The sequence below is a fragment of the Aureimonas sp. SA4125 genome (assembly GCF_019973775.1).
In the GTDB taxonomy this organism is placed as follows: Bacteria; Pseudomonadota; Alphaproteobacteria; order Rhizobiales; family Rhizobiaceae; genus Plantimonas.
The window spans coordinates 1-56,860 of sequence record NZ_AP025033.1 but is presented as its reverse complement, the minus strand read 5'-3'; the positions used below and the strand labels follow the sequence as shown (position 1 = coordinate 56,860).

Genomic DNA, 56,860 nt, shown 5'->3' with positions numbered 1-56,860 from the left:
CGGCCCCGTTACGCTCTCCTTCGTCGGCGCTTCGGGACGGGAGCATCTGAAACGCATCACCGCATTGGAAACGGAGCACGGGGCGGAATGGCCGGCTCGCTGGCTCGTAGAGAGGGGGATCGGCAATGCCGAAGCACTTCTGGCAAGGTCGTAGGGCAACTGTCGCAGCGGCGGCGCTCATTTCGATGATCCTGCCGGCGACCGACGTCCACGCAGGAGCCGCGACCGGCGAGGCGACGGAATGGACGCAGATCCTGAACAATGGGGAGCTGGTCAGTCTCGTCGGCAAGTCGGCCGAGCAGGTCAACAATCAGGTGACACAGATCACCCAGCTCGCCGAGCAGATCCAGAACCAGCTCCGGATCTACGAGAACATGCTGCAGAACACGGCTCGGCTTCCTCAGCAGGTCTGGGGCGAGGTCGAGAACAATCTCGGGCGTCTGCAGGACCTCGTCGGCGGAGGGCAGGGGATCGCGTTCTCGATGGGCAATATCGACGACGTGCTCGGCCAGCGCTTTCAGAGCTATTCCGACTTGAAGGCGAACCTGCCGGACGGTGAGACCTTCTCGTCGAGCTACCAGAATTGGTCCGAGACGAACCGCGGCACCATCGCCGGCACGTTGAGGGCGGCGGGCCTGACCGCCGAGCAATTTTCGTCGGAGGAATCGACGATGGGCCAGCTCCGCTCGATGTCGCAATCCTCGGATGGGCAGATGAAAGCACTACAGGTCGGGCATCAGATTGCCGCCCAGCAGGTCGCCCAGATGCAGAAACTGCGCGGGCTCGTCTCCCAGCAGATGACCATGATGGGGACCTGGTACCAGTCGGAGCAGGCCGACAAGGACCTGGCGCAGGCGCGGCGAGAGAAGTTTTTCAACGCCCCGCTTCCGAGCGTCCGCGGTGGCCAGATGATGGAGCCACGCTGGTGAGCCGGCACGTTCTCGTCCTGGCGATTATTGCAGCGACCACCGTGATCACAGCCTTCGCCTTTTGGCTCAACGTTTCAGCGCCAGTCGAAAAGCAGCGTCAGCAGGCTCGCGACTTCTTCGGCGGAGACCCGGAGCGGTCCGTCCGAGGCGGGCAGGAGATGAAGCCCCGATGGAACTGACAAAATTTGGGCAGCTCAAGAAGCTTCAGATCTGCTGGCTTGCGACAGCGATAGTGCTGCTCGCGTCGTTTCCCGCCGTCGCCCAACAGGGCGAGGTCCTGACCAACCTCGAAAACCAAGTGGTCACGGCCGCGCGCGGCTGGGAAACGACGGTGTTGCAAGCGGCGCGCTCGCTGTTCTGGATTCTGGCCGGCATCGAAGTCGGCATCGCCGCCGTTTGGCTCGCGATCCAAGCAGCTTCCCTCGACAGCTGGTTCGCCGAATTGGTGCGGCGGATCATGTTCATCGGCTTCTTCGCGTTCGTACTCGAGCAAGGCCCCGATTTCGCAAAGTCCGTCGTCGACAGCCTGTTTCAGATCGGGGCAGGGGGCGGGTCCGCATCGCCGGCCAACATTTTCGACGCCGGCATCAGAGTCGCCTCCAAGATGTCGGAGCAGGCGCAATTCGGGCTGTTCGAGGACAATTCGCTGGCGATCGCCGCGGTCTTCGCGATGGTCGTGGTCGTCATCTGCTTCTCGCTGGTCGCGGCAATCTTCGTCTCGGTGATGGTCGAGATGTATGTCGGTCTGCTCGCCGGCATGATCATGCTCGGCCTCGGCGGCTCATCCTTCACCAAGGACTTTGCGATCCGCTATCTCGTCTATGCCTTCTCCGTCGGCATGAAGCTGATGGCGCTCGTCATGATCGCCCGTATCGGCTCCGAGGCTCTCCTTGGCCTTTCCGAAGCTCCGACCGCGACGTCGGACCAGTTTATCACCTCGCTCGCGATCGGCGGCATCTCCGTCGTCGTCTTCATCATCTCGATGTACGTGCCGAACATCGTCCAGGGTGTCGTGCAAGGCGTTTCGGTAACCGGCGGCATGGAGGTCATCCGACACGGCGCGCAGGCCGCCTCCTTCGCCGCCGGCGCCGCGAGCTTAGCTGCGGGCGGCGCGAAAGCCGGGGCAGGGGCCTTCTCGAATGCTCGAAGCGATGGGTCGTCGATGGGGGCGGCGGCGCTGAAAGGCATGACCGCAGGCGTCGGCTCGGCCTCCGGCGCACTCGCCTCTGCCGCCAAGGACAAGGCGATAGGCATGCCGGGCGCCTATGGCTCCTCCACGCTCGGCCTTGCCAACGCCAAGCTCGACCAGAGCCGGCAGAAACAATCCGCATCGTCGTCTGGAGGGGGCGCAAGCCCTTCCTCCGGACGCGGCAAATAACATGGAGGCCGAGGCTGGAATGGTATCGCGCGACGCACCCGAGAACCCTTACCTCGCCGCTCGTCAGGAATGGAACGAGCGATATGGCAGCTATATCCGGGCGGCGAGCGCCTGGCGTGTCGTCGGCATCACCTCGATGGCCATGGCAGTTATCGGCTTCTCTTACGCGCTCTTGCAGTCCACACAGGTCAAGCTCGTTCCCTACATCGTCGAGGTCGACAAGCTTGGGACCGCCGTCAGTGCCGGGACGCCGCAGCAGATCGAATATGCCGATCCTCGGGTCGTGCGCGCGACGCTCGGCGGCTTCGTTAGCAATTTCCGCTCGGTGACGCCCGATACCGTCGTCCAGAAGCAATACATCGACCGAACCTACGCGCTGCTCAGGACATCGGATCCCGCGACCGAGAAGGTCAACGCCTGGTTCCGCGGCAACTCCCCGTTCGAGAGGGCCAAGACGGCGACGATCGCCATCGAGGTCAACAATATCGTCGCCCTCTCCAACCAGTCCTACCAGATCGACTGGACCGAATTCGAGCGTGACCGAAAGGGCAAGGAGACAGCGGTGCGAAGGTTTCGCGGCATTGCCACCGTCACTCTGACCCCGCCTCAGGACGAGGGCGTCATCCGTCTCAACCCGATCGGTCTCTATCTCAGGGATTTCGACTGGACCGCCCAGCTTTGAAAGGCGCGCCTTTTCCCATGAACCAGATTTTTGCTCCGTCTCGGGCGGCGTCCGTGTCGGCGGCCGTCGCCGTTATACTCGGTGGCGCGACCTTGCTCCTTCCCTCTGTCGCGCACTCGCAAGGCATGACAGCCAACGAGGCCAAGGGGACAGGTCTTTCCGGACAGTGGCGAGGCGGCCGAGGTCTCGTCACTAAAGGGCCGGACGGCAAGGTGATCTTTCTCTATGGCGAGGTCCAGCCGTCCATCGTCTGCTCGCCGTTGCAGGTCTGCGACATCGAGCTTCAGGCCGGCGAGGTCGTTCGCGACGTGCTCGTCGGCGACACCGTTCGCTGGAAGGTCGAGCCAGCGACGTCGGGCGCGGTCGGCGGGCAGGCGATCCACCTTATCGTCAAGCCATCGGAGCCCGACCTAGTGACATCGATGGTCGTGACGACCTCACGCCGCACCTACCACATCCAGCTGAAGTCCCATGCCAGCGAGTACATGGCACGGGCCGGCTTCGAATATCCGGAAGATGTGTCGGCCAAGCTTGCCGACGTCAACGCACGCATCGAAGCGAGCACGATCCCCGGCGCCGGCGTCCCCGCCGAACGGTTGAACTTCTCCTATCGTCTGAGCGGCCGTGCCCGGTGGAAGCCGACCCGCGTCTATTCCGACGGGACAAAGACCTACATCCAGTTTCCGTCCTCGCTGTCGGGCGAGGACGCGCCGGTGCTCTTCGTCGTCTCCGGCGGCGAGAACCGCATCGTGAATTACCGCATGAAGGAGAACATGATGGTCGTCGACTATCACGTCGACCGGGCCGTGCTCGTTTCCGGCGTCGGCTGGAAACAGGAAAAGATCACCATTCGGAGGGGAGGGTGATGCGAAAAATCTCTCCGATGCTTCGTTTTGTGTTCGCGGCTGGCCTCGCCATTTCGCTCAGTGCCTGCCAGAGCGTCGGGACCGGCGGCGTCATTGCGAGCTCGGCACCGACCGAGCTCTCCGCGCCCGCCGCAAGCGCCATCGCCGGCGACATGGTCAGCCGGTTTGCAGAACAGGCCGGGCCAGGAACCGCGACCATCGTCCTGAAGCCAGACGGCTCGCCCTTCGGCCAAGCGCTCGAGGCGTCGCTCAAGGGCTGGGGCTATGCCGTGGTGACCGACCAGAAGACCGATGCCGAAAAAACGATCGCGCTCGCCTACGTCATCGACGCCCATGAGGGCCAGGTCCTCGCGCGTCTGTCCACGCCGCAAGTCGATCTCGGGCGGGCGTACACGGCGACCGCGACGGGGGCGGCGCCGACAAGCCCGCTCTCGGTCATGCGGCGCGGCTGAGGAAGGGCAGGGGATATGGCTCAATCGCTGAAGCTCGGCGGTCAGAACGACAACTCGTCTCCGAAGATCCGTCGCCTGAACCGGCTGCCGATCATCATCGCGATCGTTCTCGTGGTGCTGTTTTTCGCGGTGATCATCTATGGGCTGAGCTCGCGAGAGCTGTATTTCCAGGGCGATCCTGGAATGGGCGCCGGCTCGGGCGGCAATCCCGCCTCGACCTATGCGGATCAGCTCAAACGCGGCATCGGCGACGGCATCATCGGCGATCCGGCGGAAGCCCAGACGTTTCAGCCGGCGCCCCCTGCAGTGACGACAAACGAGCCGCTTCCGCAGTCGCCGCCTTCCGCACGAGATCAGCCGCCGCCGGCGGCCGCAAATTCGTCGGCATCGGATCTCGAGCCGGAGGCTGTCTGGCGGGCACGTCTCGATCGTGAGCAGCGCGAGCAGCTTCTGCGGGAGCGGCACCGCCAGCAAATGGCTCGGCTTCAGGCGAACGCAGCAGCCTACGATTCACCGCTCGGCGTCGATGTCGGCTCAACGTCGCCGGACACAGGGGAGGGCGCAGGTGCCGGCTCTGTTGGCGAAAGGCAAGGAGGCGCCACCGACCTCTATTCGGCAGCCTTGAGGGCCGGCCTTGGCGGGCAGACCGCCGACCAGAACAAGCAAGCGGCGAAAGAGGACTTCCTGAATCAGGATCTCAAGGACCTCGGCTACTTGCCGAACGGCGTCGTACAGCAGGTCTCGCCCTTCGAGCTGAAGCGCGGCTCGGTTATTCCAGCAACCCTCGTCACTGGAATCAACTCCGACTTGCCGGGCCGCATCACCGCGCAGGTCAGCCAGAACGTCTTCGACAGCGCGACCGGCCACCGGCTGCTTGTGCCGCAAGGAACGAAATTATTCGGCCGCTACGATTCCAAGGTCGTCTTCGGTCAGAGCCGTGTCCTTATCGTCTGGACCGACATCATTTTCCCCAACGGCTCGACGCTGCAGCTCGGCGGCATGGCCGGGACGGATGCCGCGGGTGATAGTGGCTTCAGCGACAAGGTCGACAACCACTACTTCAAGACCTTCGGCTCGGCTGCGCTTCTCGCCGTCATCGGCGCGGGCATCGACATGGCCGTGCCCGAAAGCTCGACACTGGCAACGCAGGACACTTCTTCGGATGCGGCGCGGCGGAATTTTGCCGAAACGTTCGGGCGGGTTGCGGAGCGGATCATCTCCAAGAACCTCGATGTTCAGCCGACGCTGGAAATACGGCCAGGCTATCGGTTCAACGTCCTCGTTGATCAGGACATCGTTTTTCCAAGCGCGTACAGAGAATAGGCTCTAAGAGCCCGATTCAGAAGTTTCTCAAGCGTAGCAATATCTTGCGGTTCGCCGGGTAAGCATGCGGATGGAGGCGATCAGCGCCCATGCGGTTGAAGAGGAGACGGAAGTTTCCCAGTCTTTTGCGAGGCGGCGGCATCGTCCGAGCCACGCGAAAGTGCGCTCGACGACCCACCGTCGAGGCAGGATCTCGAAGCCTTTGGCGACATCTGATCGCTTGATGATCTCGATGGTCCAGTCGCCATGGCGGGCGATCGCGTCGCGCAGTTTCTGCCCGGCGTAACCGCCATCGGCGAAGACATGGCGCAGCCACGGGAAACGCCGGCGTATCGCCTTGAGCACATCGACGGCGCCGTCCCGGTCTTGAATATCGGCGGCATGCACGAGAATCATGACCAGGAAGCCGCAGGTGTCGGTGAGGATATGGCGCTTGCGGCCCTTGATCTTCTTGCCGGCGTCATAGCCGCAAATCCCGCCGCTTTCCGTGGTTTTGACCGACTGGCTATCGATGACACCGGCACTGGGCGAGGCTTCGCGTCCTTCGATTTCGCGCAGGCTCATGACCAGCGCCATGTTGATCGCATCGAACAGACCGGCATCGCGCCACGCGTAAAAATAGCGCCGCACCGTCGAAACCGGCGGAAAGCATTTGGGCAACAGCCGCCATGCACATCCGCTCGATGCGATGTAGAGCAAGGCGTTCACAACTTCGCGCATGTCCGCCGAGCGGCGCCGCCCTCCGCGTTTCGCGGCTGGGATAAACGGAGCCGTCACCATCCACTCCCGATCCGTCATATCGCTTGGATACCGCAACCCCTCCCGGCTATGCTCGCGCCGGGCAATACCAGACCATGCCATCGTTCACTCCATCTCCTCGCAAAGACGGCCTGAATCACAACATACTGGTATTGCTCAACAACTTTCGGATCGGGCTCTAAGACGGCAAACGCGGTGGCCTCCTCCACGCCCCAACGTTGGCACGTTAGAGTTCTTCCATTTATCTTGGGTTGCAGGAACGTGCGCCATCGTTTACGTCGCCCGTCCTGATTCCGGGGACGCCTTTACAACGTGAGAGGGCCTCCGAGGAGAAACGTGATCTGCCGCCCCCATGCGGTGTACTGCCAAGAATGCCGGAGAAACCACGTTGGACGAAAAGTTTCAGGCCTTGATCGATGCCATCGACAACGCGCGCGAAGAGCGCGCCGTCCGCAACGCCCTCAAGAGTTTTTGCACGCTTTGTGGTTTCGAGCGATATTCGTACCTCCATGTCAATTCGACGGAAACCTCGGCGCTGACCGACTACCCGGCCGAATGGCAGACCCAATATCTGCAGAACGCCTATGTCAGAATCGATCCCGTCGTGACAACCGCCAAGCGATCGCGACGGTGCTTTGCTTGGTCAGCTGAAGATGGGACGGCACGGAGAGAACCGGCCGAGATCCGGCACTTTTATAAAGAATCGATCAAGTTCGGAATTCGATCTGGACTGTCGATACCAATCCGCACGAGTTTCGGCCGCACGGCGATGCTGACGCTCGCCTCGAACGAAACGCGCGCGGACATCGACGCGCTTCAAGACCCAATCCAGGCCGCGCTTTCGGTTGCCTATGTTCACATCCATCTCAATCTCATTGCCGCCTCGGCGTTGGTAACGCCCGAGATTGCGCTCTCACCGCAGGAAGCGACGTGCCTCAGCTGGTCCTCGCATGGCAAACCAATGAACGTCATTGCCGATATTCTCGGCCTCAGCCCGCGGACGGTGCAGTTTCATCTAAACGCCGCTCGTTACAAACTCGGCGCTTGCAATCTTCAGCATGCCGTCCGGATCGCTTTGCAGAAGCAGCTCATTTGAATAGTTGGCGACGGCTCCACCTCGATGCGTTGTTATCATTGACAACAGGCAATCCGCTGTTATTGATAACAACATGAAGGCGTTGCTCATTGAGAAATCCCGAACCGTTCTCAGCGAGAATGCCTTCTTCGAGGTCGTGTTGTGGCATTTGCCGGTTCCCGTGCCAGGGAGTTCTCATCCGTTCAAGTATCGGTTGGCGCTCATCGTCAGTGGCGATTGTGTCCTGCGATACGACAACGAGCGCGGCAAGGGCGATCATCGTCATATCGATGGGCGGGAAGAGGCGTTTTGCTTCACCACGCTGGAAGGGCTGTTCGAAGCGTTCGAGGCGGATATCGAGAGGATTATGCGATGAGGACATTGATGGTCAGGATCGGCGGAATGGCAGATGCCAAGGCGCGGTTCGTCAAAGCCGGCGCGGATGCCCTGAAGGGCGATCCGATTGCGGCGACGCCGACTCTGAATTTTGCCAGCTATGACGACATGCACCGGGTGCTGGCGCCCGCTCGTCTTGCCATCGTCAGGGCCTTGGCGGGACAGGAGCCGATGGCCATCCGCGAGGTCGCCCGCCGGATCGGACGCGACATCCAGGCCGTCCACCGGGATGTCACGACGCTTCTCAATGCCGGCGTCATCGACAGATCAGACGGCGGCATCACGGTTCCCTACGATCGGATTCATTTCGAGTTCGATGTCAGCGCGGCAGCGTGATTCAGAGGAGTGATCCATACAGTAGATCGCCGAACCTGGTGACCTGATCCGGCCACGCGTCATTCGCCGACGCCAATTCCCGAGAGGTTGATGCGGATACCCGCGCTGTTTGCATCGTCTCCGTCAAGGAGCACTTCGCCGACAGCCTTGAGGTCGCGTTCTCGATCGTGAGGCAAGGGTTGATCTTCTGGCGCGGTGCTCGCGTGGGCATCATCGTTCTCGGATTTACCGTCAGGTTCTACCGGGTCGGTTCCAGTAAACACCGCCTTGCCTCGATAGGAGCCGGTCCGCCAAGCAACAGCGGCATGCTCGAACACCGTTTCGGGCGATGCTTCCGATCTCATTTCGACGATCCGGTAGACCTTGCCGAACAGCGCCGTCCCGAGGCGGACATTGGCGCAGGCATCGACGAGATCCGGCGAGACCTCCGATGCCTCCGAGATGCCGAAGCCGGCGGGATATTGCGTGACCCCGACGCGCACGACGGCATATCCGACATAGTGCCGGACAAGATCCAACGCCTCGGCCGCGGTCTTCGGCGCGGGCACGAGGATCACTCGATTGCCGGCCCGGACAGAGATGGCCAGCGGGTCGAGAGAACCGGCCGCTGCGACAAATTTTTCCACGATCGCAGGCGGCAGCGCGGAATCGGAGCATTCGTGGATGAGGGCCGCGTCGATCATGATGATGTCCTTCAGCGGTTGAACGCCATTACCAAGGGCAAATCGAACAGCCGCGCAAAGGCCTGCGTGTTCGCCCGCTGGATTTCGGCAATGGACGTGCCCGAGGTCCACCAGCCGTTGCCGGTCGCGACGATGACGTCCGGCGCGTGGAGCATCGACTGGAGGAACGGCCAGACAAGCAGTTGCTCGTAGCAGATGAGCGGCGCGACGCGACGACGCCCGATCGATGCAATCGGGTTGGCGAACACATGGGCTCGCGCTCCGCCCGCTTTTCCCATCCATCTGCGCCAAGGCTGCCACATCGAGACCGGCACCGGCATTCGCTCGCGATAGAGGATGTCGGCGCGACTGGCCGTGATCGTCAGCATGACGTTATCGTAGCCGGCAGGATCGACGATGGCGGCTCCGGCAATAACTGTGAGTTCGTTTCCTGCGAATGCTTCTTTCCAAAGGTTTTCGACCGTCGATGTCCAAAGGCCCGCGGCGCTCTCGGGCAGGACGACAACGCTGGCGTTGCCCGTGGCCGCTGCCTTCGCGAGGCGGATCGTCTCGACTTGCCTGGCGTAACCGGCGGTGTCCGCCGCAGTATTTCCTAAGTGGGTATCGAGGCCGATCCACCCATTCGGCGCGTCCGACTTCGTCCAATTCACGTCCGACCAGACAGCCAAGCCTGCGATGATCATGGCAGCGACTGGCCAGCGTCTCGTCGTCATGACAAGCATTAGGATCGCGGTGGCTGCGAGGCCGCCCCAACCCGAGCCAGGAAACACCATCCCGGCCGCCGTGATCGGATGGGCCCAGCCGACAATGCCGAAGGGCGGGACGCTCATCAGGATGGCCGCCAGCGCATAGCGGTGTGGCCGCCCACATCCCGGCCGTTTCGTCCAGAGCGCGGTGTGGACAGCGACAAAGGTCAGGGATGCGGCGAGCCAGAGCGCCAAGCCGAGGCCGAATTGCGTGCCGTAGAAATTTGCGACGCCTTGCGGCAGACCCCGCGATGCCGCGAGGAAATAGGCCATCGAAACCGCAGCAGCGCAGGTCCGCGACGGTGCGAACGCCCACAGCGCTGGGAACAACAACGCCAGCGGAAGCGTCAGCGGATTTCCACTCCAGGCGATCGCGCCAACAAGCGACGCACCGATGACAAGGGATACGGACCGCAGCAACTCAGCGAACCATTGTGAGGATCGGCCGAGCGAGGCCGCGGAGACCGTCGGTCGGGATCGGCCCGAAGTAGCGGGAGTCATACGAGCCTCCAAATGCCGAGTGAAGGAACAGGTGGCCGGCAGGAACGGCGCCGCTCGGAAAGGCGACAAGCTGCCTGCCCTCGGCATCGGTGCGGCGAAGGTCGGAACGATCGAGCGGCTGTCTGTTGATTTCCACCCGGAACTGACCCGGGTTTTCCATCGAGAATTGACCCGGCTCTGAGTTATGCTGAGTGGGTCATGTGTGGGTCAAGGCATGTGCGCTTTCCTTCCTCTTGCGGGTGGCTGGACTTGCCCCGGAAAAGTGGAGAGTTCTCAATGAGGCATGAGGAACTCCATGGCGAAGACACAGCGACGATTTACGAAGGAATTCGAGGAGGAAGCCGTCCGTCTGGTTGAGACGAGCGGCCGGACGCAGCGCGAGATCGCGGAGGACCTTGGCGTTGGGCTATCGACACTGCGGCGCTGGATCGACAAGCGGCGCGACGCCTTGATAGAAAGCCCGCCTCCCGACCGCGTCGAGGACATGGCTGCGGAGATGAAGCGGCTGCGGCGGGAGAATGAGATCCTTCGTCAGGAGCGTGGCATCCTGAAGAAGGCGATGGCTTTTTTCGCCCGGGAGGGAAGTCGGTGAGGTTCGAACTCATCGATGCGGCGAAAGAAGAATTCCCCGTCCAGCGTCTCTGCAAGGTCCTCGGCGTCAGCTCGAGCGGCTATTTTGCATGGAAGGATCGACCGGCCTGCCGCCGGCAGCAGCGCGACATGGTGCTTCTGGCGCATGTCCGCTCGGCGTTTCGGTTGTCGAACGGCACCTATGGGAGTCCTCGCATGCGGCATGAACTCCAGGCCGAGGGGATCGCTATCGGGCGCCGTCGGACAGCGCGCCTGATGCGCGAGAACGGCCTCAAGGCCCGGCAGAAGCGGCGGTTCAAGCGAACGACGGACAGCCTGCACGCCTTCCCGATCGCGCCGAACCTCCTTGATCAGGACTTCGCGACCGAACGCCGGGACGAGAAGTGGGGAGCCGACATCTCCTATGTTTGGACGCGAGAGGGCTGGCTGTATCTCGCCGTCGTCATCGACCTGTTCGCCCGGCGCGTCGTCGGCTGGGCCGTCAGCGATCGTCTACACAAGGAGTTGGCTCTCGAGGCGCTCCGCAAGGCCCTCGTCCTGCGCCGCCCGAAAACCGGCCTGATCCATCATTCTGACCGCGGCAGCCAATATTGCTCGATCGACTATCAGGCCGAGCTACGCAGGTACGACGTGCTGATCTCGATGTCCGGCAAGGGCAACTGCTATGATAATGCGATGGTCGAGACCTTCTTCAAGACGTTGAAATCCGAGCTGGTCTGGCGCACCGTCTTCCAGACCAGGACCGAGGCGAAGGCGGCCATCGGCCGCTACATCGACAGCTTCTACAACCCCGTCCGGCGCCATTCCGCGCTCGACTTCATCAGCCCCGTCCAGTTCGAACGACTGGCCGCCGCGTAATCAAAACGCTCTCCACTAAAAGGGGGCAAGTCCAGGCGGCGTCGGTGCTGGCTCTGAAGCGGAAGCTGTCATTTCCAGTCTCCAGGATGTGGCAACGATGTGTGAGGCGATCGAGCAGCGCGGTGGTCATCTTGGCATCGCCGAAGACGGTGGCCCATTCGCTGAAGCTCAGATTGGTCGTGATGACGACGCTGGTGCGCTCGTAGAGCTTGCTCAGCAGGTGGAAGAGCAGCGCACCGCCTGAGGCACTGAATGGCAGGTATCCAAGCTCGTCCAGGATCACGAGATCGAGACGGACGAGGGTCTCGGCCAGTTGGCCGGCTTTGCCCTTGGCTTTCTCCTGTTCGAGCATGTTGACGAGTTCGATGGTCGAGAAGAACCGAACTTTCCGGCGATAATGCTCGACGGCCTGAACGCCAAGGGCGGTCGCGACATGGGTTTTGCCCGTGCCCGGCCCGCCGATCAGCACGACATTCTCCATTCCTTCGATGAACTCGCAGCGATGGAGCTGGCGCACCGTGGCCTCGTTGATCTCGCTGGCTGAGAAGTCGAAGCCCGCCAGATCCTTGTAGGCCGGGAAGCGTGCTGCCTTCATGTGATAGGCGATCGAGCGCACCTCGCGTTCCGCCATCTCGGCCTTGAGGAGCTGCGTCAGGATCGGCACGGCGGCTTCGAAGGCAGGCGCGCCTTGCTCAATCAGGTCGGTGACGGCCTGGGCCATGCCATACATCTTGAGGCTGCGCAGCATGATGACGACGGCGCCGCTGGCGGGATCATGACGCATGGCGGCCTCCACTCCTGCGGGCGCGCAAATCGTCGTAGCGCTCGACATTGGCCTTGGGCTCTCGGCGCAGCAGCAGCGTTTGCGGCGTGTCGATGGCCGGGCCGTCGATCGTCTTTCCGTCGATCAGACGGTGCAGGATGTTGAGCACGTGGGTCTTGGTGGCGACCCCCTCTGACAGTGCCAGCTCCACTGCGGCCAGCACCGCCTGCTCATCATGGTGCAGGACCAGGGCAAGGATATCGACCATCTCGCGATCGCCACCGGGCCGTCGCAACATCTGATCCTGCAATCGCCGGAAGCCTGACGGCAGTTCAGCGAAAGGAGCACCGTTGCGCAGCGCGCCGGGCTTGCGCTGGATCACCGCCAGATAATGATGCCAGTCGTAGATCGTTCGCGGCGGCAGATGATGCGATCGCTCGATCCGCCGTTCATGCTCGCACAAGATTTGCCCCTCGGCCGCAATGACCAGACGATCCGGGTAGACACGGAGGCTGACGGGCCTGTTCGCAAAAGAAGCCGGCACGCTGTAGCGGTTGCGTTCGAAGCTGATCAGGCAAGTAGGCGAGACGCGCTTGCTCTGCTCGACGAACCCGTCGAAGGCAGGCGGTAGCGACATCAAGGTGGGCTGCTCTTCGGCCCAGACATCGGCGACGGTCCCGGCAAGACGGCCATGTGGGATCTCCCGCCAGAGCTCCAGACAACGCTGCTCGAGCCAGGCATTCAGCGTGGCGAGATCGGGAAAGTTCGGCATCGGCTGCCACAGACGCGGCCGCGCATCCTGCACGTTCTTCTCGACTTGCCCTTTCTCCCAACCAGAGGCCGGATTGCAGAACTCCGGCTTGAAGACATAGTGGTTTGTCATGGCGAGGAAACGCAGGTTGATCTGGCGTTCCTTGCCGCGTCCGACGCGGTCTACCGCCGTTCTCATGTTGTCGTAGATGCCGCGCTCAGGCACGCCGCCGAAGACGCGGAAGGCGTGCCAATGAGCGTCAAACAGCATCTCGTGGGTCTGGAGCAGATAGGCACGGACGAGGAACACTCGGCTGTGCGCCAGCTTGATATGCGCGACCTGAAGCCTGGTGCGGTCGCCGCCGATCACCGCATGGTCCTCGCTCCAGTCGAACTGGAAGGCTTCGCCGGGGCGGAAAGACAGGGGAACGAAGATGCCGCGCCCTGTCGTTTGCTGCTCGCGCTGCCGCTCCGCAAGCCATTCGCGGGCGAACGCGGCCACACGGTTGTAGGAACCGGTGAACCCGAGAGCGACGAGATCTGCATGCAAGTGCGTCAAAGGCCGGCGCTGCTTACGTGACTTTGATGCTTCGGCCTTCAGCCAGGCTGCAAGCTTGTCGGAGAACGGGTCGAGCTTGCTCGGCCGCTCCGGCACCGAGAACTTCGGCTCGATCGTGCCGGCCTTCAGATACTTCTTGATGGTGTTCCGCGAGAGCCCGGTCCGCCTGGCTATCTCTCGGATCGGTAGCTTCTCTCGCAAAGCCAAGCGGCGGATGACGTTCAAAAGTCCCATGTAGATCACTCCATTGTCCCCTCGCTCGCCGCGCTCGGGGAAAGGTCACATGGGTCAAATCTCAGTGGAAATCAGGCGCTGTCCCGGGTCAGTTCCGGGTGGAAATCAACAGGGTGGAAATGGAAAGACTGCCAAGCCGTCAGCCACCGCGACGGTCCCGTCTGGCCCGCCTCCGGGCCCAATTGCTGAGGCTTGAGCGAATGCACCGATCGAGCCAGAGCGACGACCGGAAGAAGGACACCCGCGAGAAAATCCAGCTCGGCGGTCTCATTGTGAAGGCGGGTCTGCGCTACGAAAAGCGTGCGCTGCTCCTCGGACTCCTGATCGACGCCGCTGGGCGGCTGAAGGGGAATGGCGAGGAACGTGATCGTCTGACGGCAATCGGCGCAAAGGTGTTCGGCGATGAAGCCGAGTAGGCTCGCGCTGCTGGTCGCACCGCCGGTGATGATGGTCGGGGCCTGCGTCGGCTTCACCGGGATGGAAAGCACTCTAGCCGCCTTCGGATCGACGACGACGGCTCAGCGAACTTTCGGGCAGATCGGCATCGCCTTGCCCTACATCGCCGGCGGAGCTATCGGGTTCGTCTTCCTTTTTGCCTGTGCCGGGTCTGTTGCGATCCGCGCAGCAGGATGGGGAGCTTTCCTCGGGTCCAGCGCCATCGTCGTCCTCGCCACGATGCGCGAAGCCGCACGGGTTCACGCCTTCACCGATCGACTGCCGGCAGGAGAACAGATCATCGGCTATGTCGATCCCGCGACGGTGGGCGGCGGCGCGGTCGCGCTTCTCTGCGGGGTGTTTGCACTGCGCGTCGCCCTCAAGGGCAATGCAGCCTTCGCCGAGCCGCGACCGCGGCGTCTTCGCGGCAAACGCGCGGTCCATGGCGAATCCGACTGGATGAGCATGACGGATGCGGGTCGGCTCTTGCCCGACGCGGGCGGCATCGTCGTCGGTGAGCGGTCCCGCGTCGACAAGGACAGCGTGGCGAACCGATCGTTTCGTGCGGACGATCGCGACACATGGGGCGGTGGCGGACGCGCTTCCCTCCTCTGCTTCGACGGCGCTTTCGGCTCGACCCACGGCATCGTCTTCGCCGGCTCCGGTGGCTTTAAGACGACCTCCGTCACGATCCCGACCGCGCTCAAATGGGGATCGGCCCTCGTCGCGCTCGATCCCTCGAACGAAGTAGCGCCAATGGTCTCGGCGCATCGCCGCGCCGCGGGCCGCGGCGTCTTCGTCCTCGATCCCAAGTCGCCCGAGATCGGTTTCAACGCGCTCGATTGGATCGGGCGTCATGGCGGCACCAAGGAAGAGGATATCGCGAGCGTCGCCTCCTGGATCATCACCGACATGCCGAGGGCTGGCTCTGCCCATGACGACTTCTTCCGCGCCTCCGCCTTGCAGCTTCTGACGGCGCTCATCGCCGACGTGTGTCTCTCCGGGCACACCGAGCCGGAGCACCAGCACCTGCGGCAGGTCCGCGCGAACCTCGCCGAGCCGGAGCCAAAACTTCGCGGCCGTCTCCAAGCGATCTACGACAGCTCTGAATCCGACTTCGTGAAAGAGAATGTCGCGCCGTTCATCGCGATGACGCCCGAGACTTTTTCCGGGGTCTACGCCAATGCCGTGAAGGAGACTCACTGGCTGAGCTATGCCAACTATGCAGCCATCGTCTCCGGCTCCAGCTTCACCACCGAGGAGTTAGCGACGGGCGGCATCGACGTATTCATCAATCTCGACCTGAAAACGCTGGAGAACCATCCGGGGCTCGCACGCGTCATCATCGGCTCCTTCCTCAACGCGATCTACAACCGCAACGGTGCGGTGCGCGATCGCACCCTCTTCCTCCTCGACGAGGTCGCCCGTCTTGGCTATCTCCGCATCCTCGAGACCGCACGAGACGCCGGGCGCAAATACGGCATCACGCTGGTGATGCTCTTCCAGTCGATCGGCCAGATGCGCGAGGCTTATGGCGGCCGCGACGCCAGCTCGAAATGGTTTGAATCCGTCTCCTGGATGTCGTTCGCTGCGATCAACGATCCCGAGACCGCCGACTACATCTCGAAGCGATGCGGTGACACCACGATCGAGGTCGACCAGATCAGCCGAAGCTCCAAGATGGGCGGCTCGTCGCGGACGCGTTCGAAGCAGCTGTCGCGCCGTCCGCTGATCCTGCCGCACGAGGTCATGCAGATGCGCGCCGACGAGCAGATCGTCTTCACGGCAGGCAATCCGCCGCTTCGCTGCGGGCGGGCGATCTACTTCCGGCGCAGGGACATGAGCGCCTGTGTCGGTGAGAACCGGTTTCATCGGAAAGAGGCGGAAAGGAACCCGTAAACGGCACATGAGCCGTCTTATGAACGTCCGTCGAGCCGAAATCCAAAGGCGCCTGCTGACGTCTCGCCGAAATGAGCTGGATCGTGTATGGTGTTACGACAGGCGAGCCGGTCAGAGAAAAGATATCAGGTTCCATAAGCTATATTATGCAATCGTCAATTTCACATTTGAAAATTGCTACTTAACTCAATTGAAAGCCTCGGTCAGCTCTCTTTAGCTCGCTGAAACGATAGGGCCAGGCAATAGCCACGACAAAGTCAGCGTCTTCGACTGCCCACAGAACAGAGATCACGAAGACACTTGATGGAAGGGACGATGGCGACATCCGGAAACATGCGATCGGTTGCCCGATGCTTTCAACTCTCCGCTTCGAATAAACTCGCGATTGCGCCAATCACAGGTTGAGATTGTATCCGTTCCAGAATTCGCAGTGATGCTCTTTGCGTGCGTTCCAGTTCGGGTCGAGCGGGGTGGCAAAATTCATGACTGACTGCGACGACTCCGGAAGAGGTTTCCATAAAGGGAGTTTGCCGTCGTTGGGATCGCCGTCGGCCGCGAAGCTTGTGAGATAGGCACGCATCTTGGCGGAAAGGTCGAGGATGTTCGCGGAAACCGGCGACGAGAAATTGCTGAACCAGTAGTCGTGATCGACAGCATGATAGTTGCCGATGTCACCGTACCAGGCCGGAACCTCGAATGGCGGCGGCGGATTGATCTTCGATGCAAACTGGAAGACCCATACCCGCGGATCATGTTTCACCATGCTGTCGGCGAGCTTCAGCTGCTGGCAAGCGATCGTGAAATCAGTGCCAGTCGCAGCGTAGGCCTGTGTCGGATTTACGTAGTCCGAGAGAGGGTATTCCGCAGCAATGGCAGCCGCGGTGACCGGCTGGTCCGACATCGCAGAATTGAATGCTGCGGCCGACTCCGCGAAATTTTCCGCAGTTTTTGGCTCGCTGCCGAACATGTACCTGCTTTGCTCGTTCTGCGTCGTGCCGGTGATGAACGGCACTCGATTGTACCGCCCGCTTTGCAACGCGTCCTCGAGGCTTTCCGTCAGCACGACGTTGTCGATCAGTGGTACGAATTCGAACTCGCCCGGCGGCGTAGTCGCGACGACGACCCTGTCGATCGATTGCTCTCGAACACAGCCCAGCTGCTTCGCGGCGTCGCCGACACATCCCCACGTTTTCGCATCGGCAATGCCGGATTGCTCCGCCTGCGCTAGTGTACGGCCCCTCGGGTACCAGGCGCCGCTCAGTGCCACCGCTTTCTGGAACAACCCCTTGGATGAAGGTGAAGCAAGGTGCGCGAACACAGATATGCCGCCGGAAGAATATCCAAATATCGTGACATTTGCGGGATCACCTCCGAAGTTCGCGATGTTATCCTGTACCCATTTCATGGCCATCTGCTGGTCCAGAAGACCGTAGTTTCCCGAGCCGCCGCCGCCCGCGTTACTGAGCCCGGGATGCGCGAAGAATCCGAACCCATTCAGCCGATAGTTGATAGTCACGAGGATGACGTTGTTTTCCGATGCCAGCGCAGCGCCGTCCGCCATCTGCGCCGAGCCAGTGAGCAGCCCGCCTCCGTGAATGAAGAAAAGAACAGGCAGCTTCTTAGTGGCGGCTTGGTCGGGGCGATAGACGTTCAGGTAGAGGCAGTCCTCGGAACCGATAACCTTCTTGCCCTCGAGCTGTACGCATTTTGACGAGAAGCGATCAGCGTAGAGCTGTGCAGAGTGTTTTTCCGGCGCGACAGGTGCAGTCCAACGTAGGTCGCCGACTGGCGGCTTTGCATATGGAATACCGAGGTATTCGGAATATACCCCTTTACTAACTCCGATCACGGAACCTTGCGCCGTTTCCACCTTCAACGGATCGTCCTGATTTGTAGACACCGATCCTCCCGATATCGTCACACACGAAGCAATCGCAAAGCATAGGGTCAACTTCATTTCACTACTCCTTATTCGTGTAATGTCTGCCGTGCCATACACGTCTTCCAAATAATACTGTAACTCATTAATCTATCTAATATATTCGTCACGTATTCGATTCTTTATAAAAGAGTTGTCGCTCTATATTGCGGAACCGCCGTTCACTCCGAGTATCTGTCCCGTTACGTAGCTCGCATCGTCGGAAAGAAGGAAAACGATCACGGAAGCGATTTCGGAGGGGTCCGCCTCCCGTTTCATCGGAATGCTGCTTTTCCACCCGTTCCGAACTTCTTCAGGAACAGCTTCAACCATAGGCGTAGATGTCGCCCCGGGCGCTACCGCATTCGACCTGATCCCATGTCGCGCACACTCGAGTGCAACGGTCCGCGTGAGACCGACAAGACCGGATTTGGCCGCTGAATAGTTTGACTGACCGAACGCCCCCCAGCGTGACTCCGACGATAGATTCACGATCGAGCCTCCGGATGTGGTCATATGGGGAACGACCGATTGGCATCCGAGCCACGCGCCGCGGAGGTTCACGTCGACCACCGAATGCCAGTCCTCATCGGTCATCTTGAGGAGCGAACGGTCGCGGGTCAGCCCTGCATTGTTGACCAGCCCATCGATACGACCGAAATGTTCGATGATCTTTCCGACGGCTGCCGACCAGCTTTCGCGTATGGCGACATCCAGGACGACGGCAAATGCTCGGCCTCCAGAACCGTTGATCTCCTCCTCCAGTCGGTGGACGCCGCTGACATTCCGGTCAGCGAGGACAACCTGCGCTCCTTCCTCATGGAGCCTGGAAGCAGTGGCCTTGCCGATGCCCTGCGCGGCGCCTGTGACGATATAGACCTTCTCGGCGATCCCACGCATCACTCGCACCCTCCGATCATGTACCTGTTGTGGCCAGTCTGTACGATCTCGCCCCGCTGATTGACGATCGTCACCTCGACCTCGACGACGCCGCGTGTGGGCTGTTTCGAACTCGGTTTCTTCCAGGCAACCTTGTAGGTCTGTGAGATCCGGTCGCCGGGAAGGACGGGCAGCAGCATCCTTCGCTGGGTTTCCAGGAAAGCGAGTATCTTCCATTCGTCGAGTGACTTGCATCGCAGTCCCTCTCCGATCGCATGGACGAGAAGCCCATGTGCAATGCGGCCGGGATAGTCCGTGTTGTCTCGCACCCACTGGTCGTCGGTGTGGAGCGAATTGAAGTCGCCGCTGAGACCCGCGAAGTTGATTATGTCGGTCTCGGTGATGGTCCGACCTGCCGAATGGTACTCGGCCCCGACTTCGATTTCGTCGAATGTCATTTCCATTTCACGCCTTCGTAAAGCAGGGCAAGCGAAGGCCAGGGTGGATCTCACGAAAGACGACGCTCAACGGCAGATCGCAACGGAGCTGGTCTTCCGGAACATCGACGACCCAACTTGTCAGGCGTGGCCCCTCCTCGAGCTCGACGATGCCGATGACGAATGGGACGAAAGTCGAGAACTGGGGATGCACGGAACGCTTTACGACCGTGAACGAATAGAGCGTGGCTCGTCCCGACGCCCTGACCCAATCCGGTGCCCGGTCGGGGACGCCGACGACATGGGCTCGGGGGTACATCTGGTGATTGCCGGTGAGCGGATCTAGCTGGATCAGAAGCTCGCCCCGGTCCACCGCCTCGAACCAGACGGTGGATACTTCGTCCCGAACGGGAAGAACCGAACCCATCTCTATCATCTCGTCGCTCCCAGTAGGAGTGTAGCCGTCGCGGACAGCCAACCTCCCGTTCCATTGACAAGGCACAGCTCGGGAGACTCCAACTGCACGCCGGGGCTTTCTCCACGAAGCTGGCGGACGCCCTCGATGACGGCGTACATTCCACGCCTGCCGGAATGGTTCGAGGAGAGTCCGCCCCCGTCCGTGTTGATGCGCAGTCTTCCCGACGGCCCTATGCCACCGCTCGCCAGAAAATCGCCCACCTCCCCCCGTGGAACGAGTCCGAGGGCTTCGAGGCTGAGAGCCACAGTGATGGTGAACGAGTCGTAGATCTGGGCGACGCGGATATCGGCCGGTGCGACGCCTGCCGTTTCGAAGGCACGCCGGCCCGAACGTTCCGCGCTCGTGGTGGTCAGTTCCGCCATCTGGTTCATCTGACCGTGGCTGACGGCCTCGCCGAACCCGAGGACGCTCGGACCGCCGCGGCGCGTATCTCGGGCACGCTCGCGCGACGTGATCACGATGGCTCCACCGGAGTCGCTGACGACGCAGCAGTCAAGCTTGTGCAGCGGCGTCGAGATCATGGTGGACGACAGCACGTGGTCGACCGTGATCGGATCGCGGTACATCGCGTCGGGATTCCGGTGCGCGTTCGACCGAGCCTGAACCGCCACTTCGGCGAGGTGTTCGGCGCGCAGTCCATAGCGGTGCATGTAGCGTGTCGCCGCGAGTGCATACGCGGAGATCGTGGACATGCCGAACGGAACCTCGTACTGCCCCGGCCCCGTCGGACCGGTATTGAAATCCGTCGCCGGCAGCGGCCAGGAGCGGCCGCAGGAAGCGTAGCTGACCACGACGACCTCGCAGAGTCCGGCTTGAATCGCGGCCACCGCGTGACCGACGTGACTGAGGGTCGCCGCGCCTCCGATGTCGGTCCCATCAACCCATGCCGGTTCGAGGCCCACGTACTCCGCGATCTCGACGACGTTCAGCTGCCAGCCGGCTTCCGACGGGAACGATGCCGCCGTGGCGAATCCGTCCACGTCCGCAACCGTCAGGCCAGCATCGGCAAGCGCCGCGGCGATGACTTCCGCATGGATCTGGTACGGATGGACGTTGGGTGACTTGCGTCGCGGGGACTCGTATGCGCCGACGATATTGACGGAGCCGCTGGGAAAGCGGTTTCGGGATATCATGTCTTCAACACCTTGGTTACACGACGGCTGGAACTGATCGCCTGAATTCCGAGAAAGACCGTCGCGATCAGCACTGGGACCGTCACAATCGCGGCGACCGCGGAGACGGCCGGCGTAATGCCACTCTTCAGGAAGGAGTAGATCGCGACCGGTAGCGACTTATCGAGTTCCGTCTGGAACATCGCCAGGACGGCCTCGTCCCACGAGGTCACGAACGAAATTACCAAGGATCCGACGAGGGCGGGAACCATGCTGGGGACGATGATCGACCAGAATGTCCTGCTGCCGCTTGCGCCCATGGTCCAGGCCGCCTGTTCCACGGAAACGTCCATCGAAGACAGTCCATTGGCCAGAACCAGGAAGGTCAGTGGCAAGCAGAGGACGGTATGTGCGAGAACCAGTCCCACGTCGCTGCCGAGAAGTCCCATGCGACCCTGGACGTCGTAAACGCCGATGCCCAGCAGAATCACCGGGACGATCAACGGCATGATAGCCACTGCCTGGATCGCCATTCGCCAGAAAGACGAGGTGATGCGCGTTCCCATCCTGGCCAGGGAAAGCCCGCAGAGGGTCGAGACGATGGCCGTCATGAGACCGACCCGTACACTCTTGAAGAATGCTTCGTACCAAAGCGGCGTCGTCAGCACCTCGTGGAACCACCTCCAGCTAAAGCCGACCGGGGGAAACCGGATCTGCGTCGTTTCGGTGAAGGCCGTCGGGATCACGACGATCAGCGGCGCCACGAGAAGAACCAGGACGAGGACGAGGACGAGGACGCAGGCGACGGTGACGGGTGTCGTCCGCAAGGGGTCCGCGGCAGCGGTCCCGCGAGAGCCCTGCTGGACCGGCGACAGGATGCCCTTGCCCCCGAGACGAAGAGCGACAAGGTATCCGACGGTGGAGACCGCGAGAAGAACCACTCCCATCGCGGCAGCTTCTCCCCACTGGTAGGATTGAACCTGCTGCTGGATGAAGATGGGGATCGTGAGATTGCGCGGCCCACCCAGAATGGCCGGCGTCAGAAAAAATCCGAGAGAAAGAACGAACGTGAGGACGGTTCCGCTGAGAAGTGCGGGACGCACCTGCGGGAAGTAGATCTCCGTGAAGACGCGACGTTCGGAAGCGCCCATCGTACGGGCCGCCGTCAGCAGCGAATTGTCAATCGCCGTCATGGCGGAAACGAGGATCAGTACCAGGTACGGCAACAGGTAAGCGACCATGCCTGTTACGGTTGCAAACGTGTTGTAAAGCAGCTGGAACGGGCCAACACCAAGCGATCCGAGAGCGGAGTTGACGATGCCCTGTTGGCCGAGAATTGTAGTGAACGCAAAAAGCCGGACGATGATGGAAACCCAGAAGGGCATCAGGATGATCACCATCATCAAGGACGAGATACGCCGGGACAGCCGCGAAATGACGTAGGCTGATGGGAAGGCCAATGCGACAGTGATGAGCGTCGCCACCGACGACAGCATCACGCTGTGCAGAACGACCTGGCGAAGGAGATCGTCCTCTGCGATCGCAAGATAGTGGCCCCAGTAGATCCCGTCTCCAAGCGCCGCTCGGCCCTTCTCGTTGAGACTGCGCAGCACGATGCTCGCGAGGGGCCAGACCAGGGAGAAGATGAAGATGACGAGTGTCGGCGTCAGAAGGAGGGCCGCCCGCCAGGGCCACTTTCCCGCCCCCGAGGACACCAGCGGCATCGCGGGCGCGCCGGTCATGCCGCTGGCCCAGAGATCGGGCGACGGTAAGCCAGTTTCAGCAACCGCGCCAGGAACCGCCTCGTGTCGCGAGGATCGATCATCTCCTCGGCGGCGAAATTCTCCATGGCCCTCCAGACGGACGTCTGCGCCTCGAAACGCTTGGTCAGCTCCTGCTTCAGGGCCTCCCGAGCTTCCGGCGGCACGGAGTCGAGCTCTCCCCGGAACGCAGCTTCAACTCCGCCCTCGATCGGCATGTCCCCCCAAGAGGCGCTGGGCCAACACAGGCGGATGCTCATCGGATTGGCGCTGCCGGTGGCGACGCCTCCCAGTCCGTAGGACCTTCTGACCTGCACCGTGTAGACGGGAACGGCGGCCTGCTGGATTGCCCGGAGGGCCATCGCGCCGAACTTCAGGACGCCGGCCTCCTCTGCCTTCGGTCCGACCAGGAAGCCCGGCACGTCCACGAAATAGGCGATGGGAATATGGAAGCGGTCGCAAAGTTCGACGAACTTCGCCTGTTTCAGTGAAGACGACACGTCCAGCGAGCCTGCCAGAAACCGGTTGTCGGAGGCCAGCACGCCCACCGTATGTCCCTCGATCCGGGCCATGCCGGTTCGCAAGGAGCGGCCGTAGTCGGGCGAGATTTCGAAGAAGCTGTCGACGTCGACGATGCAACGGATGAGGGCATGAACGTCGTAGGTCCGCCGCGCACTCGGCGGCACTATTGCAAGCAGGTCGTCCTGTTCGTTCGCCGACCATTGCGCCGATATCGCCGAACGCTCGCCGACATGGTCGGGCAGGTAGGAAAGCATGCGACGGACGGCTTGCAGAGCGGCGTCCTCGTTCTCGACCTGATTGTCGATCAGGCCCGAGGTGCGGGTATGGATGTCGGCGCCGCCCAGGGCGAACTTGTCGATGTCGAGTCCGAGCGCCTGCTTGACGACCGGCGGACCTCCCGCAAAGAGGCAGCCGTTGTCCTTCGTCATCACCGAGAAATGCGAGATGTGAGCACGCGCAGCCGAACTGCCGGCGGTCGGACCGAGTACCGCCGCGAGAACCGGGACCTTTTCCATGAGGTCGAACATAGGGAAGGTCGAGTTTGCCGATTGCAACTCCGGATAACCGATCCGGTCCTGCAGGATCACCGAGCCGCCGACGCCGTTGATCAACATGACGAGCGGTAGTCGGTACCCGAGGGCGAACTCCTCGATGAAGCCGCCCCATCCTCCCTTGTATCGCGGAAGATGCACTCCCGTTCCGCCTCCTTCGACGCAGTAGTCCTCTGCCCCGACCGCAACCTGTCGACCGTCGATCTCACAGATCCCGCAGACGTAGGTCGAGGCGAGCAGCGATCCTTCTTCCGTCGGCGTCGTTACGAACGTGCCGATCTCGAGGAACGTGCCGGCGTCGACGAGCTTCAGGATCCGCTCGCGGGCGGTGGACCGGTTGTAACGGTGCTCGCGGGCCACACGCTCGGCGCCGCCCGACGCGAAGGCGACCGTCCGGCGCTCCTCGAGAACCTGAAGGAGGGCAGTCCATTCGGCATGCGGTGATGGTGACAATACTGCGCCCTCCACTCAAGCGACGGAAACAAGTTCGGTGCAGATCCGGGCCAGTTCGGCCTTGTCGACCTTTGTGTCGTTTCTGATCGGAAACGCGTCCATGAAGAAGAGATGACGCGGCTTCTTGTAGGAAGCGAGCGCCTGCAAGGTAAAGCTGAGGATGTCGTCCTTGCCGACGTCCATGCCTTGACGAGAAAGGACACAGGCGCACACGGCTTCGCCGAACTCGGCATCGGGAATTCCGACCACGGCGACATCCAGTACGGCCGAGTGCCGCCGGATGGCGTTCTCGATCTCGGCCGGATAGATGTTCTGGCTCTTCGAGATGATGAGGTCCTTCGTGCGACCGACAATGAAGATCCAGCCGTCTTCGTCCATCCGGGCTAGGTCGCCGATCTTCAGCCAGCCGTCGCGCACGGTTTCGGCGTCTAGCTGCGGAGCGTTCCAGTAGTTCTTCATGACCGCTGGACCGGCGGTCCAGACCTCGCCGATCTCTCCAGGGGCAACGTCGCGACCCTCGGTGTCCAGCAAGCGGATCGACTGACCCGGCACGATCCGACCGACAGACCCGGGATGCCTCTCGATGTCGTCGCCCTCTACCAGAGTGACCATACCGGACTCCGTCGACCCGTATACGATCGCCAGTTCGATGCCGGGCCAGCGTCGGCGGACCTCGCCCATCAGCGACGGGGGACAGTTCTCACCACCGGTGTACCACCACTTCATCGTCGAGAGCGGCAGAGGCGACAACGCGTCCGCCTCGATCATCGAGCGAAACATCGAGGGAAAGATCAGTGCGTGAGTGACTGACCATTGCGAGATGAATTGGCCAAGGCGCTCCGCGGACCAGCCCCTGCTTGGCATAATTGCCACCGTACCCCCGGCCATGAAGGTCGGGATGGAACTCTCGTTCATGGCCGCCGTGTTGTACATCGGCGCGTTGATCAGCATAACCGCCTTGTCGTCGAGGCCCCGAAACTGGACGACCTGCTGCATGGCACACCACATGACGGCCGACGAGCGTATCGCGACCCCCTTGGGCCTTCCCGTCGTGCCAGAGGTGTAGAGCACCATCTGCACTTCGTTTGGTGAGGTGCATGAATAGGGATCGGGGTGGAGCGCCAGACGATCGTAGTCATCTCCGCCCGAATTGCTTTCCAACGCGACGATCGCAGGCGACCAGTCAAGACCCGCGACCGCCTCACAGAGGACTGCCGCAAGATCGGTCTCGGTGAAGATCACCTTCGACTGGCTGTCTTCGAGGATGGAGGAGATCTCCGAGGCGGTGAGACGGAAACTGACGGGAACGAGGGTCAGACCAGCATAGGCGCAGGCGAAATAAAGCTCGAATATTTCGCCGCGGTTGAACATCAGGGTCGCCACGCGATCCCCCGATTGCAAGCCCATCGAGCGCAGGGCTCCGGCAAGGCGGAGGGAACGGTTACGCAACTCCCCGTAAGTACAGGAACCACTCTCCCAGATGAGTGCCAGCTTTTCAGGAGAATGGAACGCCTGAGGACCGAAGTCCCCAAGAATTGTCGACACGCCGCTACCCGGCCCGGAGACCTCGATGAATGACATCGTACCTGCCTTGAAATTATATGGGAAAGTCAGGCCACTTTGCGGGACCGGTCGATAGCGAGAGTTCTCACGTCCTCATCGAATGCCGCCTGATTGCAAAGGCACCGGATCCAGTATCGAACCGGCGACTGCTCTCGCAGCCTCGTCATAACCGCCGGATCGAGCAGCGCCTGCATGCTCAACCCGTCAGCGAGCCCGGCGAGGTCACGCGAGATCTGCTTGGGATCCAAATCCGAAGGCATGTCGCCAGTTTCCTGCGCACGACGGATCGCGCGGGTTATCGACTTCCGCCAGCCATCCAGATAGCTCCGGACCTCGCTTTCAAGCTCCCCCTCCTTCATGGCTTCCACGTAGAAGAAGAAGAATATCCGGCACAAGGCGAGACGCCTTCCGTCCAAGGGCATGCTGCCCTCGACGAGCTGCTCGAGCGCCGGCAAGCCGGTCAGCGATCCGAGTATCCGTGTGTTGTGCTCGGAAAGTATCTCCGCCGCCCGCCTGAGACCACCTAGAAGGAGATCCTGCCGGTTCTTGAAGTAATGGCTGATCACGCCCGTGGACCACTTCGAACGGTCCGCCACTTCACGTATCGTCGCCGCGGCAATCCCGGCTTCCGCCACGACGTCGAGAAGAACGTCGCATATTTCGCGTCGGCGTTCGTCGTGGTCCACGATGCGGGGCATGATCAGCAATAATCCTAGTTTAGCGCGATCCAGCGATTGAAACGGTCAACCACATCGGTCAGGTTCTTAGCATAGTAGCCGGCATCCTCCACGATGGCCTTGGCCTCGTTGTCGCCGGCGATTAGCCATTCCGCAAGATCATCCCCATAATCCTCCACCCCGAGTGCGGAGATGGCAGTCGTGTAGGGAATTTCGCGCACAAGCGCCTTCTGGCCTTCCAAGTCCGCGATGAAGTGTCCGATCATCGCCTGACCGGCATCCGCATTGCTGGCACCCTTGGGAACTGCGTATACGGCCTGGGAGTAGAGCGAGTCCTGCCAGACCATTGCCAACGGCGCCTTGTCGTTCCGCACCGCCCCGTATACGCGACCACTCCATGCGACGCCGATCGAGCAGTCGCCGCTCGAAATGAGACGCACTGCTTCGTCACCATTGCCCCACCAGAGAGTCTCCGACTTGATGGTGTCCAGCTTCTTGAATGCTCGATCCAGATCGAGAGGATAAAGTTCGCCGCGCCCCACGCCATCCGCCAGAAGAGCCGACTCCAGCACCGCGCCGAACTGCGGATACTTGAACATGCATCGCTTACCGGGAAAACGCTCAAGATCGTAGATATCCTTGAGGCTAGTCGGTGCGTTTGCTCCAGAGAATTTTTCCGTATTGTACGTAAGCACGATGCCGTACCGCATCACGTCGACGCCGTACTCGTCGTATGATCCAAGCTGGAGTTTCGTCACGTCCACCATCGACGGATCGAGCTTGAGCAGGTAGCCGGCGTCCCGCGCCCGGATGAAGTCACCCTTGGTCGGAAATTCGATCATGCTCCACGGTATCGTGGCGCCGCCGTCCATCGCGGCGAAGAACTTGGTCATGTCCGAATTGTAATCGCCGCGAACCGAAATTCCGGTCTCCGCAATGAAATCCTTCGTGACGGTCTCCTCTCTCGCACGCGTCGTCGCACCTCCGGACGCATCGTACCAGATCAGTTCGCCGGACACCTTGTCCCGGATCTGCGTCGATAGAACTTCCGCCGCCGTAGCGGCGCTGCAAAGCGGCATACTCACTGCACAGGCAAGGGCCACTGCGGCCATTCGGCTATACGTCATCTTTACGCCTCCGGATTGGGTGCCGATCACTGATTTAACACGGCTGTTGTACCAAGATACCAGCCGCGATCAACCAGTTTTTCAAAAAATCTAGAGAAGCGGCTTGCGGCGGGGCCTCAAAAATCTCTAAGGTCGAACAATGAGACGTCGGTCCGTCACCCGTTTTAACACGGACGTTTTAAGAAGGGACGCTCCATGAAATCCGTGGTGACATCAATTGCAGCGCCTTCAAGGCCAGCCTCGCATGGCGAAGACAACTTCAACGACATCACGGTCGAGGGAGTCGGACTTACATTCCCCAACGGATTCGTCGGGTTGAAGTCGACCGATCTACATATACCCGGCGGGACGTTCTGCACCCTTCTGGGGCCTTCCGGTTCCGGAAAGACGACATTGCTGCGCGCTATCGCGGGACTCAGCGCGCCGACCTCCGGCCGCATACGTATCGGGGACCGCGATGTCACCTCGCTACCCGTCCAGGCGCGCAACGTCGGCTTCGTCTTTCAGAACTATGCGCTCTTCCCCCACATGAACGTGGCCGAGAACATCGGCTACCCGTTGAGGCTTCACAAATGGAGCGAGGGCGACAGGGCAGCCCGCGTCAAGGAAATCCTCGAACTGATCGAACTGCCCCACCTGGCCGGCCGCGGAGTCGGCGAGTTGAGCGGTGGACAACAGCAGCGGGTTGCGATCGGCCGTGCGCTTTCCTACCGCCCTTCCCTTCTGCTTCTGGACGAACCCATGGGAGCGCTTGATCGGAGGCTTCGTCAGCAACTCGGCACCGATCTTCGCGACGTTCAGCAGCGTACGGGCATCACGGCGGTGTACGTGACCCACGATCAGGAAGAGGCCTTCATTCTTTCTGACAAGGTCGCGATCATGTCGCATGGAGAGATACTGCAGTATGCAGCGCCCGACGAACTCTACTATCGACCTCGATCTAAGTTCGTTGCTCAATTCCTCGGCGAGGCCAATCTGATCCAGGTCACCGACATCAGGCAATCGGCCGACGGTAGTCTGGAGATTGATTCCGCCCTGGGACCTTTTCTTGTTCACCAACCAGTGCCTTCTCCTGGGGTGGGGGGCAACGTGACCGCGATCGTGCGGCCCGAGGACATCAGGTTCAGGCTGGACGACATCGGAGCGCCGGACGAGATAATGCCTTTCAAGGTCGAGATCGTGCGCGACCTGTTTCTTGGCAGCAGATGCCTGGTGACGGTGCGAGCTCCGGACGGGACGCACCTGCGCGTCGAATGCGCCAAGCCCGAGCTTCCGAAGCCGGGAGCAGACGTATGGATCACATGGAAAGCCACCGCGGTGGTCCTTGTTGATCGTTGATTCGAAAGGCATCTGAACAGATGAAGAAAATTCTGATCGCCAACCGCGGCGAGATCGCGTTGCGCATTGTCCGAGCATGCCGGGATGCGGGCTACGCTTCGGTCGCTATTGTTTCCGACGTCGATAGGAATGCTCCTCATGCTCGGTTCGCCGACGAGGTCTATCATCTCGAAGGAACGTCGCCCCGGGAGACGTACCTGAACCAGGCGGCCATTCTCGACGTCGCTGCCAGGTCCTCTGCTGATGCGATCCATCCCGGTTACGGCTTCCTGGCGGAGAACGAAATCTTCGCGGCAGCAGTGATGGACGCCGGCTTAGTATGGATCGGTCCGGATGCTGCCGTCATAGCACGGCTCGGCGACAAGGTCGCTGCACGGGCCGTCGCGCGGGAAGCGGGCGTTCCAGTCCTTCCCTCGATCGACGAAAAAGCGCTGACGATCGAAACGGCCAGATCGTTCATATCCGAACACGGACTCCCGGTCATCGTGAAGGCGCAGAACGGAGGCGGAGGGCGCGGCATGCGCATCGTCCGCGAAGCCTACGAACTGGAGTCGCAGATCGCTGCAGCCGAGCGGGAAGCTGGACTCGCGTTCGGAAGGGCGCAGTGCTTTCTGGAGCGCTACGTCGAGAACGCTCGGCATGTCGAGACACAGTGCCTGGCGGACAGGCACGGGCGCGTCGTCGTGCTTTCGACGCGCGACTGCAGCCTTCAGAGACGCCAGCAGAAGCTCGTCGAGGAGGCTCCCGCGCCCTTCCTGACCGACGCGCAGAACGCAACCCTCGTGAAGGCATCGGTCGATATTTTGTCGATCGTCGGCTATTGCGGAGCTGCCACCTGCGAATATCTGGTAACGCCGGAAGGCAAGGTTTACTTCCTGGAAGTCAACACCCGCGTTCAGGTCGAGCACCCTGTTACCGAGGAGGTTACGGGGATCGACATCATTTGTGAGATGTTCCGTATCGCCGAGGGCGAGCACGTCTCCGAGCACGTTCCAGCACTTCGTGGGCACGCTATGGAGTTTCGCATCAACGCAGAGGATCCCTGGGCGGAATTTCGTCCGACACCCGGGCCGATCATGAAGCTCAACCTTCCCTCCGGTCCGGGAGTCCGGTCCGACTTCGGGTATGTTTCGGGCGATACCATTCCTCCCTACTACGACTCGCTGGTTGGCAAGCTGATCGTCACCGGGAGCGACCGGAACGAGACGATCCAAAGGGCGCGTCGCGCCTTCCGCGAGTTCGAAATCGAAGGTGTCACCACGATCGCTCCCCTGCACCGCGCAATTCTCGATCGAGATGAGTTCGCGGCTTACGACGCGGCGGACTTCAAGGTCTCCACGAAGTGGATCGACATCGAGCTGCCGGCCTTGGCGGAAGCAGCTCGGGCCTTCATCAGCGTCGCGACGCCGACAGGATCGGGTGCGTCGGACGACGACATCGTGTCTCCCTATGATACATCGGCGGTGCAAGGCGAGGCTGAACCACTTTCATACCGCAGAGGCATCAAAGCACCCCTGTCGGGGATGATCCTCGAGATCTGCGTCTCCGAGGGAGACGCTATCTCCTACGGCGACGTTCTAGCCGTGATGGAGTCCATGAAGATGGAGCAACAGGTCATCGCGGAGACTTCCGGAACCGTCACCCGGATCAACGTTCAAGAGGGCAGTTACATCGATATGGACGCGGATATCATGGGAGTGGACTGAATGCCTTACAGGGAATTCTCGGCAACGGCGGCAGACGACCAACCGCAAGCCAATGCTCTGCTGACCCTATTGCCTGGGAATGCCTAAGAGCCCGATCCGAAAGTTGTTGAGCAATACCAGTATGTTGTGATTCAGGCCGTCTTTGCGAGGAGATGGAGTGAACGATGGCATGGTCTGGTATTGCCCGGCGCGAGCATAGCCGGGAGGGGTTGCGGTATCCAAGCGATATGACGGATCGGGAGTGGATGGTGACGGCTCCGTTTATCCCAGCCGCGAAACGCGGAGGGCGGCGCCGCTCGGTAGTGTCCGCGCTCGTGGTGGAAATTCCGACATTGAAAGGTGTGGCTGAGGCGGTCACCGGATAGGGCGGCTAAGGTGGAGTTGCGAGACTTCAACCTGACCGGAGAACCCGATGACCGAGGACAGACTACCGCTTGCCGAGCTTTTTGCGAAAGCCGGGGACGGCGATTTCCTGAGAACGATAGCCGAGAGCGTGATGCAGCTCCTTATGGAGGTCGACGTTGAAGGCATGATCGGCGCCGGGCGCCACGAACGGACGCAGGAACGGGCGACTTATCGCAATGGCTACCGCGACCGCTCGCTCGACACGCGGCTCGGCTCGTTGCAGCTTCGATACCCAAGCTTCGGCAGGGCAGCTACTTCCCGCCGTTCCTGGAGCCGAGAAAGCTCTCGGAGAAGGCCTTGGTTGCCGTCATTCAGGAAGCTTGGATCAGCGGCGTTTCCACCCGGCGGGTCGACGATCTGGTACAGGCCATGGGGCTGTCGGGGATCGGCAAGAGCACCGTATCGAAGCTGTGCAAAGACATCGACGAACGCGTCGGCGGCTTCCTCGACCGTCCTCTCACTGGCGACTGGCCCTACCTCTGGCTGGATGCGACCTACCTGAAGCAGCGCGAGGGTGGACGCATCGTTTCGGTCGCCGCCATAATCGCCGTGGCCGTGAACACGGACGGCAAGCGCGAGATCGTCGGCCTTCACATCGGCCCCTCGGAAGCGGAGACGTTTTGGTCGAGCTTCCTCAAGAGCCTCGTGCGCCGCGGCCTGTCCGGCGTGAAGCTCGTGATCTCGGATGCTCACGAAGGGCTGAAAGCCGCCATTCGCCGGGTGTTCAGCGCCTCCTGGCAGCGCTGCCGGGTGCATTGATGCGCAACGCCCTGTCGTATGTCCCGAAGGCGCAGCAGAGCATGGCGGCGGCCGCGCTGCGCCAAGCCTTCGCCCAGCCCGATCGTGCTAGCGCCAGCCAGGCGCTGCGCCACGTCGCCGACCAGCTTCGGGAAAGTGTCCAAAGCTCGGGGCCTTCATCGACAACAGCGAGACCGACGTGCTGGCGCACATGGATTTTCCCAGTCAGCACCGGACCCGGATCCATTCGACGAATTCCCTGGAGCGCCTGAACAAGGAGGTGAAGCGGCGTGCCGACGTCGTCGGAATCTTCCCGAACGAGGGATCCATCATCCGGCTCATCGGCGCCGTCCTTCTCGAGGCCAACGACGAATGGCAGATCCAGAACCGCTACATGCAGACCGAACCCATGGCCGACCTCATGGCCATGGGCAACACTGCAAAACCCGAACAGATTTCCACCGAAGTCGCCTGAAACGGAGCCGCTTCAGCTACACTCAATTTCCACCACGTTGACGGACACGACCCGCCGCTCGGCGGACATGCGCGAAGTTGTGAACGCCTTGCTCTACATCGCATCGAGCGGATGTGCATGGCGGCTGTTGCCCAAATGCTTTCCGCCGGTTTCGACGGTGCGGCGCTATTTTTACGCGTGGCGCGATGCCGGTCTGTTCGATGCGATCAACATGGCGCTGGTCATGAGCCTGCGCGAAATCGAAGGACGCGAAGCCTCGCCCAGTGCCGGTGTCATCGATAGCCAGTCGGTCAAAACCACGGAAAGCGGCGGGATTTGCGGCTATGACGCCGGCAAGAAGATCAAGGGCCGCAAGCGCCATATCCTCACCGACACCTGCGGCTTCCTGGTCATGATTCTCGTGCATGCCGCCGATATTCAAGACCGGGACGGCGCCGTCGATGTTCAAGGCGATACGCCGGCGTTTCCCGTGGCTGCGCCATGTCTTCGCCGATGGCGGTTACGCCGGGCAGAAACTGCGCGACGCGATCGCCCGCCATGGCGACTGGACCATCGAGATCATCAAGCGATCAGATGTCGCCAAAGGCTTCGAGATCCTGCCTCGACGGTGGGTCGTCGAGCGCACTTTCGCGTGGCTCGGACGATGCCGCCGCCTCGCAAAAGACTGGGAAACTTCCGTCTCCTCTTCAACCGCATGGGCGCTGATCGCCTCCATCCGCATGCTTACCCGGCGAACCGCAAGATATTGCTACGCTTGAGAAACTTCTGAATCGGGCTCTAAGAAGATTTGATCGCGAGATGGCAGTTATTATCAGCGAAGGCGCTCCGGAAGCGGACTGACTGCTTTTAGCGCTAAGACCTGCAGAGCTACTAAGTGAGGATGTAGTCGACCGGTTCGGCCTTCTGAGTCTCGTTGAAGCTCGCCAGATTTCGCAGAGACTTTGCGTTGGATGACCGCAGGTGGTCATGGAGTGCCTGCTTGGCGGCATCGATGCGATCCTCGCGTACTGCCTCCACGACCGTAAGGTGTTCGTCTAGAAACGGGTCGATCAGCGCCGAGCGGCGTAGAGCAATCTGGATATGCTTGGTCGACACGAACAGCGCTCTGCCACGTTTCAACGCCTCGATAATTTCTGGGTTGGTCGAGTGCCCAAGCAGTTTTACATGGATGTCGTCCTCGAGCTCGTCCAGCGTCGCGATGTCGACCTCCGGAAAGCGCATGATTGCCGCACGGTGGCGTTCGGCGACCTCGTCCACGAGCGCCATAGGAATGCGCGCCGCCGCGTTGCCGAGCGCTACAGGCTCGAGAATCGCCCGAAGCTCGTAAAGGGCCGCCATGCGATCGAGGTTCAGCGGAACGATCCACCAGTGCGACTTCTCGCCCTTCCCGACGATCCCGACTCCTTGGGCCCGCAGTAGAATGTTGCGCGCGGCGAGGCGGCTGATGTCGTACGTGCGCGCGAGCGCCAGTTCGTTGACGCGGTACCGACCGAACAGCGAGTGCAGGATGATGTCGCGCTCGACCGCGTAGTAGATGGCGTCGGCGGGGTCGACGTCCGGCAATAGGCCATCGGTCGGTGTCGGCACCAGCATCTCCCTGGTGATCGGTATGCGCGATGGCGAAGAACCTGGGCCAACGACCAGGCCCCGTCCAGCGAAGCGGCCGACGAGTCCCTCGTTCTCCAAGGTCGCCAACGCCTGCCGAACGGGCGCGCGACTGGAGTTGAATAGAGTCGCGAGGTGGCTTTCCAGGATCACGGTTCCGGCGGGAATGCTTCCGCGGGCCATGCTCGCCCGAAGCGTCTCCGTCATGCTCGCATAGGCTGGCTTACGCTCCAACACGACCAATGTCTGCTCATCCGTTCTCTAATCATGTCGATCTCGACCGAAGTGGTAGATCGAAGTCCGTCTGCTGTCACGACGTGTCGAAACACGCGGAGGACGTGGCGATCAGGTGACCGCGCCGAGCTGCCAGGGCACGAACTCATTGTCCCCGTAGTCGTAGGTCTCGCTCATGGTTTTCTCGCCGGACGCCACGGCGATCACCCTCTCGAAGATCCGGTGCCCCGCCGCCTCGATCGTGTCGTCGCCCGTAACGATGCCGCCAGTGTTGATGTCCATGTCCTCATCCATATGCTCGAACATGGCGGTGTTGGTCGCCACCTTGATGCAAGGCGCGGGCTTGAAGCCGGAAACCGAGCCGCGCCCCGTGGTGAATACGATCATGTTGCAGCCGCCCGCCACCTGGCCGGTCACCGCGACCGGGTCGTAGCCGGGCGTGTCCATGAACACGAAGCCCGTCCTGTCGATCGGCTCGGCGTACTCGTAGACGGCTTCCAGCGGCATGGTTCCACCCTTGGCGACGGCGCCGAGCGACTTCTCCAAGATCGTCGTCAAGCCGCCCGCCTTGTTGCCATGCGAGGGATTGTTGTTCAGTTCGGCGCCGTGGCGCTCTGTGTAGCCCTGCCACCAGTCAATTCGGTCCATAAGCTTCTGCGCGACGGCAGGCGAGGTCGCCCGGCGTGTCAGCAGGTGCTCGGCACCGTAGATCTCCGGGGTCTCGGACAGAACAGCCGTGCCGCCGTGCTGGACGAGCAGGTCCGAGGCGAGGCCAAGCGCGGGGTTGGCTGAGATTCCGGAGTAGCCGTCCGACCCTCCACATTGCAACGCCAGCTTCAGGCCGGAGAGCGGCTGCGCGGTCCGCTCCATGGCGTTGATGGCAGGTAGCATCCCGTCGATGATCGCGGACGCGGCCTCCACGGTCTTGCGGGTACCGCCGAGATTCTGGATCGTCATCGTCCTGAGGAACGGTCCTTCCTCGAGGCCGTACTTCTCGGTGATGAAGCTGATCTGGTTCGTCTCGCAGCCGAGCCCAATCATCAGGATGCCGGCGAAGTTCGGGTTGCGCGCATAGCCGCTGAGGACGCGGGTTAGGTAGAGGTAGCCCTCCGTCTTCATGTTGATGGCGCATCCGGTGCCGTGCGTGAGCGCGACGACGCCGTCGACGTTCGAAAAACCCGCAAGCCCGCCACCGCGGTTGTAGTGGTCGGCGATGGCCTTTGAGACCGTAGCCGAGCAATTCACCGACGAGATGATGCCGATGTAGTTGCGCGTGCCGACCTGACCGTCCGAGCGCTTGTAGCCCATGAAGGTGCGCCGCTCGGATACCGGCAGGAGTGGGGTGGGTTGGGCGTCGGCGGCGAACTGGTGAACGACGGCACTGTCGTGCATCGCCATGTTCTGGAGATGGACGTGCTCCCCGGAGAGGATGTCCCGCGTTGCGAAGCCGATCACCTGACCGTACTTCACGACGTCGCTGCCTTTGGCGATGGGTCCGAGGGCCAGCTTGTGTCCAGCCGGGACCTCCGTCGTAGCGAGCAGGCCGCCTGCGTTCTCGCCGGCGGTGATGGCCGATCTCGCGACTGCCACATTGTCTTTCGCATTGAGACGGATGGCAGGCAGGGACGCTGTAATGGCAGACATCAGGCATTTCCTCGGGTGGCTTGGACGCGTTCAAAATGGCTATTGCAAGCAATAGCCATCCATGTTAGCCATGATTTTGTCAAGTCGAATTGATTTCGGATGACAGGCCTTTGGGAGGAGGTTGCATGTTGTGCAAAGAGGAATTGGCCTGCTAGACGCTGTCGCCAAGTCGCCATGATGGATTTCCATCTACACCGCAGACTGTAGCGCCGCAGGATTACATCCTGCGTGAGGAATCGTCTTGTCTTACGTCTTTGATTTTAGCTTTCTACCGGACTATTACAGCGAACTCGCCAACGGCGTATGGCTGACAATTTGGATGACGGTCATCTCGATCATCCCCGGCTTCGCCCTTGGCACCGCCTGCGCGGTGGGTCGTCTATACGGGCCGCGATGGGTCCAGCGGATCGTCACGGTCTACGTCGAGGGCATCCGCAACACGCCCCTTATCATCCAGGTGTTCTGGCTTTTCTTCGGACTCGCCATTCTCGGCGCCCGGATCGGCCCGACGAACGCTGCCGTCATCGCCCTCGTCATCAACGTCGGCGCCTACACCGCCGAGATCATGCGGGCAGGCTTCCAGAGCGTGCACGGCGGCCAGCTTGAAGCAGGCTCCTGCCTTGCCATGAGCCGCAGCCAGCTCTTCTGGAACATCCAGCTCCCGCAGGCCGCAGAGCGCGTCTACCCGGCGCTCGTCAGCCAGTTCATTCTGATGATGCTCGCGACCTCGATCATGTCGCAGATCTCGGCCGAGGAATTGACGGGCGTCGCCTACCAGATCCAGTCCTTCACGTTCCGCGGGTTCGAGGTCTACATCGTCATCGCCGTGCTCTACCTGATCATGGCGACCGCCCTGCGCTTCCTGCTGCATGGCGTGGCGAACCTGGCTTTCCCGCGCCTTCGCCGTCTTCGGACGCCGCTGTGACCGGGCCGCGCACGTCCGTCCGCACCGCCATCGAACGGGGGAGCCTTGCATGTTCGGCCTGACGATCGACCAGATTCTCTACATCTTCCAGGGCGCCATTTGGACCATCGTCCTGTCTCTACTCGGCTTCGTTGGGGGCACGGTCCTCGGCCTTCCCCTCGCCATGGCCCGCGCCGCTCGCAAGCGCTGGATATCGCGTACCGCCAGCCTCTATGTACAGCTCGTCCAGGGCATCCCGCTCCCAGTACTCATGTTCGTGGTCTACTTCGGCATGAGCATCTACGGCTACAACGTGTCGGCACTGGTCGCCGCGGGCATGGCAATGACGCTCTACTCCAGCGCCTTCCTCGGCGAGATCTGGAAGGGCTGCCTCCAGTCGGTGCCGACGACCCAGTGGGAAGCCGGTGAATGCCTCGCGCTTACCTCGTACCAGCGTTTCGTCTTCGTCATCTTGCCGCAAGCACTGCGCATCGCCGTGCCGCCCACTGTCGGCTTCATGGTCCAAATTGTGAAGAACACGTCGTACTCGGTCGTCATCGGCTTCATCGACCTCACCTACTCGGCAAAGGTCATCAACAACTCGACGTTCAACCCCTTTGTCGTCTTCACGCTGGCCGCCCTCATCTACTTCGCGATCTGCTTCCCGATGTCGGTATTCGCCCGGCGGTTCGAGCGTCGCCTTCATCGAGTCCCGGAGTGATGGACATGCTGACCCAGACCTCGAGCGACCCCCTCGCATCGACCAGCGTCCCGCTCGTCCGCTTCGACGAGGTCCGCAAAAGCTTCGGCGCCCTCGAGGTTCTCAAGGGCATCACACTCGACATCAACGAGGGACAGGTGGTCGCCCTGATCGGCAAGAGCGGGTCCGGCAAAAGCACGGCGCTGCGCTGCATCAACGGGCTCGAAAAGATCAACGCGGGCCAGTTGACTGTATGCGGGCGTGACCTTCTCGCGCGCGACTTCGACCTGCGCGACCTGCGTAAGGAGGTCGGCATCGTCTTCCAAAGCTACAACCTTTTCCCGCACCTGACGGTCGAAGAGAACGTCACACTCGCACCTCGCAAGGTGAACGGGTTGAAGGGTGCGGCCGTCGGGGAACTCGCTGCCGAAGTGCTTGAGCAGGTTGGGCTTTCGGAGAAGGCCCAGAACTATCCGGAGCAGCTCTCCGGAGGCCAGCAGCAGCGGGTCGCGATCGCGCGGTCGCTAGCGATGCGACCGCGCCTGATGCTCTTCGACGAAATTACGTCGGCCCTCGATCCGGAACTAACGGGAGAGGTGCTCAAGGTGATCGCCAAGCTAGCGGCGAGCGGCATGACCATGGTGCTGGTGACCCACGAGATGGCGTTCGCCGCGAAGGTCGCGGACCAGATCGTGTTCATGCACGAGGGTCGCGTCTGGGAAAAGGGCGACGGCAAGATGCTGGCCGACCCGGCGACACCTGAGCTCCGGCAGTTCGTCGGCAACGGCCTTTGACGGTTTCCGCGTCCATTCCGGGCGTGGCATAATGGGAGGATACACCATGTCCAAGACATCACTTCTGGCGAGCATCGTTCTTGCGGCCAGCCTCGTTGCGTCCGTGGGGACGGCACTTGCCGCCACCCTGTCCGATATCAAAGCACGTGGCAGCATCATCGTCGCCGTTGACGTCAGCCATCCGCCCTACGGCATGCTCGACGGCACCGCCACAGAGACCGGCTCCGACGTCGAGACCGCGAAGCTTCTCGCCGAAGACCTTGGGGTGAAGCTCGAGATCGTGCCCGTATCCGGCGCGAACCGCGTGCCGTTCCTGCTCTCGAACCGCGCCGACGTGGTGATCGCATCGTTCTCGGTCACCGAGGAGCGCAAGAAGGTCATCGACTACTCCAAGCCGTATGGCGTTATCCCGGTCGTGATCTCCGGCCCGAAGGACACCAACATCAAAGCAGCCGCCGATCTCGCCGGGTTGGAAGTCGCCGTCGCGAGAGGCACCACGGCCGACATGGAGCTGACCAAGCTGATCAAGAGCAGCGACAGCGACGCCAGCATCGTCCGTTACGAGGATGAATCCACCACCAACACGGCGATGGCGACGGGACAGCAGAAGGTGTTCGCAGCAGCGCTCTCAACCGCTCAGGCCGTCGCCACGCAAAGCCCAGGTCTGGGACTGGAGATTAAGATGGAGCTGAACGCCTACCCGATGGCCATTGGTCTTCGCAAAGGTGACGCAGCATTCCAGGCGACAATCGACGGCTTCGTCGACACCAATCTGAAGAACGGAAAGCTCAATACGATCTACAAGAAATACTTTGGCCAGGACCTACCAGCCGAGATGGTAGCAAACTGATATCGCTTCAGCTTGTTCAAGGCGCTTGAACAACGACTCCGGTGCGCGTATCACTCTGCTAGAGGTTCGCGTGCCTTCAGTCCAACGGTGTTTTACTGAGCGTTGGATGTGTGAAGCGTCTCAGATATTCAAGCGGAGCAGGTTTACGGCGGCTATCGGTTTGGCCAGAAGAGCATCTCTCGGCGCCGTAACGCCGGAAATTATTTCCGTATTGGGCGACAAGCGGTACGACTTGACAAAGCCACTCTATCGACTGAGTTGAACTAGGTAACTTCACGCCACTCAGCCGTCACGGTCGGCTTTGATGCTTCCCGCAACTCGACAGCAACGTCGCCGGTGAACATTACGCCTGTGTCCCGGTGTTCCACCGACACGTAGGGTTTCGTGAAGTCAAATTGCTGCGCCGTTGGGCACAGGAGCCAGGAAGCACAGCTTGTTAAAGCCTTAGTTAGAGGATCTCGTCGTCCCTCCCATCTCCCAGATCTCTGCAAGCAGTTTCGACAACATCGTCAGCGTTCGGAACCCATACGCGATCATGCCGCCCATTTTGTCTCTCCGTCGCAGCTCTTCGCCTGGAAGCGCCAGATGCTGGAAGGTAGCCATGCTGCCGTCCGGGCGAACTGGTACTCTGGCAGGTCGGCTCCGCTTAGCCGCGCCGCCTCGAGTGGACCGCAGTCCCATACCCACACCGCTACAAAATGGTTAGGTAGCTCACCGCCAGGCTAATTTGACGGGCAGCCAAAAGCTGCCCGTCCTTGCGGTCACCGAGCGGCAGCGCAGACGTGGGAGTGCGCCACGCTGCCGCCTTTCGCCAGGCGCTACGCTGCGCACCTGTGCGAACCGAAAACTATTTGAACCCATGGATTCAGTTTTCGAGAGTACGCTGATCCCTTCATAGCTTTTCAGTCAATTCCGGAAGAAGCGTGAAGATGTCGCCGACAAGCCCGTAGTCGGCGACTTGAAAGATCGGTGCTTCCGCATCCGTATTGATAGCTACAATGATCTTGGAGTCCTTCATGCCAGCGAGATGCTGAATCGCACCCGATATGCCGCAGGCTATGTAGAGATCCGGTGCCACGACCTTGCCGGTCTGACCGACCTGCCAATCGTTTGGAGCATAACCGGCATCCACTGCCGCCCGAGATGCGCCGACTGCGGCTCCCAGCTTATCAGCGAAAGGCAGGACGAACTCATCGAACTTCTCTTTCGAACCGAGCGCCCGGCCGCCGGACACCACGATCTTAGCTGCCGCCAACTCGGGCCGATCCGAATGTGCCACCCGCTCCTCGACGAATGTGGAGAGATTGGGGTTAACCGTCGCTTCGAGGGCCGTGATCGGAGCCAGCGTTTCACAGAATTCAGCGGCCGGGAAGGAAGCGGAGCGCACTGTAACGACCTTCTTGAGGTCGGTCACCTGGACCATCTGCAGAGCATTTCCGGCATAGATCGGACGTTCGAACACGTCCGGGCCGTTAACGGCGGTTGCTTCCGACACCTGCATGACGTCGAGCAGAGCAGCGAGGCGCGGCATCACGTTCTTTGCAGTACTGGTCGCAGCCGCGACGAACGCGTCGTAGTTCGGACTGATCGCGACGAGCAGAGCTGCAAGCGGCTCCGCCAGACCGTTTGCGTAGGTCGGTGCGTCCGCCAGAAGAACTTTGGAGACGCCCCGCAATCGTGATGCCGCCGCCGCGACAGCTTCGGCGCCGGAGCCAGCGACGAGAACATGGACCTCTCCACCCATCGCAAGGGCGGCCGTCAGTGCCTTTGCAGTCTGCTCGTCAAGCGTATGATTGTCGTGCTGCGCAAGGAGAACGATGGTCATGACCTGGTACCTTTCGAGCCGTCCTGATGCAGCGGCTCCTCGATGTGATTGAAATCGCGAAGAGCGAGGGGACGCCTCCTTTCGGAACGCCTGTCATCGTGCCCTCGCGCACTTTCGAGGGCGGCTTTTGCTTTGTTCAGATCGCGTAGCGTCTGCTCCGACAAAGATCTGGTGCCGTTGGATGACGCCGAGCTTGGTCGATCGAACAGAGTCGATGGATCGTTCGTCATGTCAAACAGCCTGCAGTTTTCAGCTTCGCGATGAGTTCGTCGGCTGAGGCGACCTTCATGCCCGCGTCACGCCCTGTCGGTTCGGTGGTCTTCAGGATCTTGAGGCGAGGGGCTGGGTCCACACCGTAGTCGGACGCCGTCTTCTCTTCGAGGGTCTTCTTCTTCGCCTTCATGATGTTCGGAAGCGAGGCGTAGCGAGGTTGGTTGAGGCGCAGATCCGCGGTGACGATCGCCGGCAGCGCCAGAAGGATCGTCTGCAGTCCACCGTCGACCTCGCGGACCACCCTCACTTGCCTGTCCGCAACGGCTATTTCCGAAGCGAACGTGCCCTGCCCCCACTGCAGAAGGGCAGCCAGCATCTGGCCGGTCTGGTTGCAGTCATCGTCAATCGCCTGCTTGCCGAGGATCACAAGGTCGGGCTTCTCGGCTTCCACCACGCCCTTGAGGATCTTTGCCACGGCGAGAGGCTCGACGGGCCCAACTACGTTGACCAGAATGCCTCGGTCGGCGCCCATGGCAAGAGCCGTCCGGATTTGCTCCTGTGCAGCAGCGACGCCGATCGAGACGACGACGATCTCCGCAGCAAGCCCCTTCTCCTTCAATCGCAGCGCCTCCTCAACGGCGATCTCATCGAAGGGATTCATCGACATCTTGGCAGAGGCAAGATCCACCCCGGAGCCATCAGGCTTCACGCGGATCTTCACGTTGTAGTCCACCACACGCTTCACGGCGACGAGGATCTTCATGAGGATATCGTACCAAAGCCCGATCGATTCGAGACGGAGGTGCGCCTTTCTTCTTCAATGGATGACGGAGGAACGTGCGATAACGGCCTACCCGCGACGGCGAGACTGTCACAGTGTGTCAAAGGCCCCCGAAAATTTCAGCTCAGCCCGCCGATTAACATGTACTTGATCTCCAAATACTCCTCGATCCCGTGACGCGATCCCTCGCGTCCGAGACCCGATTCCTTCACGCCGCCGAAGGGCGCGACGTCGACACCGAGCAATGCCGAATTGATGCCGACCATCCCCGCCTCCAGCGCTTCGGCCACTCGGAACACCCTTGCGAGATCGCGAGCGTAGAAATAGGCGGCAAGGCCGTAGGGGGAGGCATTGGCCTGACGGATGGCGTCAGCCTCGTCCGTGAAACGGTAGACCGCGGCGACAGGTCCGAAGGTTTCTTCCCGTGTCATCACCATTTCCGTGGAAACCTCCGAAAGCACCGTCGGCTGAAAGAACGTTCCGCCGAGTTCGTGCAACTTTCCACCGATGACGAGTTTCGCACCCTTCTGCAGCGCGTCGGCGATGTGCATCTCCACCTTCTCGACCGCCTTCGTCGTGATGAGTGGTCCCTGCTGCACCCCTGCTTCGAGACCGTTCCCGACCTTCAGCGCGGCGACCTTCCCGGAAAGTCTCTCGACGAACTCGTCGTAGACCGCCTCCTGGACGTAGAGGCGGTTCGCGCAGACGCAGGTTTGTCCCATGTTGCGGAACTTCGAAATCATCGCACCCTCGACCGCGGCATCGAGGTCTGCATCGTCGAAAACGATGAAGGGGGCATTGCCGCCCAGTTCGAGTCCGACCTTCTTTACCGTCGACGCGGCCTGACGCATCAGAAGCTTACCGACCTCGGTCGATCCCGTGAAACTGATGGCACGCACAAGCGGATGTTCGGTCAGGACCTTTCCGATCGCGGCGGCGTCGCCCGTCAAGATGTTGAGAACGCCGGCAGGTAGGCCGGCGCGCTCGGCGAGCAGCGCAAGTGCAAGCGCCGTCAGGGGCGTTTCCGGAGCAGGCTTCACGACGACCGTGCAGCCGGCGGCAAGGGCGGGAGCGACCTTGCGTGTGATCATGGCGGCCGGAAAGTTCCAAGGCGTTATCGCTGCAACGACGCCGACCGGCTGCTTGATGACCATGATGCGGGCATCCGCCCGATGCGTAGGGATGGTCTCGCCGTAGATGCGGCGCGCTTCCTCGGCGTAGAATTCAACGAAGGACGCGGCGTAGTCCACCTCTCCCAGAGCCTCGGCCAGGGGCTTGCCCTGTTCCCGAGTCATGATTGTCGCGATATCCCTCCGATGGTTCAGGATGAGTTCGAACCATCTGCGCAGGATCGCGGACCGCTCCTTCGCCAATCGTTTCGACCACGCCGGAAACGCGACCGCGGCAGCTTCGACTGCCTGTGTCGCATCCATACTTCCCATCAAGGGCACGCGAGCGAGTTCCTGGCCGGTCGCTGGATCAAAGAAGGGCATTGTGGGCGTCCCGATCCACTCGCCGCCGATGAGACAGCGATCCGTCAGCAGACCGTTCGACAGTTCGGATAGTTCCATGTCCATAGCTCCGACCTTCAGGCCGCAAGCGCGATTTCTAGGATGCCGAGCCCCTCGTCGAGAACTTCATCGGAGATCGTCAGGGGGCAGAGGAGGCGGATCGTGTTGGCGTTCGTGCCGCACGACAGGAGGATGAGGCCGTTCTCATGCGCAGTGCGCGTCACGCGCTTCGTAGCTTCCGCGTCTGGCTCCGTGGAACCACGGTTCTTCAGTATGTCGAATGCCACCATGGCGCCGGGGCCGCGAAGCTCCGAGATCGGCAGGAGATGGTTGGACCGCGCCATCCGCCCGACGGCATTTCGGATGCGCTCGCCGATGGCTACGGCTCTTTCGAGAAGGTTTTCCTCCTCGAACACGTCGAGCACTGCCAAAGCGGCGGCGCAGGCAAGCGGACTGCCCGCATAGGTGCCGCCCAGCCCCCCGGGGTCGGCCGTGTCCATTATCGCCGCCCTGCCGACGACGCCGGAAAGAGGCATTCCTCCCGCAAGGCTCTTCGCCAGACACATCAGATCGGGTTGGACATCGTAATGTTCCATGGCGAACATCTTCCCGGTCCGCCCGAATCCTGTTTGCACTTCGTCCGCGATGAGTACGATTCCATGCGCGTCGCAGACTGCCCGCAGGCCGCGCATCAGATCGCCGGGTACCTGATGGAAGCCTCCCTCACCCTGAACCGGCTCCACGATAATCGCGGCAACACGCGAAGGATCGATGTCCGCCTTGAAGATGAAGTCGAGATAGCGGAGCGATTCCGCAGTCGTGACGTCGTTGGCGTCGGTCGGGAACGGAACGTGCCAGATGTCGGCTACCGCGGGCCCGAGGCCCTTTTTGTAGGGAACGACCTTACCGGTCATCGCGGACGCGACAATCGTACGGCCATGGAAGCTGCCGGTGAAAGCGACCACGCCGGCCCGGCCCGTCGCGGCTCTCGCGATCTTCACGGCATTCTCGGTGGCCTCGGCGCCGGTCGTGAAGAAGGCGGTCTTGACCGCTCCGGAAATCGGCACGAGGGCGTTGAGCCGCTCGGCCAGCTCAACGTAGGGCTCGTAGGGCAGGACCTGAAAACAGGTATGCGTGAAACGATCCAACTGGCCTCGGACGGCATCCAAAATCTTCGGGTGTCGATGTCCGGTGTTCAGAACCGCGATCCCGCCGGCGAAATCGACGTACCGGCGGCCTTCGACGTCCCAAACCTCGCTGTTTTCCGCCCGGTCGGCGAAGATTGGAGTGACGTGCCCGATGCCGCGTACGACAGCGGAGTTTCTACGCGTCATCAGATCGACATTTGTGGCCACGTGCTCGCTCTCCACCTTGCAGACGGCTGCAGAGATCCAATGTTTCAATTCGTTGAACAATCAGTTTTAAGGTACGGACTGGTGCGTTCTATGCACCGGATTTTCGGATCGCGAGCGCGTCGTGGAGCCAGCTTCGGAGGGCGCGCAGGCTCGGTTCCTCCCAGCGACTTGCCAGCGAAACGATCTGATAGGACGACATTCGGGTTTCGGACGAGATCACTTCCACCAAGCTTCCGCTCGAAATCTCCTCCTCGACGAGAAGCTCATTGGCGAGCGCGATGCCTTGGCCAAGACGAGCTGCCTCGATGGCTACGTGCGAGTGCCAAAGGCGCTGTCCGCCAAGGAGGGGCACGCGGCCGATGCCGGCCTCAATCAGCCAGGCCGTCCAGTATGCAGTGGTTTCCTCGTGAAGTAGAGGCGCGACGACGAGCTTCTCCAAGGTATCGATTTTTGTATGACGAGCCAGAAATGCTGGGCTTGCAACTGGAAAGACGCGGGGACGTGCGAGACTTTCAGCGCGAAGGAGGCCGTCCAACTCCGGCCTGTCCGAGTACATGATGCTGGCATCGGCTTCCCCAGTTTCCAGACGCGGCAACGCAAGGGTCGGTCGAAGATTTATCGCCAGTCGCATCGAATGCTTGTTCAGTTGGGGTAGTTGAGGCAGAAGCCGCCGGCTGATGATTCCCGGCATGCACCAGACCTCGAGGTGGCGGCTGCTCGAGCCTCGAATCTCGGTGGTCGCGGCGCGAAGGAGAGAGAAGGCCTTGACGATCTCCGCATGATAGATGCGCCCGGCCGGAGTGAGAATGATCCCACGGCCCTCAGGCTGGAACAAAGCTACGCCGAGCGATTCCTGCAGATGGCGAAGATGCCGGGACACCACGGTGTGGCTGACGCCGATCTCGTCTCCCGCAGATCGGACGCTCCCCGTCCGACCTACGGCCTCGAAGGCTTTCATGGCCGTCAGCGAAGGAAGGGTCGACAACGGTAAGGTCCCCTTGGTCGGAGGCGGGACCGATGCGAGCCCGGGCCTTCATTTCGTCGTGGTTCGTATCCGGCAAGCGCATCCAGGCGAGAGGGCCTTCTTCTCGCATATCGAGGGGCTGGTGCGCGACAGGCGTTCCCGTCGCCCGTATCTCAACTCAGATGAACATGCGTCCTGCATCAGGATCATACATCGGATCGAGAGATGCTCTCGCCGGTACGATGCGGTCTGCGATCTGCAGCGTGAAGGCACCGCCTGCGACTAGGTCCGCGGTCACGCCATCCTCGTGGGAAACATAGCCGAGGCCGACCGAGCCGCCGAGCGTATGCCCGTACATGGCCGACGTGACCATGCCGACGCGTTCGCCGCGATGAAGGATCGGCTCGTTGTGGAAGAGGTTCTCCTTTGGATCCTCAAGGAGGAATTGCACGAGACGTCGCCTGCGCGGCTTGTCGCGCAGATCGACGAGGGCATCGCGGCCGATGAAGCCCCCGGGCTTATTCCAGGCGCATGTGAATCCGAGATCAGCGTCGAGCGGCGTGTCGTCGGAACCGATGTCGTGCGACCACTCGCGAAACCCCTTCTCGATCCGCAGCGAGTTCAGCGTGTGGTAGCCGCAATGACGAAGGCCATGCGCCGCCCCCGCCTCGAGGAGCGCGTCGTAGACGCCGGGGGCGAAGGGCGCCGGGATGTAGAGTTCCCATCCGAGCTCGCCGACGTAGGACAGCCGCATGGCGAGCAGCGTCGCGTAGCCGATCTGCACCTCGCGCACCGTGCCGAAAGGGAAGGCCGCGTTCGACCAGTCTCCCGTGGCGACGCTGGAAAGGAGCGCCCGTGCGTTTGGTCCCTGGACGTTCAGCATGCACCATGCGTCCGAGATGTCGGTCAAGACGCAGTGCGAAGCGGGTTCGAAATGATTGCGCAACCACGCCGTGACGTGCGTGGCGGTGAAGGCGGGTGTTAGGAGGAGGTATTGGTCCGCCGCGAGACGCGTGATCGTGATATCGGCCTCGATGCCGCCGCGGACGTTGAGGAATTGTGTGTAGACGACCTTTCCGATCGGCACGGACAGGTCAGCGGAGGCGATGCGGTTGAGACAGGGTTCCGCATCACGGCCCTGTACGAGCAGCTTCGCGAACGAGGACTGCTCGAACATCCCGACCTGTTCGCGCACGGCCCTATGCTCGGCCGCATTGTTCTCGAACCAGTTCTGCCGGCTCCACGAATGTCGGTATTCCGGCGTCTGTCCGGGATTTGCAAACCAGTTGGGGCGCTCCCACCCAGCGGCCTCGCCGAAGCAGGCACCTGCGGCTGCCATGCGATCGTGCAGCATGCTACGTTTAACGCCGCGAGCGGTCTGCCACTGCCGGAAAGGCCAATGGTCCTGATAGCCGATCCCAAGAGACTCCACTAGGCGGTCGGCAAGATAACTGGTGTTGTTCTGCCAGTGATGCGTTCGGTTGATGTTGACGGACCAGACGTCCATAGGGGGATGGCCGTTCGCGATCCAGTGGGCCATGACGAGGCCAACGCCACCGCCGGATAGAATGCCGAGTGAATTGAAGCCTGCGGCCACGAAGAAACCTTTCAGTTTCGCCGCTTCACCCATCAGATAGTTGTGGTCGGCGGTAAAGGATTCGGGGCCGCAGAACAAGAGCTTGATGCCGGTCTGCGCGAGGATCGGGACACGCTCCATCGCCCTTTCCAAATAGGGCTGAAGACGGTCCCAATCCGGCTGGATCTCACCGAAGGTGAAGTCGTCCGGCACCCCTTCCAGCGCCCATGGCCTGGCGGCATCTTCGAAGATGCCGACCATGATCTTGCCGGCCTCCTCTCGGACGTAGGCCTGGCGAGCGGGATCGCGCAGGATCGGCAGGTTGGTGTGCACTCCTGCGACGGAGTCGGAGATGAGGTAGTAGTGCTCCGCCGCCTGCAGCGGAATGTCGATACCGGCGAGGCGACCGATCTCGCGAGCCCACATTCCGGCGCAGTTCACCACTATCGACGTTTCGATGCGACCTAGACTCGTGTCGACCGCGATGACTTTTCCTGCTTCGGACTCGATCGCTCCGACCGAGCAGTTCTCGAAGATTTGCACCCCGGCCATACGAGCGCCTTTGGCGAGGGCCTGAGTTACATCGGTGGGATTGATTCGCCCGTCGTGTGGAAAGTGGAACGCTGCCTGAACGTCGCCCGTATAGGCGAGAGGCCACATACGCTGAACCTCGGCGGGCGAAATCTCCTCGCATTCTATATTCCAGACCTTGGCAGCCTGTAAGCCGCGGCGCATTTCCTCCGCCTTGTCCGGTGTGCAGGCCAGCTGAATGGAGCCGCAGCCGATCAAACCGGTTGCCTGCCCGGTTTCTTCTTCGAGGCGGCGGTAGAGGCCCTGGGTGTAGAGCGCCAGTTTCGTCTGTGTCTCGGTGTCGCGCAACGTCGTGAGAAGACCAGCGGCATGCCAGGTGGTTCCGGACGTCAGCTGGGCGCGCTCGATCAGCACGACGTCCGTCCAGCCGAGCTTCGCCAAATGGTAGGCAACCGAACACCCGACCACACCGCCGCCGACCACGACAGCACGGGCTCGGGTCGGCAATACCTTTGAAGACTGCGTCATGACGATCGAAGCTCCTGACTTGAAGTTGGTTGTCGCCGGCATGGCCAGGATCGCTACGCTGACATTCGCCGGCATGCATGCCGCGCATCGTCGGGCATGATTGGACCCATAACCTGGAGAGCGGTTGGCTCAGGTACTATCTGCAACATACGTGACGCGGAGCCCGAAGAGTGGCATGTAAATCGGCATGAGCGGTTCGTTTTTGATACCACTCGCTGTCGGCGGCGGGAGAGCCGAGGAGCTTTCGGCACGAGGCGGCATGGCCGCATAATGGAGCGAACAACATGTCGTCTGGGAAACGAGTCAGGCCGGCACTGAGTTCGACCGTTGGCGGGACAGGAAACGACCCAAGGATGCCGCCGCTTCACCTCCTGCGCGCCTTCGAAGCCACCGCTAGAATGGGGAGCATGCGGCAAGCCGCGGTCGATCTCGGCACGAGCCATCCCGTCGTAAGTCGCCACATCGAATCGCTTGAGTCGTGGATGAAGACGCGTCTTTTCGAGATGGGCCCGCGAGGAGCCGTACTCACGCACGAGGGGAAGACACTCTTCTCCGCCGTAGGCCGTGCCTTTCGGCTGATCACCGCGGCTGCTGCGGAAATCAATCCTCCGCCATCGAGAAGGACGATACGCATCTGGTGCATGCCCGGTCTCGCCACGCGTTGGCTGACTCCACGGCTGTCGAGCATAAGGGCGTTCTTTGACAAAGGTGACATCGTCATCCGCGCAAGTGACCGCCTGCCTGACCTGGAAGGCGGGGAAGCTGAAATCATGATCGGTTACGGGAGCCTGGAGGACTTTCCCGAAGGCGCGAAGCTGTTGATCCGACCAGGTCTATTCCCCGCCGCGAGCGCCCAGTGGGTCGAGCTGCATGGCCACCCTGTTTCGATATCGACAATACCCGGGGAAATGATGATCCATGAGGACACGAGACGTCATTGGGCGGAATGGTTGGAGAAAGCCGAAATGACGATCGAGGGACCGCTCAGCGGCCCGCGCATGTCGGACGCCAATCTCGGATTCGACGCTGCCTTGAGCGGGCAGGGCGTTTCACTGGTCAGCCGCTTGTTGGCGGCGAACGATCTCGCCGCGGGACGACTGATCCGTCTTTCGGACCGGGAAGTGGCACTAGGCGCGTATTACATCGTTACCGCGACTTCGGTTCGGGACTATAAAAGCGTCGCGACATTCACAGCCTGGTTGAAGGACAGCTTAACTCTTAGCGAATGCGACGCTTCTCCCCCGGAGATTTCGTTATCGTACACTTGACGCTCTGCTCGAAGTCTCGACGCGACAATGGAATCGATTTCTGGTCCGTCATTCAATTAGCCAGAACCCGTATTATCCGCAATTAAAGCATTACTATCAATTTTACCGGAAATGAAATCAATTTTATATAGCAACCATCACTGTTAGACAGATAGAATGTAGAGCATATTTTTGCTGTATTCAATATCTGTACGATATTGCTTTCAACAATATTCCCGCGTGGGCTTTCCGTCGAGTGGCAGAGCATGGTGAAGCGCACCATGCGCCGTTCAACGCCCTCAAACACCTTTGCCTGAAAGCAGCGAATGCCACAGGTCGACCACGCCGCGGCTTAAGTGTGAGGGCCGGACGTGGCGGGCAATCCGGCGTCGCCGTCACTTCGGGTCGTTCGAAAACTGATGGGCGTTGATCTTCCGGGTATGTGGATGTGGCGTGCTGGCTTCTCCAAGGATCCAATCGCTGAAGGCAGCCAATGCCGTGCCGCCGCGCTCGAAGGATGGCGCGACCAGATAGTAGGCGCTCGGGCTGTCTACGACATCGGGATAGGCGATCACGAGATGACCTTCGGAGAGCTCCGCTTCGATGAGGAAGAGCGGCATCAACGCTACACCCAGGCCAGCCATTGCCGCCTGAGCAACCAGCGCGAACTGCTCGAAACGCATGCCCTCCCCGCCTGTTTGCCGAAGCCCAGACGCTGCGAACCAGTCGCCCCAGGCTCCTGGACGCGAAGCTATGTGGAACCGCGGTAGCGCTACGAGATCGGAGGGACCTGTGATCTTGTGGTGCGCCAGAAAATCCGGGCTGCAGACGGGCGCGACGGTCTCACCCATCAGAAAGCGGCATTCCGCGCCCGGCCAGACTGGCCGTCCGATGTGAATCGCCGCATCAAGGCGCTCGTGCGCGAAGTCGAAGTGGCCGATGCGGGTCGCGAAGTTCAGCGTGATGCCGGGATGTGCGGCCACGAAGCGTGGAATGCGCGGCATCAGCCAGCGGGTGCCGAAGGTCGGCAATATCGCGAGATCGAGCGTTTCGGCATTGCGCTTCGTCATGAGCTGGAGCGTGACACGGCGAATCTCACCGAGCGCAGGTTCGATGGCGGCAGCATAAACCCGTCCTGCTTCCGTCAAATCCACGGAGCGGCTGGTGCGCTCGAAAAGCGATGTGCCGAGCTGCGCTTCAAGAAGCGCAACCTGGCGGCTGACGGCGCTCTGCGTCAACGAAAGCATCTCCGCAGCGGCCGTGAAGCTGCCAGTCCGTGCTACCGCGTCAAAAGCTGCAAGTGCGCCGGTCGAAGGGAGAAGCTTGCGCATGAAGATCGACATGGTCCATTCCTAAACCGAATAGATCCACGCGTAAATCGAGTTGGTCGCATCTGCCAGACATGGATTATGCAGGAGGTTGGACCGACACGGAGGAAACCGATCATGGCTGAGCGAAACGTCTTCGAGTGGAGCGATCCCTTCCTGATCGAGAACCAGCTCGGGGCGGAGGAGCGGATGATCCGCGACGCGGCCGCCGCCTTCGCCGAAGCTGAACTGCGTCCACGCGTGAACAGTGCATATCTCGACGAGCGGATGGATGCCGAACTCTTCCGTCTGATGGGAAAAGCTGGTCTCCTGGGGGTCACGCTGCCCGACACCTACGGCGGGGCCGGTGCCAACTACGTCTCCTATGGACTTGTCGCGCACGAGGTCGAAAGTGTGGACTCTGGATATCGCTCGATGATGTCGGTTCAGTCCTCTCTCGTGATCTACCCGATCTTCGCCTATGGCTCGGAAGAGCAGAGGCAGACATACTTGCCGGGCCTCGTCTCGGGCGAACTCATCGGGTGCTTCGGCCTGACCGAGCCCGATGCTGGGTCCGATCCCGGCGGCATGACGACGCGGGCCGAGAAGACAGCGGACGGCTACCGCCTTTACGGCGCCAAGACCTGGATCTCCAACGCGCCGATCGCGGACGTCTTCGTTGTATGGGCTAAATCCGCGGCTCATGGTGGCGCGATCCGTGGCTTCGTCCTGGAGAAAGGCATGAAGGGTCTCTCAGCTCCCAAGATCGGCGGCAAGCTCTCGCTACGCGCTTCGATCACGGGCGAGATCGTGATGGACGGCGTCGAGGTCGGCGAGGGGGCTCTGCTGCCGAACGTTTCCGGCCTGAAAGGTCCGTTCGGCTGTCTCAATCGCGCCCGCTACGGCATTTCCTGGGGCGTTCTCGGCGCCGCGGAGGACTGCTGGCATCGGGCGCGTCAATATGGGCTCGACCGCAAACAATTCGGACGGCCGCTGGCCCAGACGCAGCTCTTCCAGAAGAAGCTCGCCGATATGCAGACCGAGATCGCGCTCGGGATGCAGGCCTCGCTGCGAGTCGGGCGACTACTCGACGAAGGCAGGATGGCGCCGGAGATGATCTCGATCGTCAAGCGCAACAATTGCGGCAAGGCGCTCGACATCGCGCGCGCCGCACGTGACATGCATGGCGGCAACGGCATCCAACTCGAATATCAGGTGATGCGCCATGCCCAGAACCTGGAGACCGTCAACACATATGAGGGCACACACGACGTTCATGCGCTCATACTCGGTCGCGCTCAGACCGGCCTCCAGGCGTTCTTCTGACGATGGGGCCGGATGTTGCGCCGCCCCTCCGCGGGCTGAAGGTGCTCGAACTCGCACGGATTCTTGCCGGACCGTGGATCGGCCAGACGTTGGCCGATCTCGGCGCCGACGTCATCAAGGTCGAAAGTCCCGATGGCGACGACACGCGAAGCTGGGGTCCCCCCTTTATCGAGCGGGACGGCGAGCGTTCGGCAGCCTATTTCCACGCCTGCAATCGCGGAAAACGTTCGATCGTCGCCGACTTCGTGACGGAGACAGGCCGAGAAATCGTCTTGAAGCTCGCCGCGAGCGCGGACATTCTCATAGAAAACTTCAAGGTCGGAGGGCTCGCCAAGTACGGGCTCGACTACCCGAGCCTTGCGGCTATCAATCCGCGCCTCGTCTACTGCTCGGTGACGGGTTTTGGCCAAGACGGGCCGGAAGCTCGGCGGGCGGGCTACGACTTCATGATTCAAGGCATGGCCGGGATCATGGACCTGACCGGTGATCCCGCCGGCGAACCGCAGAAGATCGGCGTCGCCTTTGCCGACATCTTCACCGGCGTCTACGGCGTAGTCGCGATCCAGGCGGCGCTTTGGCAGCGTCAGACAACCGGTCGTGGCAGCCATATCGACATGGCGCTCTTCGACTGCATGACGGGTGTTCTCGCCAATCAGGCAATGAACTTCCTCGCCTCCGGAGCGACGCCGCGCCGGCTCGGCAATGCTCATCCGAACATTGCACCGTACCAGACCCTGCCAGTATCGGACGGACACGTCATCATTGCCTGCGGCAACGACGGCCAGTTTTTCCGCCTGGCGAGCCTTCTGGGCCTCCCACAGCTACCAACAGATGCGCGCTTTGCGACGAACCCCGCACGCGTCACTCATCGAGAGCCTTTGACAACTCTGTTGGAGGAGGCGACTTCGCGCTGGAGACGGAACGAACTGCTGGCTGCCCTCGAAGTAGCGGGCGTACCGGCCGGTCCGATCAACACGGTCGCCGAAGTGTTTGCCGAACCCCAATTTCAACATCGCGGAATGGCGATCGAAGCCGGCGGCATTCCCGGTGTGCGAACCCCGATCACGCTGCGTGGCTCGACTCTCGATCTCTCCCGTCCCGCACCACAGCTCGGAGAACACGGAGATGAAATTCGCCACGCTCTCGCTGAAGAAGCCGTCTGGCCGACGCATGCAGTGGCTTAGCGTGCACCGTCCAGATCCCGCTCCACCGCAGCGATCACGTCGTTTGCCGATCGCTCGATCTGGCTACAGGCCAGGAGGAAGGTCATCCTGATGGCCGCCGAGCGAAGCCAGAGGAAGACCTGACGCCCACTGCCCAACTCGCGGAAATTGGCGAAGACGAGCCGGATCGCCTGGCGGACATGCATTCGTCCGGATCTATCGCGATCCGGCCCGCCTCGCGCCAGCAGAAGCGGGGCGGGAGCATGAACCGGAACTCGCCGCGCCGCGCCTTGGAATCGCGAGCGGCGATGCCGCGCGGCCATCGGCTTCGCGCTCATCGAGAACGGGGCCAAGGTCTTCTTCGCCCGCACCACCGATCTCGTTCAAAAGCTCCAGGTCGCTCGTCGCGACCTCGTCCTCGATGCCGCCATCGCAAGGCTAGACCGCTTCGATCTCCTCATCCTCGACGATCTTGCCTACGTCACCAAGGATCAGGCCGAAACGAGCGTCCTCTTCGAGCTCATCTCCGCGCGCTACGAACGGCACTCGATGCTCATCACCGCCAACCAGCCCTTCGGCGAATCGGGCCGCATCTTCCGGGACCCGGCGGCTTCACCTCAGGTCGCCACTTCGCCGCATGGCTCGGTCTGACGCCGAAACCGCATTCGAGCGGCGGCAAAGAGCGGCTCGGGGGAATATCGAAGATGGGCAACCCGACACTGCGATCGTTGCTCTTCGTCGGAGACTCCCAGGCTGATTGTCGCGCCGCAGGCCCAGTGCGACAATGCGCGAAAAGCGCGTCAGCTTGATCCAGCCACTCGCATCGCGAACTTCATCAAGGCCAGCGGTCAACCACCGCAATCAATGGCCGTACATATGACCACACCGTCCAAGCTCGGCTCCTCGTTCGAAAAATGCACTTGCCCGCGTGTCCCGTTCCACATATGTCGCTCTACATCATGTTCACCTCCTAATCCTCGCCTTCGCCAGTCTGCGTCGGAAAGGAGCAAATCAGATGAGGCAGCAGGCTACGACCAGGGAACATTTCAGGCGAGGCGATGCGCCGTCCCGCGGCAACACTGACACCACGCCCTACGCCGGAGCGTTGTAGCCTCGAGCGCCACCGTTGGAAGGGCAACAGTGGCTGCCATCCTCGTCGAAGCGATACTCCGGGCTCGTGGGCCAGTCACGATTGGCGAAGTCTCAGAGTGTTTAGGGTGCTGTGGCATGCAAGGTATCAGATGCACTATGCGACGGAGCCGGCTCTCGTTCCGTTTACGCAAATGGCATGCAGCAAAGTTGCCCGTGCCCAAGCGCCGCCGCCGCCTCGCTTAACTTCATAAAGGCCCATATCTGCGATTTTGAATAGAGCGTCCTCGGTTTTGCCATCCTGAGGGCAAAGGGCGACGCCCGCCGAGATCATTGCAATCTTCGTGCGCCGTTGGCAGGTCGAGGTGACCTTCGCCGAGGTCCGCGCCCATCTCGGCGTCGAGACCCAGCGCCAATGGTCGGGCAAGGCCATCGAACGCACCACCCCGGTGCTCATGGGCCTCTACAGCCTGATCACCCTTTGGGCTGAGGATCTGCTTCGACAGGGCGCTGCACCCTACGCCGCCGCCTGGTACCGCAAACGCGTCTTCACATTCACCGACGCCATTGCCGCTGTCCGGCGCCAAATCTGGATCGGTGACATTAACGACAACTTCCCAAACCAACGCGATACGCCCGAAATCCCGCCCGACCGCATCAGACGCATGGCTGACGCTCTCTGCTTCGCCGCATAATGCGCAAAGTCGAGCTAAGAGGCTGGCGCGAAAAGGGTTGAGCGATATCAGTGAGTTGTGATTCACGTCGGTTTGCGAGACTGACGGAGAGATCATGGCTTGGACCGATACCGCTCGCGCGAAATATGCGCGCGTTTCCAAACGCTATGCAAGTGATGTGACGGATGAAGAGTGGTCGCTGATTGAAGGACTGCTGCCGCCAAGGCGGCGACCGGGGCGTCCGCGCAAGACCGATCTTCGGGAGGTTTTGAACGCGCTTCTCTACATTGCCACGACAGGCTGCCAGTGGCGAATGCTGCCCGGCGACTTCCCGCCACGCTCGACGGTGCAACGCTATTTCTACGACTGGCGGGACCGGGGTTTGATGCCCCGGATCAGCCACCACCTGGTGATGGAGGCACGGGAGATGGAAGGCCGGGAGGCGAGCCCGACCGCGGGGGTTATCGACAGCCAGAGCGTCAAAACGACTGAAAGCGGAGGACCTTGCGGGTTCGACGCTGGGAAGACCGCGACAAACTGCGTTTGCGCTGAAGTAAAGGGTCGCAAGCGCCATATCCTGACCGACACGCTCGGCCTTCTGGTGGGTCTCGTGGTCCACACCGCCGATATCCAGGATCGTGATGGCGCGCCGCTCGTGCTGAAATCGATCCGGAAGCGATGGCCTTGGCTGCGCCATGTCTTCGCCGATGGCGGCTACGCAGGCCCGAAGCTGACCGATGCCTTGCGCGATCTCGGCAAATGGACCGTCGAGATCATCAAGCGCGCCGACACCGCCAAAGGCTTCGAACTCCTGCCCCGCCGATGGGTCGTCGAGAGGACCTTCGCTTGGCTCGGCCGCTGTCGTCGCCTCGCAAAGGATTGGGAGAAAACCGTCGCCTCCGCAGAAGCATGGACCTGGATCGCCCACATTCGACTCCTCACGCGACGCCTCGCAAGGCATTGCAATGCCTCATGAAGTTTCGAGTCCGGCTCTAAACGACAATAACTGTCAATTCGCATTGTTTCCGTCAAACATTGTGTTCCCGTTTGGGGAGGCTTCTTCTGGAACCGGCTGCATGACATCCCAATGCTCGACAATTTTACCGTCCTCGACACGGAAGATGTCAACTATCGCATTACCAGTTACGTCAGGTGTTTTCTTTGAGTGCGAGTGCAAGACAACCAAGTCTCCCTCCGCGATAACACGCTTTATTTCGTTAGAAGCCTCAGGATTTTCCTGGAAATACTTGGTAAAATAACCATAGAATGGCTTCGGACCATTTGGCACTCTCGGATTATGCTGAATATAGACAGGACCAATATGAAGATCCGCCGCTTCTTTCGGCTTACGCTCTTTGAACGCCATCGTGTAAAAATCAACTACGACTTTCTTGTTGGCTTCTTCTAAGGGGCCGGCCATCGCCGGGGCTGCGCTGTCTATTGCAAATACTGTCACTGCCAACAGAGCCAGGGTAACAGCAATTCCACGCGATGATGCACTCATATTTAGCGTCCCATTGATCCAAGCTTACACCTAAAAATCTATTCATCAAAAATCGCCGACAGTCAAACTATCGCTATCCGACTTTTCCCGGTTCTGCGTGCCCGGCGCAGACATGCTATGCGGAATATTGGCCACGAGGCATTGTTCAAAGCAGTTTCTACGATTTCCAGCATGCGGGAAG

General features: G+C 61.3%; 51 protein-coding genes and 6 pseudogenes (1 of these 57 cut by a window edge). 30 read left to right on the top strand and 27 right to left on the bottom strand.

From position 1 onward, the window contains the following. The 8 genes in view from Sa4125_RS23765 to trbI are tightly spaced (at most 19 nt apart) and all read left to right on the top strand, a layout consistent with a single transcriptional unit that may run on beyond the window. Positions 1-154: the end of a conjugal transfer protein TrbE gene (locus Sa4125_RS23765; RefSeq protein WP_224008548.1), read on the top strand. The gene continues 2,312 nt to the left of window position 1, outside the view; the window shows 154 of its 2,466 coding nt (coding positions 2,313-2,466); its start codon lies beyond the left edge, outside the window; the stop codon is at positions 152-154. Beyond that, complete coding sequence (gene trbJ / locus Sa4125_RS23760) at positions 126-929, top strand: P-type conjugative transfer protein TrbJ (protein ID WP_224008545.1); 804 nt, start codon at positions 126-128, stop codon at positions 927-929. Before Sa4125_RS23765 ends, trbJ begins: the two co-directional genes overlap by 29 nt. Next, entirely contained in the window at positions 926-1,108 is a 183-nt protein-coding gene (gene trbK / locus Sa4125_RS23755; RefSeq protein WP_224008542.1) for an entry exclusion protein TrbK, read from the top strand. Before trbJ ends, trbK begins: the two co-directional genes overlap by 4 nt. After that, entirely contained in the window at positions 1,099-2,307 is a 1,209-nt protein-coding gene (trbL, locus tag Sa4125_RS23750; RefSeq protein ID WP_224008539.1) for a P-type conjugative transfer protein TrbL, read from the top strand. Before trbK ends, trbL begins: the two co-directional genes overlap by 10 nt. 19 nt (positions 2,308-2,326) lie before the next feature. Next, the gene (locus tag Sa4125_RS23745; protein WP_224008536.1) at positions 2,327-2,989 is read left to right on the top strand and encodes a conjugal transfer protein TrbF; all 663 of its coding nucleotides are present in this window, start codon (positions 2,327-2,329) and stop codon (positions 2,987-2,989) included. A gap of 17 nt (positions 2,990-3,006) precedes the next feature. Further along, positions 3,007-3,855, top strand: coding sequence for a P-type conjugative transfer protein TrbG (gene trbG / locus Sa4125_RS23740; protein ID WP_224008534.1), 849 nt, complete (start codon positions 3,007-3,009; stop codon positions 3,853-3,855). A 17-nt stretch (positions 3,856-3,872) separates the two neighbouring features. Next, positions 3,873-4,307 carry a conjugal transfer protein TrbH gene (gene trbH, locus Sa4125_RS23735; RefSeq protein ID WP_224008532.1) on the top strand — a complete coding sequence of 145 codons (435 nt, stop codon included), beginning with the start codon at positions 3,873-3,875 and terminating at the stop codon, positions 4,305-4,307. Between the two features lie 15 nt (positions 4,308-4,322). Then, on the top strand, positions 4,323-5,630 hold the full coding sequence (gene trbI, locus Sa4125_RS23730) for an IncP-type conjugal transfer protein TrbI (RefSeq protein WP_224008530.1): 1,308 nt from the start codon (positions 4,323-4,325) through the stop codon (positions 5,628-5,630). A gap of 27 nt (positions 5,631-5,657) precedes the next feature. Here trbI and Sa4125_RS23725 read toward each other — a convergent pair whose 3' ends face one another. Continuing rightward, the gene (locus tag Sa4125_RS23725) at positions 5,658-6,491 is read right to left on the bottom strand and encodes an IS5 family transposase (protein ID WP_223999936.1); all 834 of its coding nucleotides are present in this window, start codon (positions 6,489-6,491) and stop codon (positions 5,658-5,660) included. Positions 6,492-6,777: 286 nt separating this feature from the next. Between Sa4125_RS23725 and Sa4125_RS23720 the strand changes: the two genes are divergently transcribed. The 3 genes from Sa4125_RS23720 (at position 6,778) to Sa4125_RS23710 (ending at position 8,196) form a co-directional block, all read left to right on the top strand. Further along, a complete protein-coding gene (locus Sa4125_RS23720) occupies positions 6,778-7,485 on the top strand; it encodes an autoinducer binding domain-containing protein (protein WP_224008527.1) in 708 nt (235 codons plus the stop codon). Positions 7,486-7,558: 73 nt separating this feature from the next. Further along, the gene (locus tag Sa4125_RS23715) at positions 7,559-7,840 is read left to right on the top strand and encodes a DUF6516 family protein (RefSeq protein WP_224008524.1); all 282 of its coding nucleotides are present in this window, start codon (positions 7,559-7,561) and stop codon (positions 7,838-7,840) included. After that, positions 7,837-8,196, top strand: a complete 360-nt coding sequence (locus Sa4125_RS23710; RefSeq protein WP_224008521.1) for a helix-turn-helix domain-containing protein — start codon at positions 7,837-7,839, stop codon at positions 8,194-8,196. The genes Sa4125_RS23715 and Sa4125_RS23710 overlap by 4 nt, the downstream gene beginning before the upstream one ends. A 59-nt stretch (positions 8,197-8,255) precedes the next feature. On the opposite strand, the gene Sa4125_RS23705 is transcribed toward Sa4125_RS23710, so the two are convergent. The 3 genes from Sa4125_RS23705 to Sa4125_RS23695 are packed head-to-tail and all read right to left on the bottom strand — an operon-like array spanning position 8,256 to position 10,286. Then, complete coding sequence (locus tag Sa4125_RS23705) at positions 8,256-8,879, bottom strand: conjugal transfer protein TraH (RefSeq protein WP_224008518.1); 624 nt, start codon at positions 8,877-8,879, stop codon at positions 8,256-8,258. Positions 8,880-8,890: 11 nt separating this feature from the next. After that, the gene (locus Sa4125_RS23700; protein ID WP_224008515.1) at positions 8,891-10,045 is read right to left on the bottom strand and encodes a conjugal transfer protein TraB; all 1,155 of its coding nucleotides are present in this window, start codon (positions 10,043-10,045) and stop codon (positions 8,891-8,893) included. Between the two features lies 1 nt (position 10,046). Continuing rightward, on the bottom strand, positions 10,047-10,286 hold the full coding sequence (locus tag Sa4125_RS23695; RefSeq protein WP_224008512.1) for a S26 family signal peptidase: 240 nt from the start codon (positions 10,284-10,286) through the stop codon (positions 10,047-10,049). A gap of 135 nt (positions 10,287-10,421) precedes the next feature. On the opposite strand from Sa4125_RS23695, the gene Sa4125_RS23690 reads away from it, so the two are divergent. Further along, a protein-coding gene (locus Sa4125_RS23690) for an IS3 family transposase (RefSeq protein WP_223999062.1) occupies positions 10,422-11,575 on the top strand; the annotation gives its coding sequence in 2 pieces (ribosomal slippage) (positions 10,422-10,686 and positions 10,686-11,575; 1,155 coding nt in all). Here the strand turns inward: Sa4125_RS23690 and istB are convergent. Together istB and istA are read right to left on the bottom strand one after the other, a co-directional pair. Beyond that, a complete protein-coding gene (gene istB / locus Sa4125_RS23685; RefSeq protein ID WP_224008509.1) occupies positions 11,538-12,359 on the bottom strand; it encodes an IS21-like element helper ATPase IstB in 822 nt (273 codons plus the stop codon). The two genes, Sa4125_RS23690 and istB, sit on opposite strands and share 38 nt — an antisense overlap. Then, on the bottom strand, positions 12,349-13,881 hold the full coding sequence (gene istA / locus Sa4125_RS23680) for an IS21 family transposase (protein ID WP_223998973.1): 1,533 nt from the start codon (positions 13,879-13,881) through the stop codon (positions 12,349-12,351). The genes istB and istA overlap by 11 nt, the downstream gene beginning before the upstream one ends. A gap of 200 nt (positions 13,882-14,081) precedes the next feature. Between istA and Sa4125_RS23675 the strand changes: the two genes are divergently transcribed. Further along, positions 14,082-14,297, top strand: a complete 216-nt coding sequence (locus Sa4125_RS23675) for a type IV conjugative transfer system coupling protein TraD (protein ID WP_224008582.1) — start codon at positions 14,082-14,084, stop codon at positions 14,295-14,297. Further along, the gene (traG, locus tag Sa4125_RS23670) at positions 14,284-16,215 is read left to right on the top strand and encodes a Ti-type conjugative transfer system protein TraG (RefSeq protein WP_224008506.1); all 1,932 of its coding nucleotides are present in this window, start codon (positions 14,284-14,286) and stop codon (positions 16,213-16,215) included. The genes Sa4125_RS23675 and traG overlap by 14 nt, the downstream gene beginning before the upstream one ends. A 394-nt stretch (positions 16,216-16,609) precedes the next feature. On the opposite strand, the gene Sa4125_RS23665 is transcribed toward traG, so the two are convergent. The 10 genes from Sa4125_RS23665 to Sa4125_RS23620 form a co-directional block, all read right to left on the bottom strand. Beyond that, positions 16,610-18,172, bottom strand: coding sequence for a carboxylesterase family protein (locus Sa4125_RS23665; RefSeq protein WP_224008503.1), 1,563 nt, complete (start codon positions 18,170-18,172; stop codon positions 16,610-16,612). A 123-nt stretch (positions 18,173-18,295) separates the two neighbouring features. Next, complete coding sequence (locus Sa4125_RS23660) at positions 18,296-19,033, bottom strand: SDR family NAD(P)-dependent oxidoreductase (RefSeq protein ID WP_224008500.1); 738 nt, start codon at positions 19,031-19,033, stop codon at positions 18,296-18,298. Next, entirely contained in the window at positions 19,033-19,470 is a 438-nt protein-coding gene (locus tag Sa4125_RS23655; protein WP_224008497.1) for a MaoC/PaaZ C-terminal domain-containing protein, read from the bottom strand. Before Sa4125_RS23655 ends, Sa4125_RS23660 begins: the two co-directional genes overlap by 1 nt. A gap of 7 nt (positions 19,471-19,477) precedes the next feature. Further along, complete coding sequence (locus tag Sa4125_RS23650; protein WP_224008495.1) at positions 19,478-19,885, bottom strand: OB-fold domain-containing protein; 408 nt, start codon at positions 19,883-19,885, stop codon at positions 19,478-19,480. Further along, positions 19,882-21,060 (bottom strand): hypothetical protein, encoded by a 1,179-nt coding sequence (locus tag Sa4125_RS23645; RefSeq protein ID WP_224008492.1) that lies wholly within the window; start codon positions 21,058-21,060, stop codon positions 19,882-19,884. Before Sa4125_RS23645 ends, Sa4125_RS23650 begins: the two co-directional genes overlap by 4 nt. Beyond that, positions 21,057-22,781 carry an ABC transporter permease subunit gene (locus Sa4125_RS23640; RefSeq protein WP_224008489.1) on the bottom strand — a complete coding sequence of 575 codons (1,725 nt, stop codon included), beginning with the start codon at positions 22,779-22,781 and terminating at the stop codon, positions 21,057-21,059. Before Sa4125_RS23640 ends, Sa4125_RS23645 begins: the two co-directional genes overlap by 4 nt. Further along, a complete protein-coding gene (locus Sa4125_RS23635) occupies positions 22,778-24,325 on the bottom strand; it encodes a carboxyl transferase domain-containing protein (RefSeq protein ID WP_224008486.1) in 1,548 nt (515 codons plus the stop codon). Before Sa4125_RS23635 ends, Sa4125_RS23640 begins: the two co-directional genes overlap by 4 nt. Positions 24,326-24,340: 15 nt before the next feature. Continuing rightward, positions 24,341-25,906, bottom strand: a complete 1,566-nt coding sequence (locus tag Sa4125_RS23630) for an AMP-binding protein (RefSeq protein ID WP_224008484.1) — start codon at positions 25,904-25,906, stop codon at positions 24,341-24,343. Positions 25,907-25,935: 29 nt separating this feature from the next. Further along, the gene (locus tag Sa4125_RS23625; protein WP_224008481.1) at positions 25,936-26,586 is read right to left on the bottom strand and encodes a TetR/AcrR family transcriptional regulator; all 651 of its coding nucleotides are present in this window, start codon (positions 26,584-26,586) and stop codon (positions 25,936-25,938) included. Positions 26,587-26,600: 14 nt separating this feature from the next. Continuing rightward, on the bottom strand, positions 26,601-27,692 hold the full coding sequence (locus Sa4125_RS23620) for an extracellular solute-binding protein (RefSeq protein WP_224008479.1): 1,092 nt from the start codon (positions 27,690-27,692) through the stop codon (positions 26,601-26,603). Between the two features lie 195 nt (positions 27,693-27,887). Here Sa4125_RS23620 and Sa4125_RS23615 point away from each other — a divergent pair, with 195 nt between their 5' ends. The 5 genes and pseudogenes from Sa4125_RS23615 to Sa4125_RS23595 all read left to right on the top strand — a co-directional run. Beyond that, positions 27,888-29,030 (top strand): ABC transporter ATP-binding protein, encoded by a 1,143-nt coding sequence (locus Sa4125_RS23615; RefSeq protein ID WP_224008477.1) that lies wholly within the window; start codon positions 27,888-27,890, stop codon positions 29,028-29,030. Between the two features lie 20 nt (positions 29,031-29,050). Beyond that, the gene (locus Sa4125_RS23610) at positions 29,051-30,736 is read left to right on the top strand and encodes a biotin carboxylase N-terminal domain-containing protein (protein WP_224008475.1); all 1,686 of its coding nucleotides are present in this window, start codon (positions 29,051-29,053) and stop codon (positions 30,734-30,736) included. A gap of 164 nt (positions 30,737-30,900) precedes the next feature. Then, positions 30,901-31,035, top strand: a pseudogene (locus Sa4125_RS23605) (IS5/IS1182 family transposase); the annotation flags it as partial. Positions 31,036-31,148: 113 nt separating this feature from the next. Continuing rightward, positions 31,149-32,354 (top strand): annotated as a pseudogene (locus Sa4125_RS23600) (IS256 family transposase). Positions 32,355-32,409: 55 nt separating this feature from the next. Beyond that, positions 32,410-33,112, top strand: a pseudogene (locus Sa4125_RS23595) (IS5 family transposase); the annotation flags it as partial. 112 nt (positions 33,113-33,224) lie between these two features. Here Sa4125_RS23595 and Sa4125_RS23590 read toward each other — a convergent pair. Together Sa4125_RS23590 and Sa4125_RS23585 are read right to left on the bottom strand one after the other, a co-directional pair. Continuing rightward, positions 33,225-34,166: a GntR family transcriptional regulator gene (locus tag Sa4125_RS23590; RefSeq protein ID WP_224008473.1), complete on the bottom strand. Its 942-nt coding sequence runs from the start codon at positions 34,164-34,166 to the stop codon at positions 33,225-33,227. A 138-nt stretch (positions 34,167-34,304) separates the two neighbouring features. After that, positions 34,305-35,837 carry an altronate dehydratase family protein gene (locus tag Sa4125_RS23585; RefSeq protein ID WP_224008470.1) on the bottom strand — a complete coding sequence of 511 codons (1,533 nt, stop codon included), beginning with the start codon at positions 35,835-35,837 and terminating at the stop codon, positions 34,305-34,307. Between the two features lie 241 nt (positions 35,838-36,078). Here Sa4125_RS23585 and Sa4125_RS23580 point away from each other — a divergent pair, with 241 nt between their 5' ends. From Sa4125_RS23580 to Sa4125_RS23565, 4 genes are read left to right on the top strand one after another with little or no spacing between them, the layout of a single operon-like run. Continuing rightward, positions 36,079-36,762 carry an amino acid ABC transporter permease gene (locus Sa4125_RS23580; RefSeq protein ID WP_224008467.1) on the top strand — a complete coding sequence of 228 codons (684 nt, stop codon included), beginning with the start codon at positions 36,079-36,081 and terminating at the stop codon, positions 36,760-36,762. A 49-nt stretch (positions 36,763-36,811) separates the two neighbouring features. Next, the gene (locus Sa4125_RS23575; RefSeq protein WP_224008464.1) at positions 36,812-37,462 is read left to right on the top strand and encodes an amino acid ABC transporter permease; all 651 of its coding nucleotides are present in this window, start codon (positions 36,812-36,814) and stop codon (positions 37,460-37,462) included. Between the two features lie 5 nt (positions 37,463-37,467). Then, positions 37,468-38,235, top strand: coding sequence for an amino acid ABC transporter ATP-binding protein (locus tag Sa4125_RS23570; RefSeq protein WP_224008461.1), 768 nt, complete (start codon positions 37,468-37,470; stop codon positions 38,233-38,235). A gap of 46 nt (positions 38,236-38,281) precedes the next feature. After that, a complete protein-coding gene (locus Sa4125_RS23565; RefSeq protein WP_224008458.1) occupies positions 38,282-39,085 on the top strand; it encodes a transporter substrate-binding domain-containing protein in 804 nt (267 codons plus the stop codon). A gap of 892 nt (positions 39,086-39,977) precedes the next feature. Here the strand turns inward: Sa4125_RS23565 and Sa4125_RS23560 are convergent. The 6 genes from Sa4125_RS23560 to Sa4125_RS23535 all read right to left on the bottom strand — a co-directional run bounded on the left by Sa4125_RS23560 (position 39,978) and on the right by Sa4125_RS23535 (position 48,444). Continuing rightward, complete coding sequence (locus Sa4125_RS23560; RefSeq protein ID WP_224008455.1) at positions 39,978-40,910, bottom strand: FAD-binding protein; 933 nt, start codon at positions 40,908-40,910, stop codon at positions 39,978-39,980. A gap of 226 nt (positions 40,911-41,136) precedes the next feature. Beyond that, positions 41,137-41,886, bottom strand: a complete 750-nt coding sequence (locus Sa4125_RS23555; RefSeq protein ID WP_224008452.1) for an electron transfer flavoprotein subunit beta/FixA family protein — start codon at positions 41,884-41,886, stop codon at positions 41,137-41,139. Positions 41,887-42,023: 137 nt separating this feature from the next. Then, entirely contained in the window at positions 42,024-43,475 is a 1,452-nt protein-coding gene (locus tag Sa4125_RS23550; RefSeq protein WP_275967479.1) for an NAD-dependent succinate-semialdehyde dehydrogenase, read from the bottom strand. 17 nt (positions 43,476-43,492) lie between these two features. Then, on the bottom strand, positions 43,493-44,749 hold the full coding sequence (gene gabT, locus Sa4125_RS23545) for a 4-aminobutyrate--2-oxoglutarate transaminase (RefSeq protein ID WP_224008576.1): 1,257 nt from the start codon (positions 44,747-44,749) through the stop codon (positions 43,493-43,495). 109 nt (positions 44,750-44,858) lie between these two features. Further along, positions 44,859-45,755: a LysR substrate-binding domain-containing protein gene (locus tag Sa4125_RS23540; protein WP_345944347.1), complete on the bottom strand. Its 897-nt coding sequence runs from the start codon at positions 45,753-45,755 to the stop codon at positions 44,859-44,861. Positions 45,756-45,912: 157 nt separating this feature from the next. Next, positions 45,913-48,444 (bottom strand): FAD-dependent oxidoreductase, encoded by a 2,532-nt coding sequence (locus tag Sa4125_RS23535; protein ID WP_224008449.1) that lies wholly within the window; start codon positions 48,442-48,444, stop codon positions 45,913-45,915. A gap of 209 nt (positions 48,445-48,653) precedes the next feature. On the opposite strand from Sa4125_RS23535, the gene Sa4125_RS23530 reads away from it, so the two are divergent. Then, a complete protein-coding gene (locus Sa4125_RS23530; protein WP_345944346.1) occupies positions 48,654-49,637 on the top strand; it encodes a LysR substrate-binding domain-containing protein in 984 nt (327 codons plus the stop codon). Between the two features lie 374 nt (positions 49,638-50,011). On the opposite strand, the gene Sa4125_RS23525 is transcribed toward Sa4125_RS23530, so the two are convergent. Next, on the bottom strand, positions 50,012-50,959 hold the full coding sequence (locus Sa4125_RS23525) for a LysR family transcriptional regulator (protein ID WP_224008443.1): 948 nt from the start codon (positions 50,957-50,959) through the stop codon (positions 50,012-50,014). Positions 50,960-51,061: 102 nt separating this feature from the next. Here Sa4125_RS23525 and Sa4125_RS23520 point away from each other — a divergent pair, with 102 nt between their 5' ends. Continuing rightward, complete coding sequence (locus Sa4125_RS23520; RefSeq protein WP_224008440.1) at positions 51,062-52,249, top strand: acyl-CoA dehydrogenase; 1,188 nt, start codon at positions 51,062-51,064, stop codon at positions 52,247-52,249. Positions 52,250-52,251: 2 nt separating this feature from the next. Then, entirely contained in the window at positions 52,252-53,433 is a 1,182-nt protein-coding gene (locus tag Sa4125_RS23515) for a CaiB/BaiF CoA-transferase family protein (RefSeq protein WP_224008437.1), read from the top strand. A gap of 71 nt (positions 53,434-53,504) precedes the next feature. Here Sa4125_RS23515 and Sa4125_RS23510 read toward each other — a convergent pair. Continuing rightward, positions 53,505-53,728: pseudogene (locus Sa4125_RS23510) on the bottom strand (serine recombinase); the annotation flags it as partial. Between Sa4125_RS23510 and Sa4125_RS23505 the strand changes: the two are divergent. From Sa4125_RS23505 to Sa4125_RS23490, 4 genes and pseudogenes are all read left to right on the top strand, one after another. Beyond that, positions 53,728-54,021: pseudogene (locus Sa4125_RS23505) on the top strand (ATP-binding protein); the annotation flags it as partial. The pseudogenes Sa4125_RS23510 and Sa4125_RS23505 sit on opposite strands and share 1 nt — an antisense overlap. 2 nt (positions 54,022-54,023) lie before the next feature. Beyond that, positions 54,024-54,155: pseudogene (locus tag Sa4125_RS23500) on the top strand (transposase); the annotation flags it as partial. A 690-nt stretch (positions 54,156-54,845) separates the two neighbouring features. Next, complete coding sequence (locus Sa4125_RS23495) at positions 54,846-55,196, top strand: hypothetical protein (RefSeq protein ID WP_224008434.1); 351 nt, start codon at positions 54,846-54,848, stop codon at positions 55,194-55,196. A gap of 94 nt (positions 55,197-55,290) precedes the next feature. Then, entirely contained in the window at positions 55,291-56,151 is an 861-nt protein-coding gene (locus tag Sa4125_RS23490) for an IS5 family transposase (RefSeq protein ID WP_224008431.1), read from the top strand. Between the two features lie 33 nt (positions 56,152-56,184). On the opposite strand, the gene Sa4125_RS23485 is transcribed toward Sa4125_RS23490, so the two are convergent. Then, positions 56,185-56,595 carry an ester cyclase gene (locus tag Sa4125_RS23485; RefSeq protein WP_224008599.1) on the bottom strand — a complete coding sequence of 137 codons (411 nt, stop codon included), beginning with the start codon at positions 56,593-56,595 and terminating at the stop codon, positions 56,185-56,187. Positions 56,596-56,860 lie beyond the last annotated feature (265 nt).

Bases quoted from the DNA above. Each gene is read 5' to 3' on its own strand.
- Sa4125_RS23645 (WP_224008492.1), bottom strand. From the start codon at position 21,060: ATGATATCCCGAAACCGCTTTCCCAGCGGCTCCGTCAATATCGTCGGC.
- Sa4125_RS23590 (WP_224008473.1), bottom strand. From the start codon at position 34,166: ATGACGGAGACGCTTCGGGCGAGCATGGCCCGCGGAAGCATTCCCGCC.
- Sa4125_RS23725 (WP_223999936.1), bottom strand. From the start codon at position 6,491: ATGGCATGGTCTGGTATTGCCCGGCGCGAGCATAGCCGGGAGGGGTTG.
- Sa4125_RS23620 (WP_224008479.1), bottom strand. From the start codon at position 27,692: ATGACGTATAGCCGAATGGCCGCAGTGGCCCTTGCCTGTGCAGTGAGT.
- trbJ (WP_224008545.1), top strand. From the start codon at position 126: ATGCCGAAGCACTTCTGGCAAGGTCGTAGGGCAACTGTCGCAGCGGCG.
- Sa4125_RS23550 (WP_275967479.1), bottom strand. From the start codon at position 43,475: ATGGAACTATCCGAACTGTCGAACGGTCTGCTGACGGATCGCTGTCTC.
- Sa4125_RS23485 (WP_224008599.1), bottom strand. From the start codon at position 56,595: ATGGCCGGCCCCTTAGAAGAAGCCAACAAGAAAGTCGTAGTTGATTTT.
- istB (WP_224008509.1), bottom strand. From the start codon at position 12,359: ATGCGTCATGATCCCGCCAGCGGCGCCGTCGTCATCATGCTGCGCAGC.
- istA (WP_223998973.1), bottom strand. From the start codon at position 13,881: ATGGGACTTTTGAACGTCATCCGCCGCTTGGCTTTGCGAGAGAAGCTA.
- Sa4125_RS23665 (WP_224008503.1), bottom strand. From the start codon at position 18,172: ATGAAGTTGACCCTATGCTTTGCGATTGCTTCGTGTGTGACGATATCG.
- Sa4125_RS23560 (WP_224008455.1), bottom strand. From the start codon at position 40,910: ATGACCATCGTTCTCCTTGCGCAGCACGACAATCATACGCTTGACGAG.
- Sa4125_RS23490 (WP_224008431.1), top strand. From the start codon at position 55,291: ATGGCTTGGACCGATACCGCTCGCGCGAAATATGCGCGCGTTTCCAAA.
- Sa4125_RS23575 (WP_224008464.1), top strand. From the start codon at position 36,812: ATGTTCGGCCTGACGATCGACCAGATTCTCTACATCTTCCAGGGCGCC.
- Sa4125_RS23705 (WP_224008518.1), bottom strand. From the start codon at position 8,879: ATGATCGACGCGGCCCTCATCCACGAATGCTCCGATTCCGCGCTGCCG.
- Sa4125_RS23640 (WP_224008489.1), bottom strand. From the start codon at position 22,781: ATGACCGGCGCGCCCGCGATGCCGCTGGTGTCCTCGGGGGCGGGAAAG.
- Sa4125_RS23565 (WP_224008458.1), top strand. From the start codon at position 38,282: ATGTCCAAGACATCACTTCTGGCGAGCATCGTTCTTGCGGCCAGCCTC.
- Sa4125_RS23655 (WP_224008497.1), bottom strand. From the start codon at position 19,470: ATGACATTCGACGAAATCGAAGTCGGGGCCGAGTACCATTCGGCAGGT.
- Sa4125_RS23585 (WP_224008470.1), bottom strand. From the start codon at position 35,837: ATGTCTGCCATTACAGCGTCCCTGCCTGCCATCCGTCTCAATGCGAAA.
- Sa4125_RS23525 (WP_224008443.1), bottom strand. From the start codon at position 50,959: ATGTCGATCTTCATGCGCAAGCTTCTCCCTTCGACCGGCGCACTTGCA.
- Sa4125_RS23570 (WP_224008461.1), top strand. From the start codon at position 37,468: ATGCTGACCCAGACCTCGAGCGACCCCCTCGCATCGACCAGCGTCCCG.
- traG (WP_224008506.1), top strand. From the start codon at position 14,284: ATGAAGCCGAGTAGGCTCGCGCTGCTGGTCGCACCGCCGGTGATGATG.
- Sa4125_RS23625 (WP_224008481.1), bottom strand. From the start codon at position 26,586: ATGCCCCGCATCGTGGACCACGACGAACGCCGACGCGAAATATGCGAC.
- trbG (WP_224008534.1), top strand. From the start codon at position 3,007: ATGAACCAGATTTTTGCTCCGTCTCGGGCGGCGTCCGTGTCGGCGGCC.
- Sa4125_RS23745 (WP_224008536.1), top strand. From the start codon at position 2,327: ATGGTATCGCGCGACGCACCCGAGAACCCTTACCTCGCCGCTCGTCAG.
- Sa4125_RS23515 (WP_224008437.1), top strand. From the start codon at position 52,252: ATGGGGCCGGATGTTGCGCCGCCCCTCCGCGGGCTGAAGGTGCTCGAA.
- Sa4125_RS23520 (WP_224008440.1), top strand. From the start codon at position 51,062: ATGGCTGAGCGAAACGTCTTCGAGTGGAGCGATCCCTTCCTGATCGAG.
- trbI (WP_224008530.1), top strand. From the start codon at position 4,323: ATGGCTCAATCGCTGAAGCTCGGCGGTCAGAACGACAACTCGTCTCCG.
- Sa4125_RS23650 (WP_224008495.1), bottom strand. From the start codon at position 19,885: ATGATAGAGATGGGTTCGGTTCTTCCCGTTCGGGACGAAGTATCCACC.
- Sa4125_RS23555 (WP_224008452.1), bottom strand. From the start codon at position 41,886: ATGAAGATCCTCGTCGCCGTGAAGCGTGTGGTGGACTACAACGTGAAG.
- Sa4125_RS23710 (WP_224008521.1), top strand. From the start codon at position 7,837: ATGAGGACATTGATGGTCAGGATCGGCGGAATGGCAGATGCCAAGGCG.
- Sa4125_RS23660 (WP_224008500.1), bottom strand. From the start codon at position 19,033: ATGCGTGGGATCGCCGAGAAGGTCTATATCGTCACAGGCGCCGCGCAG.
- Sa4125_RS23610 (WP_224008475.1), top strand. From the start codon at position 29,051: ATGAAGAAAATTCTGATCGCCAACCGCGGCGAGATCGCGTTGCGCATT.
- Sa4125_RS23630 (WP_224008484.1), bottom strand. From the start codon at position 25,906: ATGTCATTCATCGAGGTCTCCGGGCCGGGTAGCGGCGTGTCGACAATT.
- Sa4125_RS23715 (WP_224008524.1), top strand. From the start codon at position 7,559: ATGAAGGCGTTGCTCATTGAGAAATCCCGAACCGTTCTCAGCGAGAAT.
- Sa4125_RS23615 (WP_224008477.1), top strand. From the start codon at position 27,888: ATGAAATCCGTGGTGACATCAATTGCAGCGCCTTCAAGGCCAGCCTCG.
- gabT (WP_224008576.1), bottom strand. From the start codon at position 44,749: ATGACGCGTAGAAACTCCGCTGTCGTACGCGGCATCGGGCACGTCACT.
- trbH (WP_224008532.1), top strand. From the start codon at position 3,873: ATGCTTCGTTTTGTGTTCGCGGCTGGCCTCGCCATTTCGCTCAGTGCC.
- trbL (WP_224008539.1), top strand. From the start codon at position 1,099: ATGGAACTGACAAAATTTGGGCAGCTCAAGAAGCTTCAGATCTGCTGG.
- Sa4125_RS23695 (WP_224008512.1), bottom strand. From the start codon at position 10,286: ATGGAAAACCCGGGTCAGTTCCGGGTGGAAATCAACAGACAGCCGCTC.
- Sa4125_RS23530 (WP_345944346.1), top strand. From the start codon at position 48,654: ATGTCGTCTGGGAAACGAGTCAGGCCGGCACTGAGTTCGACCGTTGGC.
- Sa4125_RS23535 (WP_224008449.1), bottom strand. From the start codon at position 48,444: ATGCCGGCGAATGTCAGCGTAGCGATCCTGGCCATGCCGGCGACAACC.
- Sa4125_RS23675 (WP_224008582.1), top strand. From the start codon at position 14,082: ATGCACCGATCGAGCCAGAGCGACGACCGGAAGAAGGACACCCGCGAG.